The organism is Aeromonas sp. 30P, assembly GCF_051919805.1.
Lineage (GTDB): Bacteria > Pseudomonadota > Gammaproteobacteria > Enterobacterales > Aeromonadaceae > Aeromonas > Aeromonas veronii.
Genome location: NZ_JBQBEA010000001.1, coordinates 4,029,786 through 4,079,099, shown reverse-complemented (window position 1 = coordinate 4,079,099; position 49,314 = coordinate 4,029,786). Strand labels below are relative to the sequence as shown.

Genomic DNA, 49,314 nt, shown 5'->3' with positions numbered 1-49,314 from the left:
GCTTGCCGCCGCTGGAGCCGGAGCGGGTGCTGGTACCCGGGCGCGGTTATCGGGAGACCGATGCCCGCTTTCGGGTGAGCAAAGAGGAGATGCTGGAGCAGGACCCGCTGGCTGAGTTGCGGCAAAAGATCCGCGCCAAGCCTGCGGTGAAGGCCATCGACCCGGAGCCGTCGATGCTGCACATCCCCCGCCCCAAGATGAAGCGCTGGGAGTCTGCCGATTATCTGGCGTTCGTGCGCCAGCTGCCCGTGGTGACCGGCCAGACCGAGGGGGTCGAGGCGCACCATGCGATCGGCCACGGCCTGAGCGTGATGGGCAGCAAGGCGAACGATCTGATGACCTTTCCGCTTAGCCACGATGCACACATGGAATTGCACAACAAGGGCTGGCAGCAGTGGGAGCGCACCCACGGCAGCCAGCTGGTTCACGTCGCGATGACGTTAAACAAGGCCGCGGGCCTGGGAGTGTTTGGATGACGCCTTACAGTGGGAAAAAACCGGTAAAGAGCAGGGCACGGCCACGGCCGATACCCGGCAAGATGAACCAGACCGAGCAGGCCTATGCCGATCACCTGCGGCTGCTGATGCTGGCGGGGGAGATCCTCTCCTATGAGTTCGAACCGCTCAAGCTGAAGCTGGCCGACAAGACCTTTTACACCCCGGATTTTATGGTGGTGGGCAAGGATGGCTTGATCGAACTGCATGAAGTGAAGGGGTTCTGGGAGGATGACGCCCGGGTCAAGATAAGGTGGCCGCCGCCAAGCAGCACTGGATGTTCACCTTTGTCGGTGTGATGCGCAAAGGCGCCAACTGGTCACTGGAGGCATTCTGATGCGGCTTGAATATGCTCTCTCTATCGGTAACCCGCGCTCGGCGATGATCCAGGCCATTCAATCCCGTTCGACAGGAGCCAGCCATTTGAACAAGGCGGATATTCTGGGGGCGCTGGGGCTGGTGCAGAAATATGAGGCCGTTGGCCTGGCGCTGGTGATGGCCCGCTACAACAAGGACATGGAGAGCCAAGGCGTGGCGGTGCGCGGGGTGAAGGCTCACTGCAGCAAGATTGCTCCCAAGTATGTGGGGGCCATTAAGGATCGCCGGCAAGGTCTGGCGCTCAAGGCACTGGCGGCCCTCGCCGTGCAGCACTTTTGCCGCACCGTGGATACCCCGGGGGCAGCCTGTCACCCGCAGTTCTGCCGTGGGCGCGGGGTGATCCGTGATCTGGAGCTGAGCCGGCTGCACGGCAAGGTGATCGACAAGACCTGCCCGCGCTGCAACGGTACCGGCCTGCGCCCGATCCCGGGCACTCAGGTTCGCCGCGCCATCGAGCCGCTGCTGGGCACTCTCAGTCGCGGCGAGTGGGAGCAGCAGTGGTACCCGCTCTATCAGGCAGTGCTGGCATGGTGCCATGTGCAGGAGAGCGAGGTGGAAGCATTTTACAAGCGAGTGACGGCGGCGTGATGAGAGTAAAAACCACATTGCCTAAAGTGGTGATCTTTTGTTTTTGGGCTTTCTTCGTCCTTGTTAATGCGAGCCTTATTGCCCGCAAGATTATGGGGTGGATGTAGATGATTAACGCGATGTTCACGTGGCTTAAATGGAAAATTGCCGGCAAGGAGCTGCTTGAGCTTCATCGGTGGCGGGTTAAATGGCAGGAGTACCGCCGCTGGCTTGCCGAGTTCGAGGAGGTTGGCATCACGCTGGACAACATGAAGTCAGAAGTGGATGGAGAGGGGTTGAGTGCCAGCTATCCGCCGGTAGACGTTGGGCCGTGGACTGTTGATGCTCTGCGTGAGCATCTTCGTGGCAAGGGCCGCGCAAAGGTTCCATCTCCACCACCACCACCTCCAGTTCGCTCACGCCATGACGGTGAGCCACCTGTGACCAGGTAGCCATGACACTGGCAAGAAACATTGTGCTGGTTGCGGCCATACCATCAGAAGCGAATGAGTTAGAGGAAAACACGACATGACAGAACAAAACACACAGCTCGTACTTGAGCGCAACGACTGGATAGTTAGCCTTATCCGTGCTGCAAAAGGGTTGCCGCTCGATGTTGATGTGGAGACGCTGCCGGATCACGTTCGCCAAGGAGTTGGGCTGATCCAGCAACTGTTTGCCCGCGCCAACTCCAGCGAATGGCGAATGATGAGCGGTGACTGGCGGGAAGAGCTGGTTTCATTGCATGACGATAACGGGCATATCGTAAGTGGCCTTACGGTATCACAAGCACGGGCGCTTATTGATGCTCATGGCGTAACAAGGCCAGCAGCAAAGGCTTGCGCCATAGTAATGCAAAACATCCACTGCAAAGACCCTGCTGGCGTCTCAAAGCTAATTGAAAATGCTATCGAGCAGCAGCGCACCTCTAATCCGATAGGTGATAAACATGATATCTGATCGCACATGCAACCTTATCGCCGCTGCCATTTTCATCGGCATCGTGCTTTATGCCCAGTTCGCTTGAGGAACTGCTGCAGGCCAGACGTGAGCGCAAGTGCGCTCATGTCTTTTCCGGTGGTCATATGGGCCAGCGGGATGAAACAGGCCAGCTTGATTGGCCCTGCTGCCGCTGTGGCAAGGTGTACCGCTTTGAGTATGGCTTGCAGGCCGGCAGCGTTGGCATCATCACCGGCCCGTGGTTTCGTGCCAGAGGGGCAGGGATAACGCCCTGCTTCTACCCGCCCAGTCCATCCCCCATCCTGCTGGCTCTGCGCAAGGCCAGCGCATTTTTTACACACAGCTAGTCAGGCCGCTTCTCCACTGATTCTGTGGATAAGCTGCCCCCGCGAACTTTCCGTGAACCACTGACCAGAATTGAACAAGGGGCCTTTATGGCCCCTCTCTTTTGCTGTAGTCTCTCTGTTTAATGTCGATAATCGGGATTATACAGTTAATGCCAAAGGCTATTGTTGTTGAAGATCCGCAGCTGGCCCATGCCGTTGCGGTGGCCAAGGCATCGAGCCCAGAGAACGGGCTCAGGGATGCCGCCGTGCTGCTCTGCTGCTTCGGTACGGGCATGAAGCCAGCCGAGCTGGCGCAGCTGCTGGTGAGTGATTATCTCTCCCCTGGTGGTGAGCCGCTGGGCGAGACGGTGGTCAGGCCGGAGATCGCATTTAACGGGCGGGCTCGCCCATTGTGCTGGGTCAACAAGAAGCTGATCACCGCCATTGATGATCACCTGGCCGACCGGCTCAAGCGCGGGCATGGCATCACCGGCAGGCTGACGGCCTATCGTGGACTCGACCCGCAGAGCGGTCTGTTTGTCTCTGGTCGAACCGGCCAGCCGCTCAAGCTGACGCGCATCGAGCGGGATGGTCGGGTGAGCTATCGGGCTGACCAGCTGACGGCCCTGATTGCTCGCCTGTTCGCTCAGGCTGGCATTGAGGGGGCTACGGCTCAATCTGCCCGCCGAACGCTGGCTGTGAAGCTCAAGCGCAAGGGGATAGACGAGCGCCATATCGGCGAGATCCTGGGGATGACCAGCATCAAGGCCATTAAGACCCTGTGCGATACCGATCCGGTTAGCCTGGGTGATTTGATTAAGAGGATTGTGTGATGACCAATGCGCAGTTTGACCTGCTGCTAAAACTGACCAGTATCCGCTCTGACGACATCAAGGCGGCCGCTCGGGCCGTGCTGGTTGATGGGGAGACGCAGAAGGCTGCCGCGGCCGCTCACAACGTCAACGAGGGGCAGCTGTCCCGCCGCCTGACAGTCATTCGTGAGATTGAAGAGATTGTGATCGGGCTCTCTATGTTTTACCAAAAAGGGTGAATTAGCTATTGCATGATTTACCATATATGGTAAATTTAACTCATCGAAACGAGACAGCCCTAGCAAGGAAACGAAAATGAGCAAGTACACCACCGAGCAACTCAAAGCAGCATTGATTGGCCTTTACGACATGAACACCCCAGGCGCCGATCTGGCGTTTGAGATGACGTTGTGTGAGGTGCAGCGCCGGATGGGTGATGAGGCGTTTAATGCGTGGTGTGAGGCTCAGGGCTGGTAATCGGGTGAGTTAACGGGGCCAGTGTGGCCCCCTTATTAGAGGAAAAACGGGATGACTCAAGAGTGCCTCCATTGCGGCAAGAAAGGGATCGAATTTGACCTAGCGTGGGAGGGGAAGCAATGCCGCCGCCCAGTCATTATTGACCCTGCTGTTGGCGGCTGGTCATGCGGATATAAGCCCCTGCCGGTCGTGGATGGTGTGACTCAGGATGTAGCCATCAAGGTCATGAAATTGAAGTGCCCGGTATGCGGTGATCTGCACGACCCGACCACGTTTGTTGGTGGCAAGAAACATTGTGCTGGTTGCGGCCATACCATCAGAAGCGAATGAGTTAGAGGAAAAAACGAGATATGGAACGGGTAACGATTGAGATAGACAGGGACGACCTGCCGACCCATACGGATGATGAGTTTGAAGAGTGGGTTCGGTTTTGTGTCGGCTATCAGGCCGATATTGATAGCACCAATCCGCTCTCGGATATGGACATGGCCGCCCAATCTGTAATGGTCGGCTGATTGATAGAGGAAAGGGCGGATGTGGATCAACGCAACTACACCACCAGAAGGGCAGCCACACAAATGGACTCGAGATGTTGTGGTGGTGACAAACTACGGCAAGGCCTACACCATGGCATACATGCATGGGTCTGATGGTGGTGGAGTGTGGCAAAGGCCTGCGCAATTTGAGCATGGGGAAGAGGTCGAGTGGTGGACTGAAAACCCAGCCGGCAAGTAAGAGTAAATGCGCTGAAAGCCATCTGTATGGCGCTTACTCACCGATAACGCAAGCCCGCTGATGCGGGCTTTTTGGTGGGGGTCTATGATCACTCCATGGCCGCTATGGAGTATTGCCATGTCACCCATTCAGTCGTCTGACCTCGGCATGCCCGCCGATCACCCCGTCAATCTGACCAATCAGGAGCTGGCGGCCAGGCTGCAGGATTTGCTGCCGGCGCTGCCGCCTTTGTTTATGCCACTGGTTGAGGAGGCGGCGCAGCGATTGCTGGAGCATGGGGATTGATGTGGTCTATCACTCTGGCCTTGTCGAGGGTGGGCGCCAGTTCGCCAGAGGACAGCGCCAGCGCCACGGCGTTGTATCTGTTATGGGCCCCCAGCTTTTTACCAGCCTCGGCGAGGTGGTGGTTCACGGTGCGCTCAGGCATGCTCATGATGATGCCGATCTCGGCGGCGGTTTTGCCCGCTCCGACCCAGAACAGGCAATCCGCTTCGACCGCCTTGAGCGGCTGGGTGTCGCTGGGGCGGCAGGCCTTTAGGGTGGCATCCAGCACATAGGGTACGACCATGGCGAGGGTGGGCGCCATTTCGAGGTATAGATCCGGACGGTAGCGCTCGGTGATAAAGCTGAGTACGCCGGTTTCCCCTTTCGGCCCGTGCAGCGGGTGGGAGACGCCGCTGCGCAGCCCGCACTTTGCCGCCTCGACCATCACATCCATCTGTTCATCTGTCCCGCGCAGTTCGTGCCATCTGATTGGGGTTGTCTGGCTGCGGGCGGCGGCCACCACCGGATCGCGGGCGATCATGCCGTGGTGGTTGTAGTGCTCTATCCAGTCAGGCGGGCAGGAGTTGAGGATGCGGATTAGCGGGCGCTGCTGGCTGACCGGGATGATGATGGCCAGTCTGAAGTAGTCAAAGCCCAGCGCCGTTATCAGTTGCTCGATGGCGGCGCTCAGTTCGTCAGGGTCTGTGATGTGGTCAAGCGCGTTAAGGCGCGCCAGCAGGTTTTTGGTCATGCCGCTGATTCGAGTTTAATAATTAATCTGCGGTTATTGTCCATGGATGTCTGATGCATTGCCATAACCATGGCTGTACGGTGATTAATTTTTGTGTGGCAGAGGGCGTTTATCGAGGCTATTTACATCCGCTGCAATTTTGTGTAGGCTGATTGCCAATGATGGGAGACTGCAACCAAATGGTGGCGGTCTCTTTTGTTTTCTGATTCTCGAACCTCGGCCCAGGCCGGGGTTTTTGCGTTTCTGGGCCCTGCGGGGAGGTAGGTATGTAGATGCCTGAAGCAGCCCTTGTTCCGCTTGGTCTGTCATCCATGCGCGAGCCATGTGACGGTTTTGCCGTGGAGGTAAGTTATGACGCCCGATAAAGACCCTCAAAGCTACAGCCTGCTGGCCTATCTGGCATTCGGCGGCTTGAGTGTGTGGGGCGGTCTGGTTGCCTATATCCAGACCATCCGGCGCGAGGGGCGCCCATTTGCGTGGCGCGAGGCGGCAGCGCAGGTTGCGGTTTCCGGTTTTGCCGGGATGCTGACCATGCTGCTGAGCTGGTATATGCATGTGCCGATCCCGCTGTGCGGTTTTATGTCCGGTCTCGCCGGATTGATGGGCTCCAAGGCGCTGGCGATTTATGAAAAGCGCGCCGCCCGCTGGATGGGTGAGGAGGGCAAGAATGGCTCGAATTGAGTGCAGCCGCAATCTGGCGGCCTTTCTCGATATGCTGGCATTCAGCGAGGGTACCATCGGCCGCGGTGATGATGGCTATGACAAGCTGGTCAACCCGGGCAAGACCTTTGCGAGCTATGCCGAGCATCCGAACGTGTCTATCCAGGTTGCGCCGGGGCTGAAAAGCACGGCCGCCGGTCGCTATCAGTTTCTGAGCAAGCACTGGCTGCACTATAAGGCGCAGCTGGCGCTACCTGACTTCGGCCCTCTTTCGCAAGACAAGTGGGCGATTCAGTTGATCAGTGAGCGGCGGGCGCTGGCCGATATCGAGGCCGGGCGCATCAGCGCGGCGATCGACAAGTGCCGCAATATCTGGGCATCCCTGCCGGGTGCCGGTTACAACCAGCCGGAGCACTCCAAAGAGAAGTTGCTCGCCAAGTTCGTTGAGCTCGGCGGGGTGCTGGCATGAATGCGGTTCGCCTGTTCCTCAAGGCGCACCCCGTGTTGTGGTTTGTGCTGCGCCAGGCAGTGTTGTTTTTTCTGGTGTGGCTTCTTTATCAGCAAGGCTACTCGAAGGGGGCTCACGATAAGGAGCTGGAGTGGTCTGCCAAGTGGAACGAGCAGGCGGCCGAACTGGCGACAGTGAGGGCTGATGCCGAGGTGGCCGCCCGCAAGGCCGAGGAGCGCCGCCTGGCTGATATCGAGAGGGTGAGGCAAGATGCAGAAAAACAGATTGCCAGTGCTGAGCGCGATGCTGTTGCCGCTGATGCTGTTGCTGTCGGGCTGCGCGAGCAAGCCGGCCGATTGGCCAAGCGAGCCAGTCAGTGCGCCAGCGATTCCGGCGCTGCCCAGTCAGGCGATGCAGCCGGACAGTCCGCCGTGGTGCTCGCCGACCTGCTCGGCCGGGCTGATGCGCGAGCGGGAGAGTTGGCAAGAGCGTATGACCGCGCTCGAGCATCAGGCTTGGCCTGCCAAAGAGCCTACTTCTCCCTGACCAATCCCGATTAACCGAATTGCCGCACCGAGTCACTCTCCAAACTGACGGGTCGTCCCGTGTAACTGCGTCCGGTGCGGCGCCCTATTTGAAGCGATAGCCATGCCTCCACGTATCAAGCAGATCTGCCGGGCCAAAGGGTGTCATGCCCTGACCGATAATCCTGGCGGTTACTGTGCCGATCATGCTGGTCAGGCTGTCGGCTGGCGGCGCGTTGCCGCCAAGTCATCTGCCGAGCGTGGCTATGGGGCCAGCTGGCGCAAGCGGCGCGAGCGCATCATGCAGCGCGACCGCGGGCTGTGTCAGCCCTGCATTCGCAAGGGGATCATCACCCAAGCCTATGCCGTTGACCACATCGTACCAAAGGCCGCTGGCGGCACGGATGACGATAGCAACCTTGAGGCCATCTGCCGGCGCTGCCACAAGCTGAAGACGCAGCAGGAGGCCTCAGCTGGCCGCCATTGGCAGCCCTGAGGGGGTAGGGGGGATCAAATCCTTCCACCTTTTCGCCTCCGTGACTGCCAGCCCGGTCAAATTTTTATACCCGCGAAATTAAAAATTTAAATGGAGGGCGCGATGGCAGGGGCACCAAGAGCGCCTGGTCAAGGTCGCAAGCCCAAACCGACGGCGCTGAAGCGGCTGGCTGGCAACCCCGGCAAGCGCTCGCTGAACAACGCCGAGCCAACCTTCACCCCGCTGCTCTATGTCGAATGCCCTGAATGGCTGGCAGAGGATCAGTGGGCTCCGACCATTTGGGACATGGTGATCCGTGAGCTCTGCGGTGCCGAGGTGCTCTGCGTCACCGACCTGCACAACCTCGAGGCATTCTGCGCCGCCTACTCGCGCTGGCGCAGAGCCGAGATCGAGATAACCAAACACGGCCTGGTTGTCGAAGGGGCAACCGGCGGGCCGGTCAAAAACCCCGCCTGTACGGTGGCCAACGAATCACTCAAGCAGATGACCACCTACGGTTCGCTGCTGGGGCTGGACCCATCCAGCCGCTCACGCCTGATCGGAGGCAACAAGAAACAGGGAGGGGGGAACCCGTTCGCAGCTTTGTAGGGATGACCGATGGCAACACGCAAAAGTTATCCCTATGTCAACGTGGCGAACGGCTACGCCCGCGACGTGGTGCGCGGCAAGATCCCAGCCTGCCGCTACGTCATCCAGGCTTGCCAGCGCCACCTCGATGATCTGGCCAAAGAGAAGTCGGCCAAGTTTCGGTTTCGGTTCGACAAGGACAAGGCAGAGCGAGCCGCCACCTTTGTCCAGCTCATGCCCCATACCAAGGGGGAGTGGGCCTTCAAGCGCCAGACCCTAAGCCTAGAGCCGTGGCAGATGTTCATCATCTGCTGCGTGTTTGGCTGGGTGCGCAAGGGCAGCGGCCTGCGCCGCTTTCGCGAGGTCTACAACGAGATCCCGCGTAAAAACGGCAAGTCGGCGCTCTCTGCCCCGGTCGGTCTCTACTGCTTCGCGGCAGACAACGAATTCGGCGCCGAGGTTTACTCTGGCGCCACCACAGAAAAACAGGCGTGGGAGGTGTTTCGCCCCGCCCGCCTGATGGCCAAGCGCACCCAGGCGCTGCTCGATCACTTCGGTATCGAGGTGAACGCCAGCAACCTGAATATCCCGTCTGACGGCGCCCGCTTCGAGCCGCTGATAGGCAATCCGGGTGATGGTCAGTCGCCATCCTGCGCCATCGTGGATGAGTACCACGAGCACGACACGGATGACCTCTACACCACCATGATCACCGGTATGGGCGCCCGCCGCCAACCGCTGATGTGGGTCATCACCACCGCCGGCTACAACATCGACGGCCCCTGCTACGACAAGCGGCGGGAAGTGATCGAGATGCTGGCGGGCACGGTGCCGGATGATGAGCTGTTCGGCATCATCTACACCATTGACGAGGGTGACGACTGGACGGATCCCAAGGTGCTGGCCAAGGCCAACCCGAACATGGGCGTCTCCGTCTACGCCGAATACCTGCTGGCGCAGCAGGCCAAGGCCATCAAGTCCGCCCGCTTTGCCAACATCTTCAAGACCAAGCACCTCAATGTCTGGGTGTCGGCAAAAACCGCCTACTACAACATGGAGGCGTGGAAGGCCTGCGAAGATCGCAGCTTGACGCTGGAGCAGTTCGAAGGGCAGGAGCTGATCCTCTCGTTCGACCTTGCCCGCAAGCTCGACATGAACTCCATGGCTCGCCTGTTCTGGCGAGATATTGACGGCAAACGCCACTACTACTCGATCGCCCCCGAATTCTGGGTACCGGAAGATACGGCCTTCAACACCGACAACCGGCGGCTGGCAGAGCGTTACCAGAAGTGGATGAACCTTGGCGAGCTCAGCACCACAGAAGGTGCCGAGATCGACTATCGCGAAATCCTGGCCGTAGCCAAAGAGGCCGCAGCCAGTGGTAACGTGCTGGAAGTCCCGCTCGACCCGGCAGGCGCAACCGCGCTGGCTCACGATCTGGCAGATGAGGGATTGACCCCCATCTCAATCACCCAGAACTACACCAACATGAGCGACCCGATGCGAGAGCTGGAGGCCGCCATTCAGTCCGGCCGTTTCCATCACGATGGCAACAGCCTGATGACATGGTGTATCGGCAACGTGATCGGCAAGAACCTGCCCGGTAACGATGATGTGGTGCGCCCGGTCAAAGAGTCTGCCGATCAGAAAATTGACGGCGCTGTCGCGCTCATGATGGCCATCGGCCGCGCCATGGTCGCGGGTCGCGGCAATACCAAATCCATTTACGAAACCACGGATGTCCTATGCTGATGAACATCGTCGCCTTTCTGGTGGGCCTGCTGGGTGCCGCCGCGCTGACCTATGGCGCCTGGCTCTGGTCTGCCCCGCTCGGTTGGGTGGTCGGTGGCCTGCTGGCGCTGGGCTGGTCTGCCTGGTTGAGCCGCGCCATCGCCTGGCACAAGTACAATAAACAGAGCGGGGGTGGCTGATGTTCTTCCCATTCCTGTTTGAGCGCAGGGGGGGCGGCGGCAACTTCAGTCAGTGGATCTCGAGCGTAGGGGCGCGGCGCAGCAAGGCTGGCGTCATGGTCACGCCGGAGTCTGCGCTGGCGCAAGGCACTGTCCGCGCCTGCGTCACCCTGCTGGCTGAATCCATTGCGCAGCTGCCGTGCGAGCTCTACCAACGCAGCGACGACAGCCGCACCCGGGCGACCGACCACCCGCTGTACGACATTATCCACGCCTGCCCCAACCAGAAAGACACCAGCTTCGAATTCAACGAGCAGCGCATGGGCCACCTCGGCCTGCGCGGCAACAGCTACAGCCTGATCGAGCGCAGTGGCGACGGCTACATCACCGAGCTGATCCCGGTCAACCCGGACAAGATGATGGTGCTCAAGGGGCCTGACGGGCTGCCTTACTACCAGTTGCTCGATGGCAGCAACCAGATCCTGCCGATGCGGATGGTGCACCACGTCAAGGCCTTCAGTCTGGATGGCTACCTCGGCGTCTCGCCGATCCAGAGCAACCCGGATGCGATCGGGCTTGCCATGGCAGTGGATGAGCATGCCGGCTCGGTATTTGCCAATGGCACCACACTGTCTGGCGTTATTGAGGCGCCAAATAAGCCACTTGGAACCCAAGATCTTCTTGATAATTTCAGAAATAAATTTATCGAGACTTACTCCGGGGCGCGCAACTCCTTCGGTGTAGCGATCCTGCAGGAGGGGATGCAGTACAAACAGATGGCGATGACCAACGAGCAGAGCCAACTGCTCGAGTCGCGCAAATATGGCGCCATCGAAATCTGCCGCCTCTACAAAGTGCCGCCGCACATGATCGGCGGCTGGATCGGGCAACCAACAACAACATCGAGCATCAGGGGCTGCAGTTCGTCATCTACACCCTGCTGCCGTGGGTCAAGCGCATCGAGGCCGCCATGATGCGCGACCTGCTGCTGCCGAGTGAGCGCAAAGACCTCTATATCGAGTTCAACCTCTCCGGCCTGCTGCGGGCAGACCAGAAGTCCCGTTACGAGTCATACGCCCTCGGTCGCCAGTGGGGCTGGCTCAGCGTCAACGATATCCGCCGGTTGGAAAACCTGCCCCCTATCCAGGGTGGTGATATCTACCTGACCCCGCTCAACATGGTCTCTACCGGCAAGCTGCCGCAAGGCATCGGCCAGGCGACCCAGGAACAAATCACGGAAATTGAGGCCATCCTATGCCGAAGCTGATGATCAACTACCCGCACCTGGCCAGCCAGGTGTTCGGGTGTCCGCTCTACGTCACCCAGGAGGTGCTGGCAGGGGTCAAGAGCCTGCTGATGCCCCGCATGCTGGGCAACCAGATCGAGGTGATGGCCGCCGATGACCTGCCGGATGGGCTGGAGCCAAAGCCTCTCGAGGCCCGCAGCGAATCGCGGTACCGCATTGAAGGGCTGGCGGTGATCCCGCTGCACGGCATTCTGGTCGCGCGGCGCGGTCAAATCGATAACGCCTGCACCGAGCTGACCAGCTACGAGTGGGCGCGGGCGCAGATCGCCACGGCGCTCGCCGACGAGCGGGTCAAAGAGATCGTGCTCGACATCAACTCCGGCGGCGGCCATGCGGTCGGCTGCAAGGAGCTGGCTGACTACATCTATGCCAAGCGCAGCGTCAAGCCGATCACCGCGCTGGTCAACTTCTCTGCCTACTCGGCGGCCTACTTCATCGCCGCCGCCTGCAGCAAGGTGGTGGTCAGTGAAACCGGCGGCTGCGGCTCCATTGGCGTCATCATGGAGCACATGGAGGTGAGCAAGTGGGAGGAGGAGGTAGGTCTCAAGTTCACCACCTTCTACCGCGGTGACCGCAAAAAGGACGGCACCCCCCATGAGCCCCTCAGCGATGGCGCCATGGCGGCCATCAACCACCGCATGGATCAGGCCTACGACCTGTTTATCAGCTCGGTGGCCCGCTATCGCGGCCTGTCAGTCGAGCAGGTGAAAGCCACCGAGGCCACCCTCTACAGCGGGGCCGAAGCGGTCAGCAACGGGCTGGCCGATGAGCTGGCCAACCCTCAGGATTATCTCAACGGCCTGGCCGCCAGTGTGGCCAAGCCGGCAAAACCGGCGCAAAGCATCGCCATGCGGGCCCGCGCCATCGAATTACAGAACCAGTTCTAGCCCAGCGGCGGAACCGATCCAACAAGCCCCGAAAGGGGCTTTTTTTATGTCCAAAGGAAACCAATCGATGAAGACTATCGAAGCCCTCCGCCGCGAGCGTGGCGAAATCGCCGCCCAGGTCAACGCCTTGGCGCAACTCGAAGCCAGCGGTACAGCTCTTACCGATGAGCAGCTGCAGCAGTTTGCTGACCTTGAGAGCGAAGCGAACAAGATCAGCGCCGCCATCGCCCGCCAAGAGAGCGCTGAGCGCCTGATGGCGCAGCAGGCTGTACCTGTCAATGCTCACGGTTCTCAGGCGCCTCCGGCCGTCCATGTGAAGCAGGAACTGAAACAGTATCCCGGCGCAGGCTTCGCCCGTATGGCAATGTCTATCGCCGCCAGCAAGGGCGACATGCAGCAGGCTGAGAAGTTTGCCGCCACCGAGATCGGTGATCAGCAGGTAGCCATGGCCATTAGCACCGCAGCCGGTTCCGGTGGTGCGCTGATCCCCGAGAACCTGCACTCCGAAGTGATCGAGCTGCTGCGTCCCAAGACCATTGTGCGCCAGCTGGGCGCCCGTGTACTGCCGCTGCCCAATGGCAACCTCTCTCTGCCACGCATGAGTGGCGGCGCTCAGTCCAGCTACGTTGGCGAGGGCTCTGATGCCAACAGCAGCGCCAGCCAGTTCAACGATGTGAAGCTGTCTGCAAAGACCATGATCACCCTGGTTCCTATCAGTAACCAGCTGATTGGTCGCGCCGGCTACAGCGTCGAGCAGCTGGTGCTGAGCGACATGATCGCCGCCATGGCGGTGCGCGAGGATAAAGCCTTCCTGCGCGATGACGGCACGGGAAACACCCCGACCGGCTTCAAGAAGGTCGCGACCGACAATAGCCGCACCGTCGAGTGGACCGGCACTGCCGACATGAAGACCATCGACGCCTATCTCGACAGCCTGATCCTCCTGCTGATGAGCTCCAACAGCCTGATGGTCAATCCGGGCTGGGGTATGAGCCCGCGCACCTGGATGAAGCTGTTCGGCCTGCGCGATGGCAACGGCAACAAGGTCTATCCGGAGATGGCGCAAGGCCTGCTCAAGGGCTACCCCATTGCGCACACCAACACCATCCCGGCAAACCTCGGCACCGGTACAAACGAGTCGGAGATCTACTTCGCCGACTGGAACGACGTGGTGATCGGCGAGCAGGACAACATGACCATCGACTTCTCCACCGAAGCCACCTACAAGGACACCAACGGCGATCTGGTCAGCGCCTTCTCCCGCAACCAGTCGCTGATCCGCCTGGTCGGCAACCACGATGTGGGCTTCCGTCATCCGGAAGGTCTGGCGCTGGGTACCAAGGTCACCTGGTAAGGCCGCAGCAGGGCGCCGCACTGGCGCCCTCTCTCATCCCCTTGTAACAAGGAGCAGACATGGCCAAGCCACCGAAAGGCCCTCGCGCAGGGCAGGCATCTGCCACTGACGCCGATCGCGAGCAGAGGAGCGGCGAACTGCCGCAGGCGCCGACCAGCAATGCAACTGACACCCCCCAACCCGATGCCGATGCAGGTACCGGGCAAGATCCCCACGCCGGAACTGGCGAAGGCGATGAATCAGATTCTGACCACCCCGCAGCAGGTCAAGCGCCAAGCGATGCAACCGGCGATGCAGCCGGAGCTGGCGCCGCGCCGCTGACCGGTGATCAGCCCGTTGGCGCCACTGACGCCGATAACGAGCAGCAGGGCGGCGATGAGCCAGCGCCACTTCCTGATGAGCGGGTGCTGGTGCGCTTCACCGGTCCGTGGAAGAACTACAGCCGCGATGATGTCACCCGCCTGTCACCGGCCGAAGCCGAGCTGGTGATCAAGAAAACACTGGCGCAGGTCGAGCCGGAACAAACCGAGGAGTAGTTATGCCGTGGATCACGCTGGAAGAGGTGAAGCACCAGTGCCGCCTCGAAGAGGACGACGCCAGCCAGGATCTGCTGCTTAACCTCTACATCGGGGCCGCCCGCCGGGCTATCGAGCAGCACACCGATCGGGAGCTGCTCGATGCTCCGCAGGCCGAGATGACCGATCGCCAGCTGGTGATCGGCGATGATCTCAAGGCCGCTGGCCTGCTGATGGTGGCGCACTGGTTCAACAACCGCGAGGCGGTCTCGGACTTCGAGAAGGTCGAGGTGCCCTTTGCCTTTCGCTACCTGATTGGCCCCTACACCAGGATGCCAATATGAAGATCAGACAGTCATCGGTCGTTAACTCGATGCGTCCGCCCAGCGCAGGCGAGCTAAAGCACCGCCTGCAGATCCGGCGCGTTACCGAGGTACCCGACGAGGATTTTTCCACCCGGCAGGAGTACCACGACCAGCTCGCCGTCTGGGGCAAGCTGATGCCTGTCACCGGCGGCATCTATCAGGCCGGGGTGCAGATTGACGAGAAGGTGACGCACAAATGCCTGATCCGCTGGCGCCAGCTCACCTGTGACCACCAGATGGTACATAAGGGAACTGTCTATCGGGTCAAGCGCTGCGAGCCACTCAACGGCGAAACCGTCTGGGCGCTGGTCGAACTGGAGCAGCTTGACCTGCCGACATAACAAGAGAGGCTGCCATGTCGTTTGAGAACTCAAACTCCGGCATCTACCTCCACGTTGATTTCCCTGACGCGCAGGAGATCCGCTTCAACAAGGCCCGCGTCAGGCGGGCATTTGTCGATATCGGCCGCACCCTGCTGCGCGATAACCGGCGAGCAGTGGCGCGGCGAGCCATATCAGGAGCCGGGCAGGCCCCCGGCTACCAGTCCGGCGATCTGGCCAAGTCGATCGGCTACTTCGTGCCGCGAGCAACCGCCAACCGCCCGGGCTTTATGGTCAAAGTCAGCCACAACAAGGGTGAAGGGGCATCGAAAGATATCCCGAGCGACGGCTTTTACCCGGCATACCTCTTTTACGGGGTCAGGCGTGGCGCCAAGCGGGTCAAGAGCCACCGCAAGGGGGCCAGCGGCGGCTCGCCGTGGCGCATCGCCCCCCGCCAGAACTACTTTGCCAAAACCCTCAAATACCGCAGCTACGAAATCCAGCGAACCCTGTTCACTGCGCTGAGGGCATCGGTCAGGCCGGAGAAACCGACATGAAGATAAGCCCGCTGATTGCGGCCATTCGCCAGCGCTGCCCCATGTTTGGCGGCAGGGTCGCCGGTGCGTCCGAGTTCAAGCCGCTGGCCGAGAACAACAAGCTGGCCCTGCCCGCCGCCTATGTCATCCCCCTCGATGACAACGCAGAAGAGAACCGCAGCAAGACCGACTACTGGCAGAAGATCACCGACGCCTTCGCCGTGGTGGTGGTGGTAAACAACACCCAGGACGCCCGCGGGCAAGCCTCGGTTGACGTGATAGAGGAGGCGCGAGAGGCGCTCTGGAAGGCCCTGCTCGGCTGGTCGCCGGACGAGAAGAAGTACGACGGCATTACCTATCAGGGCGGCAACCTGCTTGATATGAATCGGGCACACCTCTACTACCAGTTTGAATTCTCGGCCGAGTTCGATATCGGCCCGGAAGATACCCGCCAATGGACTGACCTTGAAGAGTTGCCATCGTTCGATGGCGTTGATGCCAATAACCCGGGCAAAGGGTTTGGCATCGATTTGATAGACCCGGGCAGCGGGCCTGACGGTGTTATCGAGTTCCAATTCCAGATAAATCCGGAGCAATAAATGTTCGTCAAACCCAACGACGGTCGATCGGTTCCCGATCCTGACCGCGGCGACCTGCTGCCTGTAGAAGGGCGGGAGGTGAGCGCCAACCAGTATTGGTATCGCCGCCAGCTTGATGGCGATGTCGTCATCGAACCTCCGGTTGAGCAAGAACCGGCAGCAGAGCAAGAGCCAACAGCCGAGGCAGCGCCTCAGGTCACGGTCAGCAAGAAGGGAGCAAAATAATGCCCGTCAGCTTCAATAATGTTCCCGCCGATCTGCGGGTGCCGCTGTTCTATGCGGAGATGGACAACTCGGCAGCCAATAGCGCCAGCGAAACCCTGCGGGCGCTGGTGCTGGGCCATGGCCTGGCTGCTGTCACCACCGGCAAGAACCAGCTGCAGCAGATCACCAACCCTGCCCAGGCGGCAGGTCTGGTCGGTGCCGGCAGCCAGCTGGCCGCCATGGTGGCCGCCTATCGCAATGTCGATTCGTTCGGCGAACTGTGGCTGATCGACGTACCCGAGCCCAGCGCAGGCACCGCCGCGACCGCCACCATCACGGTGACTGGCACTGCCATCTCTGCCGGGGTGGTCTCGCTCTACATTGCGGGCAAGCGGGTGCAGGCCGGTGTATCCGCCTCTGCCGCCGCCACTGCGGTGGCATCCAGCATCAAGGCCGCCATCGATGCCGATACCAGTCTGCCGGTGACCGCCTCCGTCTCGGCGGGCGTGGTGACCCTCACCGCGAAATGGAAGGGGTTGACCGGCAACGACATCAACCTCGCACTCAACTATCGCGGCGTGATGGGTGGGGAATCCCTGCCGAATGGCATCAACGTGGCACTGCCTGCCCAGTCATGCCTGAGCGGTGGCGCCGGATCTCCCGATCTGACCGCCGCCATTGCCGCCATGGGTGATGAGCCGTTCGACTTTATCGCCACCCCATGGCACGACAGCGGCTCGCTGGATGTGCTGGAGGCGGAGATGAACGACGCCACCGGCCGCTGGTCTTGGCTGCGTCAAATCTACGGCCATCTCTACAGCGCCAAGCGCGGCACGCTCTCTGAACTCTCCACCTTCGGCAAGGCCCGCAACGGCCAGCACGTCACCATGACCGGCATTGAGCCGCTGACGGCTGCCTCGCCTTACGAAGTGGCGGCTGCCAGCTGTGCCCGCAATGCGGTGTTTATCCGCATCGACCCGGCGCGGCCGACCCAGACCGGCGAACTGAACGGCCTGCTGCCGGCACCGACCGGCAAGCGCTTCACCATGGCCGAGCGGCAGGTACTGCTGACCAGTGGCATCGCCACCCAGACGGCCAGCTCTGGCGTGATGATGGTCGAACGGGCGATCACCATGTATCAGCGCAACAAGTACGGCGCGGCAGACAACTCCTATCTCGACAGCGAGACCCTGCACACCTCCGCCTACGTGATCCGCCGCCTGCGCACCCTGGTGACCAGTAAATATGGCCGCCACAAGCTGGCCAACGACGGCACCCGCTTCGGCGAGGGCCAGGCCATCGTCACCCCGGCGGTGATCAAGGGCGAGCTCAACGGCGAATACCGCATCATGGAGCGCCTCGGCATCGTCGAGAACAGCGAGCTGTTCGCCCAGCACCTGATCGTGGAGCGAGATGGCGACTCTGGTCGGGTCAACGTGCTGTTCCCGCCCGACTACGTCAACGGCCTGCGCGTCTTTGCGCTGCTTAACCAGTTCCGTCTGCAATATCAGGAGGCATAAATGGGCCGTATCGCAGGTACTTGTTATTTCAAAGTTGATGGCGAGCAGCTGTCAACTACTGGGGGGATGGAGATCCCCCTGAACACCAACGTCAAGGAGTCGGTCGTAGGCCTCGATGGTGGCGTTGATTACAAAGAGACTCACCGCGCCCCCTACATTAAGGGCACGTTCAAGATCCCGAAGAGTTTCCCGCTCAAAAAAATCACCACAAGCGATGACATGACCATCACCGCCGAACTGGCCAATGGTCAGGTGTATGTGCTGAAAGGCGCCTGGCTTGAGGGTGAGGCCAACCATAACCCCGAAGACGGCACCGCCGACCTGCAATTCAACGGAAAAGAAGGGTTCCATCAATGACAAAACAAGTAATTAAGCTGAGCGCACCTATCCAAGCCCACGGCGATTCAATTTCAGAACTCACTATTCCAGCCCCGACCGGTGAACAGGTTTGCAAGATCGGCCTTCCCTACACGATGACACCTGAAGGCGAAGCCAATATCAGCATGAAAAAGGTGAAGTTTTATCTGGTTGAGCTGGCTGGCATTCCAGCAAGTTCGGTGGAGCAAATGAGCCCGTCAGATCTAAACAATGCAGGCTGGATGGTTGCGAGTTTTTTCCTCAAGGGGTAACCCAGCAAGACATCCTAAATCGCTACTTTGATATGGCGAAATGGTGGGGGAGCGACCCAATGGTATTGCTCTCCCGCGACCTCGATTTTCTTGACCTGTTAGAAAAGCAGTGCAGCAGGATCAAATCACTACCGAGCGATGCATAACTCATGGCCAATGAATTTCAGCTCAAAGCCCTGATCACCGGTGTGGATAAGCTCTCTCCGGCGCTCAAGGGGATCCGTAAAAACATCAAGGGCTGGGAGCGTGACCTCAAGAGTGCTGGTGAGGGCGCTCCCGCTTTGGGTATGGGGTTGGCTGCGGCGGTGGGCGGTAGCCTGGCCGCCTTTGCCCAGTCAGAGAATGCCGCTACCGGCCTCAAGGTCGCGATGATGGATGCCAGCGGTGCTGTTGGCCCCGAATTCAAGAAGATCAACGATCTGGCGGTCGGGCTTGGCAACAAGCTGCCCGGCACCACCGCCGACTTTCAGAACATGATGACCATGCTGCAGCGGCAGGGCCTGAGTGCCGAAACCGTGCTGGGCGGGGTGGGTGAGGCCACTGCCTATCTGGCCGTGCAGCTTGGCAAGACCCCGGAAGCAGCAGCTGAGTTCGCTGCCAAGATGCAGGACGCCACCGGCACAACCTCCAAAGACATGATGAGTCTGTTCGATACCATCCAGAAAGCCTTCTACATGGGGGTGGATGACAACAACATGCTCCAGTTCTTTGGCAAAGCATCATCCGCGATGAAGCTGGTGAGCAAGGATGGATTGAAGGCGGCGCAGGCGATGGCACCCCTTGCCATCATGCTTGATCAGGCGTCTATGGCTGGCGAGTCCGCAGGTAACGCAATGCGGAAAGTCATGACGGCTGGCTTTGACAGAAAAAAAATGAAAGAAGCTAACCAGATGATCCGAAGCATGGGGTTGAAGGGTGCCAAACTCGACTTCACCGATGGCAAGGGCGAATTTGGCGGGCTTGATAACATGTTTGCGCAACTCGAAAAGCTCAAAGGGCTTACTGAGGGCGACAAACTCACTGTGCTTGGCAAGATTTTCGGAACAGATTCTGAGACCCAACAGGCGCTCAAGACGATTATTGATAAAGGTAAGGCTGGGTACGATGAGATCCAGAAGAAAATGGAGCGACAGGCCAGCCTGCAAAAGAGAGTAGAAGAACAGCTCGGTACCCTGCAAAACCTTTGGGATGCCATGACCGGCACCGCAATAAATGGCCTTGCAGCTATTGGTGGTGCTTTTAAAGGTGAAGCCAAGGATACGGTTAAATTCCTTGCGGATATGGGGGAAAAATTCCAAGCCTTCGCAGACGCCAACCCCGCAGTAGTCAGAGGGGTTGTTGCTGCGGTTGGGGCATTTACTGCTATGAAGCTTGCGCTTTACGGCGCAGGTATTGCGATGCAGTTCCTTGGGAAAGCCACCATGGCAACACCTCTTGGCATGATCATGACGGGCATTGCGTTGGCTGCCGGGCTGATTATTGCCAACTGGGACAAACTTGGGCCGTGGGTAATAAAACTGTGGGACTCAATAGTCGTTATTGTTAGCGCCGCATTTGATGTACTTAAGGCTTTGTTCTTCAATTTCACGCCGCTTGGTGTGATAGTGAAAAATTGGGGGGCTATTGGTGAATGGTTCGCTCAATTTTGGGCTGGAAACGAGGAATTGTTTGGCTTCCACATGGAAGAAATAATGCAGGCACTCCTTAACTTCACCCCGCTTGGTTTAATCATCAAGAACTGGGACCCCATCGTTGAATACTTCAGGGGGCTCTGGGAAAAGATAAAGCCATATTTGCAGCCGATGTTTGATGCTGTCACATGGCTTGGTGGCGATAAGTTGGCGCAAGTTGGAGATGCCGCTAGTGGCGCATGGGATACAGCCAGCAATGCATTAGGCAAGATTTGGGGCGGTGGTTCGAGCCCAATAGGCCAAAACTCACCACTTTCAGCGGTCTCACCTGCCACCGGAGCCAATGCCAATGGTGGGCGTGTAGCGGGCGAAATGGTGGTGCGCTTTGAAAATGCCCCGCAAAACATGCGAGTAGACGAAGGGAACACATCTCCAGGCTGGTCTATGTCACCGGATGTTGGTTACTCAAGATATGCAACAAGATAGAGATTCTTTAATCCAGATGTGACCTCTGTGGTATGTATGAATCCGGTCAAGCGGTAGTATTCACTTGGTAATTCATCAATCAACAGGAGTTCACGTGGCTAAAGAGTCGAAGCACGTTGCCGCATTTGCCAAGCGGCACCTCAACCAAGACGAGCGGGTAACCGCATGGACCGAAGGCTATACGGGTAAAATGTTAGGAAGCGGTAAGGATGCCCAGCGTAACGGCGTGCTGATTGTCACAAATATCAGGGTGGCTTTTTACCGCAAGGGGTTCATCGGTGAGATCATCGAGACGATCCCTCTTGATAAACTCACCTCTGTAGAACGTCAGTCTGCGATGGGGCACCGCACCATTCGCATGCACACAAGCCATGACGACTTGGAGTTCAAGACCTTTGATAAGGACGGGGAGACGCTGGTTATTGAAGCGATTGAGGCTGGTCGCCATAAGCCAGCTGATAAAGCTAGTTCAGGCAGTGACGATGTTGTTGAGAGATTGAAAAAGCTAGCATCTCTGAAAGATGCCGGGGTTATTACTGAATCGGAATTCACTGAGAAGAAGGCTGAGTTAATGGCGCAAATTTAAGCCATCTGAAATACAGAAAACCCGCTTAACTGCGGGTTTTCTGTATCAGGCTACTCATGTTGTTTATTGTTATCTTTAGCGTCTGTTTGAAGTTCACTGAACGACTCCACTACCATTTTTCGCAATACCTCATGTGGCTGAATGCCAAGCTGTGCTGATTTTTTATCTATAAAATCAGCAAGTTCACTTGGGAGTGACAAGGAAAATTCGATCTCACCTTCTGGAAGTGGAGATTGAATGAATTCCGAAGTATCCCCGTAAGCAAGCCATGAGAAGGGGACCAGCATACCTTTTGCGAGCTTGGCTATTACATTGGCTCTTGGTTTGTTCACTCTCGCCTCGTAACGCGATATTTGGGCTGCAGCAACGCCAGTCTCCTTAGACAACTGTTCTTGCGACCAGCCCAGTTCGGCGCGCCGGGCTACGATTCGCGCGGCTACATCATCATGTTTTGTCATAATTAGTATTGAAGTGTATTGACTTGTGTGGGTTCGTACCATACGATTCACTATACATGATACTTCATGACACTTAAATACTAATGGTGACAAAATGCGAACAAGAAAATCAATAGCCGACATCAAATACGTTCACCAACTAAAGACCAAATTTGAGCGCAAGATTGGTGATGTGAATGCGACTGGCTGCATGGAGTGGCAAGGGTCATTAAATTTCGAAGGTTACGGACAATTATCATTTGAAGGGAAAACATGGGCAGCTCATCGACTAGCTTATGAGTTTGCACATGGAGCAATACCACAAGATGCTTTGAAGTGGTGGGTTCTTCATCGATGCGATAACCCAGCTTGCTGCAATCCTGAACACCTTTATCTAGGGAATGCAAAAGATAATGCGGCAGACATGATTGACCGCAAGCGCCAGAGGATTGGATATAAATCATACGATGGTGGCGAAGATACTCGATTCGGCCGAGTGTTTTATGAAATTAGAGGTGAAATAAAAACTCTAGCTGAATGGGCTGATAAATTTAATGTAAATCCATCTACCTTGGATCGGAGAATTTCTGCCGGGTGGCCTGAAAAAAATCTTGGTCTTCCTTCGGCGGTTTACAAACGGCATTTGAAGGCAGATAGAACGGCAAAATACAGAAGATTTTCAGGCGTAGAAGACGTTGAGCGCTATAAGAATGAAGCCTCAACCGCTGTAACGGTTGAGGCCTCTAACTTGTCCGAACTTACAAGGAAACAGACATCATGACTATACACTACAGTCAAGCGCAAAACCAAGCGCACCCAACGCAGATTATTTCCAGAGCTGATATCACTACCGTAACCCTGGCAGATGGAGTCGAGAAAATCTGTGAGCAAGTGCGGATCACCCCGAAAGGTCTGACCAAGCTGGCTCAAGCCCTGTCAGTGGGAGGTGTGCAATGAGCGCACTGCCACAAGGTTATGAGAAGAAAGTGCCCGCCCTGCTCAAGTACAAGGCCAAGAGTTCGGCAATGCCTTTCGTTGCTAGCCAGCGGGTTGATCCCGAGGCGCGGTTCTGGAATGTGCCCATGACTGGCGGTGTTCTTGGTGGTGTTGAAACCGGTGAGGCGCTTGCTCTTATCTACCTGAAAAATCTCCGTCAACCCGATGGCAAGCGAGGTGCTGGAAACCTTCAATTGGTGGCTCGCTCCATGTTTGCAAGTCATAGGATGCTGGTGGAGCAGGGTGTTGACGAGTTTGATGAACGAATGATGACCATCAACGGCCAGATCACGGGCTTTTTGAGCAAGCTGGATCAATGGCTGTCCGCCAGTGCGAAGTTTCAAGGCAGTGGACTGGACAACATCACCAATGCTGAATTGCTGAAAAGGGCGAACGCAGGTCTTCGGTTTGATGCTGAAGCCTACTATCAAAACCCGCTTGGAGATGATGAGTACGTGTGACCTCATCGCCATCTGTAACAAACCCGCTTCGGCGGGTTTTTCTTTTTGAGGTGCTATGAGCTGGACAGACCGTTTGCAGGCCGCCTCGTTTCGCGGGGTGGCATTCAAGGTTGACGGCGATGACCTGCAGATCGGCCGTCGCACCGTGGTCCATGAGTATCCCGGCCGCGACACCCCCAGCGTCGAGGACATGGGGCGAGAAACCCGGGAATACGCCATCACCGCCTACCTGATCGGTCCCGACTTTATCGCCGAGCGGGATCGGCTGATTGCGGCGCTCGAGCAGGTTGGCCCCGGTGAGCTGGTGAGCCCCTGGTACGGGCGGATGAACGTGGTGGTGATGGGCAAGCAGCGCATCAGCCACAGCAAGAAAGACGGTCGCATGTGCGTCGTCAGCTTCACCTTTGTGGAGTCTGGCGAGGATGAGTGGCCAACCGCCACCCCGCTCGGCTCATCGCTGTTGGCGGGTCGCTCAACCAGCCTGCTCGACCGGGCGCAGAGCGCCTTCGCCAGCGCCTTTGGCCTTGACGGCCTGCCGGAGTGGATGTCGATGGCCACCGTCGAGCACGCTTCATCCCTGCTGGGCGATGTGGCCGACATGCTCGGCAGTGCTGACGGCAAGATGTCTGCCGCCATGCGGCTGCTGCAGGGGGATCTCGGGGTGCTGATGCCTCCCCCTCTACCGCCTGGATCTTCTCGCGGCGCCTCGCCGATGTGCTGGATGCCGGCAAGGGCTCCAGCAGCACGGCCCGCTCCCTGCTGTCGCTGTCAAACCGCACCGCCACCGCCTCGCAGACTCAGTCCGCCAGGCCGGTGGGGGTGTGGCCTTCTGCCGCGCAGGACAAGCAGCAGGCCGATCGGCTGACCAACAGCGTCTCCGAGCTGGTGAGGGTCAATCTGATCGCCAGCAGCGCCCAGGCGGTGGCCTTGATGCCGCCGCCTAGCCAACCAACCACCACCCCGGCACGGGCCCCCGCGCTCGATAGCGTGGTGGTGACCCCGCCCGCCGAGGCGATAGATACCCCGACCCATGATGAGCTGGAGGAGACCCGCCAGACCATCATTGCGGCGATCGACAAGGAGAGCGAGCGCACCACCGATGACGGCGTCTATCAGGCGCTGCGGGATCTGCGGCGCGAACTGGTCAGTACCCTGCGCCAGCAGCAACAGCATGCCTCCAAACTGGTGACGCGCACCCCGAGCGACACGGTACCGGCGCTGGTGCTGGCTGCCGAGTGGTATGACGATGCCAGCCGGGCGGATGAGCTGATCGCCAAGAACAACCTCTCTCACCCGGGCTTTGTGCCCCCTGACCCCCTGCGGACATTGGCATCATGAGCGACGAGTACCACCTGCGGATCAATGGCAATGCCTGGTATGGCTGGACGGCCATGCGGATCAGCGCAGGCATAGACCGGCTGGCTCGCGATTTCGAGGTGCAAGTCACCAGGCGGGCAAAAGAGAAAGGCGGGTTGCTTGATGCCGCATCTACAGGGATTAAGCAGGGCGACAGGGTTGAGGTGCTGATTGGCCGCGACGTGGTGCTCACCGGCTACGTCGATGCCAAGCCGGTGAGTTATGACGCCCGCAGCATCACCCGCTCCATTCGGGGGCGCTCCCGCACCGGCGACCTGATCGACAGCGCCGCCACGGTGCGCCAGTTCAGGGGGCAGACCCCGCAGCAAATTGCCGCTGCGCTCTGCCAGCCTTTCGGGGTATCGGTGTTCGGCGCGGCAGGACAATCCCCCATCTCCGATTTCTCGGTGGACTGGGGAGAGACTGTGGCCGAGGCCATCGACAGAATGATGCAACAGCAGCGCCTGCTGGCCTATGACGATGCCAACGGCGATCTGCACTTCGGGGCGGTCGGTGCGCTGCGGGCCACCACGCCGCTGGTCTATGGCAAAAACATCCTCAGCTGCAGCGCCCCGCAAGATCAGAGCGACTGCCACTCCGAATACCGGGTCGCAGGCCAGCGAGCGGGCACCGATGATGACTTCGGTGAATCCAGCTCGACCAAGGTCAGCCACAAGGTCGGCGGCAAGGTTGGTCGCTATCGCCCGCTGCTGATCAAGCAGACCGGCCAGGCCAGCGTTGCCAGCTGCCGTGCCATGTGCGAGTTCGAGGCCCGCCGCCGTGAGGCCAAGGCGCGAGAGGCGACCTATTCGGTGCGCGGTTGGCGGCAGGAGTCCGGCGCACTGTGGCTGCCAAACATGGTGGTGCCGGTATTCGACCCCCATAACGACTTTGCCGGTGACGAACTGGTGATCGCCGAGGTGGAGTACAGCCGCACCGATAGCGGCACCATCGCGACCCTGCGCGTCGGCCCCGCCGATGCCTATCTGCCTGACGTGCCGGATCCCAAGCCAGCCAGCAAGAGCAAGGATGAGGACATTTTCTGATGCGTGAACTGAAAAGTGCCATCCGCAACCTGCTATCCCGCGGCGTGATCAGGCTGGTCAACTCGGCGGCCAAGTGCCAGCTGGTGCAGATCGAGATGCTGGGCGGCGAGCTGAAAGACGATGTCGAGCATCTCGAGCCCTATGGCTACACCTCCTGCCCCCATGACGGGGCAGAACATGTCGCCGTCTTCCCGGATGGTGACAAGTCCCACGGCGTGGTGCTGGTCGTGGCCGATCGGCGCTACCGACTGAAGGGGCTCAAAAAAGGGGAGGTGGCGATCTACACCGATGAGGGGGACCGCATTGTGCTGCGCAGGGGGCGCCGCATCGAGATAAAGACCCTGACCCTTGAGGTTGAGGCCAAGACCAAGGCCCGCTTCGATACCCCGCTGCTGGAGTGCACCGGCGAGATCCGCGACCAGACCGGCACCATGCAGAAGATGCGCGACCAATTCAACGACCACGAACACCCCGGCGGCACCCCGACCGGCAAGCCAAAAAACCGAATGGAGTAACCCCATGCTGATCTCTGTCAACGGCGTCCTCACCGACTCCGGCGACCTGCTGCACCCGCTGCACAGGGCGGTGTTTATCAGCCTCTTCACCTGGCGCCGCGCTGGCGCCTCTGACGATAGCGATCGCCCGTACGGATGGTGGGGAGACAGCTACCCGACCGTGGCCGGTGACCGGATCGGCAGCCGCCTCTATCTGCTGCGGCGCGAGAAGAACCTGCCAGAGGTGCGAGAGCGGGCCCGCGACTACGCCCTCGAGGCGCTCGCCTGGCTGATAGATGACAAGCTGGTCACCCGCATCGATGCCGAGTGCCGCCGCCGCGAGATTGACGGCGCCGAACTGGTCGTGACGCTCACCGTCGATGGATCTGACCAGCAAATTACCATCCCCGACATTCTGGAGGCCGTCAATGTCTAGCTACTCCCTGCGCCCAACCCTGCGCGAGATTATCCAGCGGGTGCGAGCCGATGTGACGGCAGAGCTGGATGAACCGCTGCGCCGCTCGGATGCCGAGGTTTACGCCCGCGCCTATGCTGGTGCCGTGCACGGGGTGAACGGCCATATCGAATACCTCGAGCGCAACCTGCTGCCTGATCTCTGTGATGAGCAGTGGCTGCTGCGCCATGCAGGCATGAAGAAGTGCCCGCGCAAAGAGGCGCAACCCGCTGCCGGCTGGCTGCGGATCGCCGGTGTCAGCGATGGCATCACCGTTCCGGCCGGTGCGGTGGCCGTTTATCAGGGCGGTACCCCGATCCAGTATGTCGCCACCGAGGCGGCAACCTCATCAGGCGGCGTGCTGCGCCTGCCGATCACCTGCTCAGAGACCGGTTATCACACCAACCTGGATGATGGCGAGGGGCTGATCCTCTCCGAGCCGGTGGCCGGGCTCTCATCCTCCGGGGTGGCTGACAGCGTTCAGGGTGGCACCGACCTTGAGAGTGTTGATGACTGGCGTGGACGGGTAATGGATCGCTGGTATTACACCCCGCAAGGCGGTGCGCCAGCTGACTACATCATCTGGGCGGAAGAGGTGCCTGGAGTAACCAGAGCATGGTGTTATCGCAACTGGATGGGGCTCGGCACTGTTGGGGTCTTTGTTGTTGATGATAACTCCGAGGCTATGGTGCCATCTGCAACGGTACTGACCTCAGTTCGCGCTCACATTGAGCAAAAGGCACCAGTAGCCGGTTCTGAGCTCTACATTCTCGGAATTAACCTCAAGCGCGTAGACCACCACATCAGGGTTACCCCTGATACCCAACCAGTGAGAGCTGCAGTCACCGCAGCGCTGCGCGAGTTTTACCGCCGGGAAGGTGGGCCAGAACAAACCATCGCGCCGTCTCGGCTGTCAGAGGCTATCAGTGCAGCCAATGGCGAGTACAAACATCAGGTAATTTCACCATCAGCAGAGTTCACTACTGCAAATGGTGAGGTGGTAGCGCTGGGGATCATGACATGGGATTGACCTCCGAAGATTACGCTGACCAGTTGATTAAGTTGCTCCCATATGGCCCGGCGTGGGAAGGGGAGCACCCTTGTCTCACCGGTGGCGCAGCCGAACTGGCCAGAGCCACATCTCGGGCGGATGCGCTGGCGCAGGAGGAAGCCGACCCACGCCAGACAACTCACCTCCTGTCGCGATATGAAAATCTGTGCGGCTTGCCAGATAGTTGCGTCATCGGTGTGCAGACAGTTCTTGAACGCCAGCAACGGTTGGCTGCAAAGATGTTGGCAGATGCAGGGATCAACGAAGGGTATTACCTCAGTCTTCTCGCCAGCCTTGGCTATCCTGATGCAACCATAACCAGGTACCACCACCGCACTTTTACCCCAGGGTCCAGAGCCGGAGACCAACTTTACTCACCAGTCTGGCGCTTTGTCTGGACAGTCAATCTTCCATCTTCTGGAAAGGTCACCTATTTCACCCCCGGGTCTCGAGTGGGCGACCCCCTTCGCATATGGGGTGATGCTGAAGTGCAATGCATTATCAGCAAGCTGGCCCCGCCAAATACTCACGTAATCTTCCGCTATCAAGGGGAATAAGAAATATGCACCGTATCGATACGAGCACTGCACAGAAGGATAAGTTTGGTGCGGGTAAAAATGGTTTTACGCTTGGTAACGCTCAGACTGGTGTTCCACCTACCGAGGTTAGTGATGATATTCTTGATGCATTGCAGGAGGAGATCGCTGCTGTCATTGAAGACCAAGATAGCGGCATGACCCTCGACAAGACAAAAAACAATCAGCTCCTTACGGCGATAAAAAAAATAATTCGCTCTGTTGGGTTGGCTTCCACTGAAGCGGTTAGAGGGGCGATAAAGATCGCTACTCAGGATCAAGTAAATAGTGGTAGTGCTGATGATGCTGCAGTTACCCCAAAAAAATTACGAGCTGGTTTTTCTATCTCTCTAACCAGTCAGCCTTACGTCTGTTTCCCTTCATGGCTGGGAGGATGGATTATCCAGATGGGGGACTCTGCACCTAGCATGTCGAGGACTACATGGCCAATAGCATTCCCGACGCGATGTATCTCTGCAGCAGTGTTGTCAAAAAGTAGCGCAACCACGATCACCTACGACTCACTGGAAGCGACGGGAACATCATTTTCTCTTCAGTCATCAACGACGGGCGCTAATCAACCGGCAGCGTCATGTAAATACATCGCAGTGGGGTATTAAATGGCAGCCAGATTCTTCTCGAAAAAAACCGGCGGATTCTACACCGAGGCGATCCATGGGGCTGATATTCCTGATGATGCAAAAGAGATCGAGCAAGCCAGGTACGATGAACTCATGGCCGGTGCCAGCGATGGAAAGATAATTTCATCGGATGACAATGGTTATCCAATCCTGATATCGCCACCAGAACAACCAGCCGCCGAAAAAGCGCTTGCAGAGCTTGAGAACAGAGTAAGTATTGCAAACCAGCAAATTGCAATACTCAAGCCCGCCGTCGATGGCGGCTATGCCAAACCGGAGCACACCCAGCTGTTGGCCGACTGGCAACGCTGCCGCTACGAACTGACCCTGGTTGCAGAGCAGCCAGGCTGGCCTGATAACCCGCAATGGCCAGAACAGCCGGCGACTGTCATCTAACACCAAGCCCTGCGTCATTGGCGCAGGGCTACCACCCCCTTCTCATAGGTATCCGCCAGCCACCTCAGGTGTGGCAGCGGTATCCCCATCAAGAACACCACCATCTGCGAACTCTCTGGATGCGAGCAACCCCAGGTTGCCGGCGGCAGCATGGCCTGCACATCGATCCCGATAGCGCGACAGATCAGCGCGACAGATCAGCGCGGCATCAGCCAGCGTCATGAACTCCCCCCTCTCCTGCGATAACCAGCGGCTCAGGGTTGATACCGGGATCCCGGTCATCTCCTCCAGTTGCGACTCGCTAATGCCCTTTTCAGCCAGAATGGCGGCCAGGTAGCGCTTGGCGGCAGCCACATAATCCAGTTCGGCGGCGGTCAGGTAGGCCTTTCGTCTGTTCTTCATTGGGCAACTCCCGAGTTACAACGTTGCCCGCGCTCTGAAAAATGCAAGTTTTTTTTCTTAAATTGTCAGATCTGACAATGTTTTCATACATGAAAAATGCTAGCCCACTGGGGCTATCTTTGCGCACTCTTGGCGGATAAATTGCGCTGGTCAGACCTTTCACTGATGAGTTAGACATTAACCAGCCAAGAGACATACACCATGCACTACCATGTTTATTTCAATGTGGGTGGGCGCCCGAGAGGCCCATTTGGATTAGAAGCTGCAGATCGGGAGGCGATGTTTCAGCAGGCCGCCACGGTGCGCGATGATCTGCAGTTGCCGCCTGAAACCGGCTTGTTGATTGAGGCCGAAGCCGCCACTGTGAAGCCAATGCCACTGATAGCCGCCGCAACAAGCGCGGTCGCACTGGTACTGTTGACAACCAAAGCCTGGTCTCTGACCTATGGCGGCTGCCTGCTGTGCCTGTTGCTCTATTGATCTTTGGTCAGAGTGGCGAACTTGTCATGCAGCGATTTCGGATACAGCTCTGTATAGACCTGCCACAACACATTCAGGGAGCGGTGGCCTGTCACCTGGGCCACCTCCTCGATGGAAAATCCCGCCTCAAATAGACGGCTTGCCCCCTCTCTTCGCATATCGTGATAGCGAAGATCATCGATCCCCAGATCGTTGCGCACCCGCTGAAACCCTGCCGTGACCGATCTCGAGTTGTATGGGAATACCAGCCCCCCCGCCTTTGACTGGCGTTGCAGTATGGTCCATGCCTCGCCGAGCAGCGGCACCATCATATGGTTTCCATCCTTCTTGCGCGGGTCTTTGCGATCCCGCACCAGCACCGCCCGCTGCAGCTCATCCACATCATCCCAGCGGATCTTGCATACCTCCCCGATCCGCATACAGGAGAGGATGGAAAAGTTGAGGATATCCACATAGGGGATCTTGGTTCCCATGTGCGCCTCGCGTTCCTTGAGCCCGGCGATCAACCGATTTAGCTCCTCGGCCTGCGGGCGGCGGCTGCGGCGGTTCGACTTGCCGATCAGCCCCATTGATAACAACGTGTCGCGGGCCGCCTTTGCCGGGTTTGTGGTGTACTCAATACCGTAAATTGGCTGTGCTGCGGCCAGCACTCCGGCAAGATAGGTCACATCATGGCTCACCGTGGCGGGGCCAGCTCCCGCCGCCTGCCTGTTGCGGCAGTGGTCGATGATGTGTGACTCGGTCAGCCTGGAGAGGGATATCTCGGCCAGTTCGCAGTCGAGCAGCATCTGCAGCACATAGCGTTTGGTTCTGCCGAGCTTGGCGCCAATCAAGGGGTCGGAGAGGTAGCGGCTGATCAGCTGCCCGACCGTGAGCAGGTCTGCGCTGCGCTGGTTTGGCACACCGCTGGTCTCGAGCTCCATCGCCCGCTTGGCGCCCCACGCCTTGGCCAGGGCCTGCTTGGCAAAGGTCTTGCTCTCTCGGTAGAGGTGTTGCCCCCCTTCCTTGATCCCGACAATACACCGCCAGCGCGGAGTACCGTCCGCCCTCACCCTCTTCTGTATGTTATAGTACGCCAAGTTAACCTCATGCTCTCCAGTTCGGTACACCAAGATCGTGGTGTACTGGGTGGTGTACCGACAACGCAAAAATATAGCAAAACCCGAGATAATGCACGAAAATCAGACCAACCAAAAACAGGCTAAAACCCAGCAAAACCGCGCCAGCACTGGGCTTTCAAGCAATAACCGATTCTCCATTGCTCCCATGCTGGACTGGACCGATCGGCATTGCCGTTACTTTCATCGACTGATGAGTCGCCAGACCTTGCTCTATACCGAAATGGTGACCACTGGCGCCATCATCCACGGCAAGGGGGATTATCTGGGTTACAGCGAGCAGGAGCACCCCATCTCCCTGCAACTGGGTGGCAGCAATCCGGCCGATCTGGCGCGCTGTGCCAAGCTGGCCGAGGAGCGCGGCTATGACGAGGTGAACATCAACGTCGGTTGCCCCTCCGATCGGGTGCAGAACGGCCGTTTTGGTGCCTGCCTGATGGGTGAACCGGCGCTGGTGGCGGACTGCGTCAAGGCGATGCGCGATGTGGTCGATATTCCGGTGACGGTGAAGACCCGTATCGGTATCGACGATCAGGACTCCTACGAATTTCTGCAGGCCTTTATCGAACAGGTGCGCGATGCCGGTTGCGACACCTTTATCGTCCATGCCCGCAAGGCGTGGCTGAGTGGCCTGAGCCCCAAGGAGAACCGTGAGATCCCGCCGCTCGATTATCCCCGCGTCTATCGGGTCAAGCAGGATTACCCGGATCTAACCATCGCCCTCAACGGTGGTGTTACTTCCATGGAGCAGACTTTCGAGCACCTGCAACACGTCGATGGCGTCATGATGGGGCGCGAAGCCTATCAGAACCCCTACATTCTGGCGCAGGTGGACAATCTGGTGTTCGGCCAGAACAACGCCGTGCCGAGCCGCCACGAAGTGGTGCGGATGATGCTGCCCTATATCGAGCAGGAGCTGGCCAAGGGCAACTACCTCTCTCACATGACCCGCCACATGCTGGGGTTGTTCCAGAATATGCAGGGGGCCCGCGCCTGGCGTCGTCACCTGAGCGAGAACGCCTGCAAACCGGGAGCGGATATTCAGGTGGTGCTGGATGCCATGGCCAAGGTGCCGGAGTTTGCCGCCAGCGAGACGGCCGAATAAGCCAGTTGTGCCAAGGCAAGAGCAGCCAAAAAGCGCGTCAGTTGACGCGCTTTTTTATTACTGTCGCTTCAATATCTGAACTGGTTGATCAGCCGCGAGAGATCCTGCAGCCGCTCTACCAGCAGGGTGATGCCATCTAGAGCCTGCCTGCTGTTGTCGGCGGTGTGGCTGGCAAGTTGATGGATCTGGTGCACCCCTTCATCGAGGGTCGCCGTCACATCGGCCTGCTGACTTACCGCCTGGGCGATCTCGTCACTGGTGCGGGTCACCTGCCCCAACATTTGGTTTATCTGGGTGAGCACATCGGCGGTGGTGCCCGCGTGATGCTGGCAGCGCACCGAGGTCTGCGCCCCTTGTGTCATCCCGTCCGACAGCTGTCGTGTAGTCTGTTGCAGCGCCTGGATCATCTCGTGGATCTCGCTGGTCGAGGCACGGGTCTTCTGAGCCAGCGCCCTCACTTCATCCGCCACCACGGCAAAACCGCGCCCCTGTTCGCCAGCACGGGCTGCCTCGATGGCTGCATTGAGGGCGAGCAGGTTGGTCTGGTCGGCGATTTTACTGATCACCTCCAGAATGCCGCTGATCTTCTGGCTGTCGCTGGTGAGCTGGGCCAGCACGGCATGGTTGGCATCGAGCTCCTGATGAAGTTGGTTGACGGCAGATCGGGTGGTCGCCAATGCTTGCAGCCCCTCGTCGGAAACCTGCTGTACCTCTATAACCAGATTGCTCGCCTCATGGGCACTGTGGGCCACATCCCGAATGGAGTGGCTCAGCTCGGTGATGGCGGTCGCCAGCTGCTCGCTGTGGGCGCGCTGCTGCTGCAGATGGGTATCGATGGTCTGGATATTGCCCCGGTCATCTTCGGCAGCCTGCAGGATCTGCTGGTTGGTGTCGGCGCTGCGCCCGACCACGGCCTTGAGCTCGGCCTGCTTCATCCGCAGGGCTAGTTCGACGGCCGCCAGGGTGTCGCGCCGTCGGGTGTAGAGCACCTGACAGAGGCGGGTTCCCTTGTCTTGATCGGCAAGGGTGAGCAGATGAGACAGCCGTTGTTGCAATCGCCAGCCGTGGATTGCCTGTGCCAACAGCAACAAGGCGGTGGACAGCAGCCATAACAGGTTGCCGGTGGCAAAGGTAGCAAGAGTGGTGAGCAAGGCAGAAGCGGAGAGGCAGAGGGTCAGCTGACCCGGTTCAATGTGAAAGCGGCTCAGCCAGGGAAGCGCCTTGCCGCTGCGCAGCAGGCCATAGAGCTGCTCGGCCCAGGCCACATCGCTGGCGGCGGGTTTGGTGCGCACCGACTGGAGCTCGACGATCTCCTTCTGCGCATTGAGGATCGGGGTGACGTAAGCGTTTACCCAATAGAACTGACCGCTTTTGGCGCGGTTCTTGACCAGCCCCATCCAGCTTTTGCCCTGTCGCAGCCGCTGCCACATGTCGGCGAAGGCCGCCTTGGGCATGTCGGGGTGTCGCACCAGATTGTGGGGTACCCCTTCCATTTCGGCCGCACCATACCCGGCCACATCACAGAAGTGCTGGTTGGCATAGGTAATATGACTGGCGGGATCCGTGGTCGAGATGAGTGCGATGTTGTCGGGGAAGTGTATCTCCCCCTCCTGATGGCGTCTGGTCATGTGTCGTTCCTGAAAAAGCCAAATAACTGATAACTATGTTTTTTATTGTCGTTCTCAGTTAATCATTCTAAGGCTCTTCAGTGACCCGAACTTGGCTTGGGTCAATTAATCAACACAATGAATTGATGAAGTAAGGGTCAGCTGGCCGGTGTGAAATCGTGAACTTCGCCGCTTCTCGGTTTAAAGCGCGGATCGCTATCTTTGTAGCTGCGCACCAGCTCCATCGTCTTGCAAAAGCTGGTCTGCTTGTCGTACTCCTGACGAGCCAACTCGATGGCCCGCTCGGCCCGGCGCCGTTCCATCTTGTCAGACTTGCGATCGCTGAACTGTTGCTGCTGATGCAGCATCCAGCCGACAAACTCTTGCTGGCATTGGGATTCACTGTTGGCCTGCGCAGGCAGGGTCCACAACAACGAGAGCAGTATCAAATAGCGCATGTCTGACTGGGTATTGAAGATTAATTGAACAGAAGGGGCGGCATTTTAGGCTGGAAATCGAGGTGTGAACAGTATCAATAGCGAGGCCCAGCGGGGCCTCGCATCGTTGTGGCTGGTGTCAGTGTTTGACGAGGTACAGCTGGCGGCTGTAGGCCACATCTTCCGGGTTGTTGATGGGGTAGCCCTTGAGCCATGGCTTGATGAGTCGGGCATTGGTGTACTGGTAGATGGGGGCTATAGGGGCCTGATCCAGCAGGATCGCTTCCGCCTCGCCAAACAGCTTGCTGCGGCTGGCGGCATCCTGGGTGCTGGCAGCCTCTGCCAGCAGCTGGTCATAACGGGCATTGGCAAAGCCTGCCATATTGCCGCTGTGACGAGAGCCCCACAGGCCGAGGAACGCTGACGGGTCGTTGTAATCTGCGACCCAGGAGGAGCGGATCACCTCGAACTGACCACTCTGGCGGCTGTCGAGATAGGTTTTCCACTCCTGATTGGTCAGCTCGACCTCGGCGCCCAGCTTCTGCTTCCACATGCTGGCGATGGCCAGCGCCATCTTCTTGTGAATTTCCGCGGTGTTGTAGAGCAGGCTCAACTTGAGCGGCTTGTCCGGGCCGTAACCGGCCTCCTTGAGCAGGGCCTTGGCCTTGCGGTCCAGCTCCGGCTGGCTGCTGGTGGAGAGCAAGTTGGCGGCCGGGGTAAAGCTGGCGGTCACATCCGGAGTGAAGTGATAAGCCGGTTTCTCGCCAGTGCCGAGCACCTTGTCGGCGATCAGGGCGCGGTCGATGGTGTAGGAGAGCGCCTTGCGCACCCGCACATCGTTCAGTGGTGCCTGACGGGTATTGAAAGCGTAGTAGTAGGTACCGAGCTGATCCGGGGTGTAGACCTCATTCGGGATCTGCTGCTTCAGCTTGTCGTACTGCTCCTTGGGGAAGGACTCGGTGATATGCAGATCGCCAGCCAGGTAGCGGTTGGTCGCCGCGCTCTCCTGATTGATCGGCATGAAGATCACCTTGGTCAATACGGTATGGGCCCGATCCCAGTAATAAGGGTTGGGGGTCAGCTCCAGCTTCTCGTTGACCACCCGGTTGTTCAGCACAAAGGCACCGTTGCCCACCAGTTTGCCGGGTTGGGTCCACAGGTTGCCGTACTGCTCGATGCTGGCTTGATGGAGCGGCGACAGGCTGGGGTGGCTCAGCAGGTTCAGGAAGTAGGGCACCGGCTGGGAGAGGGTCACCTGCAGGGTGTGGTCATCGAGGGCCTTGACCCCCAGCTCGCTGGCAGGCAATTTGCCAGCGACTATCTCGTCCACCTTGTCGAAACGGGCCAGTTGGGCAAACCAGGCGAAGGTGGCCGCCTCTTTCGGGTCGACCAGCTTGCGCCAGCCGTAGACGAAGTCGCCGGCCTTGACCGGATCGCCGTTGGACCAGCGCGCATCCGGGCGCAGATGGAAGGTAAAGAACTGGTTGCCCTTGTTTTCCCAGCTGGCCGCCACCCCGGCAACCGGTTTGCCATCCGGCCCCTGGGTCAGCAGCCCCTCGAACAGATCCCGCAGTACCTGCAACTCCGGCAGGCCGACCAGCTTGAGCGGGCTCAGGCTCGCAGGTTCATCCTTGAGGTGGCGAACGACAATCTGCTCGGCGGCGAGTTGTGTTCCGGCGGGAATATCGGCAGCCTGGACAGCAGCACAGCCCAGCAGGGCCAGCAAGGGGCTCCATCCTTTCATGGGTCGGATCCTTCAAATAGTGTGAAGCGGGGAGAAAACTCGGCGAGAAAATATCGCCGACAGATGGGAAATCATGATATCCCGTTTGCTGGTCTGACCGCCAGCATTCGACTCTCACTCCCAATCGGGGTAGAAGAGCGTTCCCGGCGTCTGTGCAGTTCAATGTGGTGAGGAGTGTCAAACGATGAAAGCATGGTTATTGCTGGCCTGTGTGTTGAGCCAGGGTGCCTGGGCGTTGGCCCCGTGCCAGAGCGACACGGCGGTGGGCAACTGGTGCGAGATCGGCATCGATGCCTTGCACCCGACTCAGGGGGGCGTCGGCCAGATCCAGGTCGATGAGACCCAGGCCACATTGGCGGGCATGAGCGCAAAGCAGCTCGACAAGTTGATGAAAAAGAAAGAGATCCCCGTGGTGATTGCGCCGGATGGCAGCTACTGGCTGGTGGACCGCCACCATCTCACCAAGGCGTTGTGGCAGCAGGGCGTCAAGGATGCCCGGGTCAAGGTGATTGGCCGTCTGCAGGACAAGGCCAACTTCTGGAGCCAGATGCAGAACAACCATTGGGCCTGGCTCAAGGATGAGAAGGGACAGCCGCTGACCCCGGAGCAGTTGCCGAGCAGCATCGACAAGCTGCCTGATTACCCCTATCGCACCCTCGCCGGACTGCTGCAGAATGCGGGCTACTTTCGCAAGGACAAACAGGTCTATTTCGTCGAGTTTGCCTGGGCCAGCTGGCTCGGCAAGCAGATGCAGTGGATGCCGGTGGACAGCGCCAATCTGGCGGCCCGCCTGCAACAGGCCAAACGGCTCGCCTGCGGCAGCGATGCCAAGGAGCTACCCGGTTATCCAGGCAAGCAGTGCAGCCTCAACCAGTCCAAAAGCGCGCAGTGAGTGGATGTGCGATGTCGGCATCCAGAGCATGCCGGAGATAAAAGAGGGCGACCCCGGGGTCGCCCTTATGCTGTCAGCTACCGGTTAGCGGTGGTCACTCATGGCGCTCCGCCCAGCGGGCAGCAGCCTGTTCAAGCAGGGCGACGTCACCTTGCTGGATCAGCGGTAGCAGATCGTTGACCTGTTGATCCCGCCAATCCCACCAAGCGAGGGCCTGTAGCCGGGCAATCTCCTCCTCGCCAAAGCGCATCCGCACCACCCTGGCCGGGGTGCCCGCCACCATGGCATAGGGCGGCACATCCTGATTGACCAGCGAACGGGCGGCGATGATGGCGCCGTCGCCGATGGTGACGCCGGGCATGATCATCGCCTCCATTGCGGGAGGCGTGGTCGCATTGTGGTGTGTTCCAAAGAAGGGGGGGAAGGGCACGATCATAAGGTCGGGCGCCGGGTTTGCCAAGGTTGCGCAGAGATCCTGCACTAACCCTCTGGTTGATATTTATTCTCAATTAGCCATGATAACACTCCCACCATGACGGACTCGGGAGAGCGAGATGACACCGCAAAGTTGGCAACGATACATGCTGGAGGCGGAGCGTGCCTGGCAGGCCGGTTCGCTGGGGGCTGCGATCTGCTTTTATCAGCAGGCGCTGGGGGATGTTTACGAGATGACCCAGGTCGAGTTGACCGAACTGGCCACCATGCGAGTCGCCACCTGCCACCGGCTGGCCGACTTCTGGCGGGCGATGGATGAGCCGACTTACGAGCTGCGCTACCTGAAACTTGCCTCCGAGCTGGTGACTGCGCTGGTGCCGCAGTGCCCCAACCGGGAGTGCGAGGCGCTGATCAGCGAGCTGGGTTGCTGCCGTGGGGCCCTGCTCGCCTTTCTCAAGCGCCACCCCAATCCGGAAATTGCCCGGCTGATCCAGCTGCAGGACAAGGTGCAGGGCTGCGAGCTGATCGGCCGTTTTCGACTCAACTGACTGGCGTTGAGCGGCAGCTCAGCTCCGCCGTTTGAGTTTCTGGGCGATCCGCTGCTGCGCCTCTTCCCCTTGCAGTGCCTGGGCGAAGGCGCGCGCCTCCAGATCGATGACAAAGTGCACCGCCTGTTTGAGCTCCTGTTTCAGCAGCGCCTTGCTCTTTTGCAGCGCTCTGGGCGGTTTTGCCGCCAGCTTCAGTCCCTGCTCGCGGGCAAAGGAGAGCACTCCATCGGCCGCCACCACCTTGTTGGCGAGCCCGAGTCGCAGCGCTTCCTCGGCATCAATCGCCTCGGTCAGCAGCAACAGCTCGGCCGCCTTGAGGTGCCCCACCAGACGCGGCAGCAGCAGGCTGGAGGCGAACTCCGGCACCAGCCCCAGCTCGACAAAGGGAAGCTGCAAGCGGGCGTTATCCCCCAGATAGACCAGATCGCAGTGCAGCAGAATGGTGGTGCCAATCCCCACAGCCGGGCCTGCAACGGCGGCGACCACAGGTTTGGGGAAGTCGGCCAGGGAGTGGAGGAACTGCAGGATGGGGTCGTCGGGCTCCAGCGAGCTCTTGCCCATAAAGTCAGCCAGATCATTGCCCGCGGTAAAGCAATCCTGCTGCCCCTGCAACAACAGGACATGCACCTCCTCATCGGCTGCCGCCTCTCGCAGCGCTGCCACCAGTTGCTTATAGAGCTCGGTATTGAGAGCGTTGCGCTTGTCGGGGCGGTTGAGGGTCAGGGTGAGCAAGCCATCCTGCTGCTCGGCAATGAGAATGGGGGCCATGTCTAAATCCTTGTTATTGAAAGGTGCAAAAAAGGTTGCTGCTGGGGTAACCTTGGTGCCGTTTAACAACATCATAAAAGGATTTCAACCATGTTTAAACGTGCGTTTTATTCTCTGCTGGTTCTGGGTATGACGGCGCCTGCACTGGCCAAGGTCGAGGCTGTCGACGGCTATGTGCGCCTGTTGCCGCCGGGTTCCCCCAACACCGCCGCCTTTATGGTGCTCAAGAATGACGCCGATCAGCCGGTCAAGCTGGTGGCGGCGGCTTCTGCTGCGGCGGGGCGTGCCGAGCTGCACACTCATCTGCACGAAAATGGTGTGATGAAGATGCGTCAGGTCGAGAATATCGAGATCCCGGCCAAGGGCGAGGCGGTGCTGAAACCGGGCAGCCTGCACATCATGCTGTTCGAGGTGGGCGCGCTCTCCGAGCAGACCCCTTTCCCGCTCACCCTCACCATGGATGATGGTCAGAAGCTGGATCTGTCACTGCCGGTGAAGCCGATTGAGCCGATGGCAGAGATGAAGCATATGAAGCACTGACATTTGTCGTCGTTTGTTCAGGATTGACGCTGGGTATTTTGGCTGCACCGAGTAAAATAGTGCTCTTTTCCATGTATGCAAGAGGAAGTGACGTAATGAAAAAGACGCTGATTGCCGGTTTTGTGCTGGCTCTGTGCAGCCAGAGTGCCATGGCCGCTGACGACTGGCGTTTTGCCGCCGGTGCCGACGTATGGGCCGCCAAGGGCAGTGGTCAGGCTTATGGCACCAGTGCTGATGGCAGCTATGACGACAGCTACAACTGGAACGGCTATCTGCAACTGGAACACGGCATCATCTTCCTGCCGAACGCCAAGTTTGAAGTCTCCGATTTCAGCACCTCCGGCGGCAACTTCAAAAACGATCTGACTGCCTACGATCTGAGCCTCTACTACCGTCTGTTCAACAACGATCTGTTCAAGATCGATCTGGGTATGACCGGTCGTCACTACGATGGCGAGCAGGTCTACTTCGGCCGCAAGGGTTATGACGAAGATACCCTGATGGCCTATGCCGGCAGTGAAGTGAAGATCCCGGGCACCGGCATCGCCTTCTTCGGCGATCTGCGCACTCACGATGCGGACAACTATGACTACCGTCTGGGTGGTTCCTACAAGTTCTCCTCCATGCCGATCAAGCTGCGTGCCGGCTGGCGTGAAGCCAAGGTCGACTTCGCCAATATCGATCAGTCTGTCGATGGCTGGTTCATGGGCGGCGAATTCACTTTCTAATCTGACCGTCAACTGACGACGAGGAGCGATAATGGGCCACATCATAGTGACAGGTGCCGGTTCTGGTCTCGGCCGGGCGCTGACCATAGGTCTGGTTGAGCGGGGCTATCAGGTCTCCATGATGGGGCGCCGTTATCAGCGACTGCAGGAGCAGGAGCAACTGCTCGGCAGCGCGGTGATCGGCATCGCTGCCGATCTGGCGCACCATGAAGAGGTCGACGTCGCCTTCGCTGCAGCGGTGGAGTGGGGCGGGCAGCCCGACATGGTGATCCACTGCGCCGGGGTGGGCGAGTTTGGCCCGGTCGGTGTCTACACCGCCGAGCAGATCCGCCGGGTGGTGGAGAGCAATCTCATCTCCACCATTCTGGTGGCTCAGCAGACGGTGCGGCTTATCGGTGAGAAAGGCGGAGTGCTGGCCAATGTGCTCTCCTCCGCCGCTCAGGTGGGCAAGGCCAACGAGAGCCTCTACTGTGCCTCCAAATGGGGGATGCGCGGCTTTCTCGAATCCTTGCGCGCCGAGCTGAAAAGCTCGCCACTGCGGCTGGTCAACCTCTACCCGAGCGGGATCCGCAGCGAATTCTGGGACAACTCGGATCACGTGGACCCGAGTGGCTTCATGACTCCGGAAGATGCGGCGGCCTATATGCTCGACGCACTGGAAGCCAGAAGCAGCTGCCACGTGACCGACCTCTTTATCGGTCGCAATCCCTGAGGCAACCCTTCATCCGGTTGCCGTCGTCAGCACACAGAAACAAAAAGCGCGCCAAATGGCGCGCTTTTTTATATCGGGAAGAGGGCGGAATTAACGGCCCAGCTTGGCCTTGAGCATGGCGATGATGTCGCTGATGGCCACTTCCTGCTTCTCGCCGGTGCGGCGGCACTTGTACTCCACCACACCGTTGTCCAGACCGCGATCGCCGATGACGATGGCGTGCGGGATGCCCAGCAGCTCCATGTCGGCGAACATTACGCCCGGGCGCTCTTTACGGTCGTCGAATAGCACGTCCACACCGGCGGCTTTCAGCTCGGCGTAGAACTGCTGTGCCTGCTCGGCCACGCGCTCGGACTTGTGCATGTTCATCGGCACGATGGCCACTTCGAACGGCGCGATGGCGTCCGGCCAGATGATGCCGTACTGGTCGTTGTTCTGCTCGATGGCGGCAGCAACCAGACGGGAAACCCCGATCCCGTAGCAACCCATCTCCATGGTGACGGATTTGCCAGCTTCGTTCAGCACGCTCGCCTTCATCGCTTCGGAGTACTTGGTACCCAGCTGGAAGATGTGGCCCACTTCAATACCGCGCTTGAGCAGCAGCTTGCCCTGGCCGCACGGGCTCGGGTCGCCTTCCACCACATTGCGCAGGTCGGCAACTTCGTAGGTAGCGATGTCGCGATCCCAGTTGGCACCGGTCAGGTGGAAGCCGGTTTCGTTGGCACCGCAGACGAAGTCCGCCAGATGGGCAGCGCTGCGATCGACGATGATGCGACCGGCAAAGCCGACCGGGCCGATGGAGCCTGCATCGCAACCGGCGGCAGCTTTAATCTGCTCGTCGTTGGCGAAGGTCAGCGGGTTGGCCACGCCAGCCAGTTTCTCGGCCTTGATTTCGTTCAGTTCGTGGTCGCCACGCAGTACCAGCGCAATAACGGCCTGCTTGCCAGCCTCATCCTCTTCGCCCAGCACCAGCAGGGTCTTGGCGATGGCGGTCGGCGCCACGTTCAGGAAGGCAGCCACTTCGTCGATGGTGTGGACGTTCGGGGTGGCGACCTTGGTCAGGGCTGCGGTGGCGGCAGCGCGCTCACCAGCCGGTGCCAGCGCTTCGGCCATCTCGATGTTGGCGGCGTAATCGGAGCTGTCGGAGAAGGCGATCAAGTCTTCACCGCTCTCGGCCAGCACCTGGAATTCGTGAGAACCGGTACCCCCGATGGAGCCGGTATCGGCCTGCACCGGACGGAAGTTCAGGCCCATGCGGGTGAACGCCTTGCAGTAGGCGGCGTGCATCTTCTCGTAGGTATCGACCAGAGACTCTTTGTCGATGTGGAAGGAGTAGGCATCCTTCATCAGGAATTCGCGGCCGCGCATCACGCCGAAACGGGGGCGCACTTCGTCGCGGAACTTGGTCTGGATCTGGTAGAGGTTGAGCGGCAGCTGCTTGTAGCTGTTCACTTCGTAACGCACCAGCGCAGTGATCACCTCTTCGTGGGTCGGGCCCAGCACGAAGGGACGGTTGTGACGGTCGGTCAGACGGCACAGCTCGGGACCGTAGTCATCCCAGCGGCCGGACTCCTGCCACAGCTCGGCGGGTTGTACCACCGGCATGGAGACTTCGACGGCACCAGCATTGTTCATCTCTTCGCGAACAATGTTCTCGATTTTCTTCAGTACCCGCAGACCGGTTGGCAACCAGGCATACATGCCGGAGGCCAGTTTACGGATCATCCCGGCGCGCAGCATCAGCTGGTGGCTGACAACTTCAGCGTCGGAGGGGGTTTCCTTGAGAGTGGAAAGCAGATATTGGCTGGTACGCATCGCGGTAGACCTTAGCTAGAACGGGCGCGGGGCCCAGGATAATTTCAAGGGCGGAATTTTAACAGGCTGGGCGTTATGGCCCAAGGGCTAAATTTGCCGCAACCCGAAAGGTGGAAACGCCCGGCAGATAGCCTGGGGCAATGACCATTGCAACAAGCAGGCTTTTTATGCCTGCAATTTGGCCGGATCTCCGCTAAACTCTGCCACCTTTTCTCGATGGGCATGGCTTTTCCGCGTTCATCACCCCCCATTTTTAGTACTTTTGGAGCCGCTCATGCCGTTAGTGGGACATCAACACCAGATCGAGATCCTGGAACTGACCGACAAAGGAGATGGCAAAGGACGCCTGTTCGATCGCCCCCTGTTTGTCGAAGGTCTGCTGCCCGGTGAGCAGGCGCTGGTGGAGCTGACCGAGGTCAAGCCGAACTATCTGCACGGCAAGGTCGCCGAGCTGCTCCAGCCCTCTGCCGATCGGGTTGCCGATTTCTGCCCCAACACCGAGTGTGGTGGCTGTCAGGTGCGCCCGCTGGCCTATCCGGCCCAGCTCAAGCTCAAGCAGGCACTGGTGCAGAGCGCACTGGAGCAGGCCGGGCTGGGTGACACTCCGGTCAAGGATATCCTTGGCATGGAGAGCCCGTTCGCCTATCGCAACAAGGCGCAATATGCGGTGCGTGGCTGTGACGCCGGTGCCGAGATCGGTTTTTATCGCAAGCACTCCCACGATCTCATCACCGCCGATGACTGTGCGGTGCAGGATCCGCTGCACGTGGAGCTCAACGCCCGGGTGCGCAACTGGATGCGCGCGCATGACATCGCCGCTTATGACGAAGTGAACCACAGCGGCTGCGTGCGCAACCTGATGACTCGCAAGGGCTTCAAGAGCGGCGAGCTGATGGTGGTGCTGGTGACCCTGGGCGAGGAGTTACCGTTCGAAGCCGAGCTGCTGGCAGCTCTGAGCGATCTGCCGGTCACTACCCTGGTGCAGAACATCAACGATGAGCGCACCAACCGCATTCTGGGCGCGACCAACCGGGTGCTGCTCGGCGAAGGGGTGATCCGCGACAAGATCCACGAACTCGAGTTCGAGATCTCGCCACTCTCCTTCTTCCAGAACAACCCGACCCAGACCGATGTGCTCTACTCCAGCGCCCTCGAGTATGCCGAGCTGACCGGTAACGAGACGGTGTTCGACATCTATTGCGGTATCGGCACCATCTCCCTGTTCCTGGCTGGCAAGGCCGCCAAGGTGGTGGGGATCGAGTCGGTGGAGAGCGCCATCAGCGATGCCCGCCGCAACGCCGCCCTCAACGGCATCGAGCACACCGAATTCCACGTCGGCAAGGCCGAGCAGCTGATGCCCGAGCTGCACGCTCAGGGTGTGACCGCTGACGTAGTGGTAATGGATCCGCCGCGCAAAGGCTGTGACAAGGCGGTGCTGCAGACCTTGGTCGCCATGGCGCCCCGTCGTCTGGTCTATGTCTCCTGCAACCCGCAGACCCTGGCTCGTGATCTCGCCTGGCTGGTCAAGCAGGGCTTCGTGCTGGACGAGGTGCAGCCGGTCGATATGTTCCCGCACTCCATGCATGTGGAAGCGGTTGCCCGCCTGAGCCTGCCTGCCAAGGCATAAGTCGCCCCCGACTCTTGTCCATAAAAAACGACGCCAGCTGGCGTCGTTTTTTCTATCTGATGCTCGCAGGTTGATGTGCTCAACCCTGCTTGCGCACCTCGGCGGCGATCTGGTCGAGCAGCTGTTGCCAGCCCTGACCCAGCTCGTTCACCAGCGCGTTGTAGCCATCTGCTGGCAGTACCCGCTCCTGCCGGAAGGGGGCATCGCGCAGCACGGTGCCATCCTCCGCCAGCAGGCGCCATCGGCCGCTCAGCACGGCGCTGCCGTCATGACGGCCCTGAAAGCGCTCCACCAGAATGGTCAGCACCGGCCCCTTGCGGGCGCCATCCTGCCGTACCACCCAGCCCGGCAGGCGGGTGGAGAGGCCATTGAGGGTGAGCTGGTTGAGTTGATCGTCCAGCGCACCGGCCCAGCGATGGTACTCGGTGAAGTGCAGCTCTTGCCCTTCCAGCTGATAGACCAGACTGATCCGGTCGAGCTGGCTGGCCAGCGCCACCGGGCGCAGCACCAGCTGGTGCTGCGGTTGGGCCGGGGCCGTTACGGGTTGCTGGCTGTTGGCATCGAGCGAGTAGTAGTGCAGGCTTGGTTGGCTGCTGCAACCCGCCAGCAGGCCCAGCAGGGCCAGCGTCAGGATCTCTTTTTTCATTGTTTGCCTCGCTTGGGCTCAGGGTCCGATGGATGCGCGCGATCGAAGATCAGCGAGCTGGGCTGCTCGTTGAGGGAGTGCACCAGCGGCTGCAGTTCGCGCATCAACTGATTGAGGGTCTGCACCGACTGGCGCAGGTCCTGATTGGTCTGCGACTGGGCATCATAGGCCTGCAAGGTCTCCTGCAACTGCTTGAGGCTCTCGTTGAGCGAGGCCGGCAGCTGCTGGGTGGAATCCTTGGCGGTGAGCTTGTTCAGGTTGGCGCTGACTGCACTGATGTTCTTCAGGGTGCCATCCAGGGTGGTCAGTGACCCGTTGACCTTGGTCAGGGTGGTCGCCATGTCCATGTCGACAAACTTGTCGAGGATGAGGTTCACCTTGCGCTCGATCTGATCCAGCCCGCCCTGCACGGTGGGGAAGACCTGATAACCGGCCAGCTTGGCCTGTTCGAAACGTGGCGCGTCCGGATAGAAGTTGAGATCGATGATCTTGCCGCCAGTCAGCAGGCTCGAGGTCTTGAGGCTGGCACGCAACCCCTCCTTGAACTGCTTGCCGAACAGGGCGCGCCACTGATCCTTCTCCGCCTTGGCATAGCGGTGGGAGAGGCGCTGCACCTCGATGCGGGCCAGCACCGGGATCTGGCGGCTCTTGAAGATCTGCACGCCCTTGTCTTCGATGAGGTAGGGGGCGGAGATGACGGTACCAACCCGGATACCGCGATACTGCACCGCCGCGCCCGGGTGCAGGCCACCCACGTTGTCATCGAACAGGAAGACGTAGTCGATGAACTGATCCAGACTACCGGCCAGCACGCTCGCCTCATCCTGGAACAGGGTGAACCCTTCCATCTGTTTGACCGGCTCGCCAGGCGCCCAGCCGGGTGGCAGACCCATGGTGATGCCGCCATCGATCAGGCTCTCCAGCGAATCCATCTTCACCTTCATCCCCTCGCTGCTCATGGAGACCTCGAAGCCCGGGGTCATCCAGAAGCGGGAGTTGCTGCTCACCAGAATGTCATAGGGGGCATGGATGAAGATTTGATACTGCATCTCGCTCTTTTCCGGCAGGAACTTCGCCTCTTCCACCTGACCTATGGTGAAGCCCTGATAGTTGATGGGGGAGCCTTCCCCCAGCGCGCGGGTGTCGCGACTGCTGAGGGTGAGACGCAGCCCCTTGGCATCGAGGGAGGCGAGCGGCGGTTTATCGAGCATGGCGTATTCGTCCCGCGCCCGACCTTTCTTGCCGGGGGCGAGCTCGATATAGGCGCCGGAGAGCAGGGTGCTCAGACCCGATACCCCTTCACGGCCCACTCTGGGCTTGACCACCCAGAACTGGCTGTCACCGCGCAGCATGCCGGAGGCGGCATTGGTCAGCCGTCCTTTCAGCACCGCATGGCTGTAGTCATCGCTCAGCTCGACGGCCTCGATGCGGCCGACGTCCACTTCGCGGGAACGGATCACCGTCTTGCCGGCGACTATGCCCTCGGCAGTGGCGACTGTCAGGGTGAAACTGGGGCCCTGGGAGTACCAGTGCTGGAACAGCATCCAGAGACCGATGAACAGCGCCAGCAGGGGCACCATCCAGATTGCGGCGGCAGAGCTCAGAAAGTCAGAGCCCGGTTTCCACCTTTTTTTACGCTCACTCACGTTCGCGTTCTCCTTGTTGTAAATCCCAGATCAGGCGGGAGTCGAAACTCATGGCGGCGACCATGGTGATCAGCACCACACCTGCAAATGCGACGGCCGCAGGGCCGGGATAGATGGTCATCAGATTGTCGAGCCGGATCAGGCCCGCCAGAATGGCCACCACGAAGACGTCGATCATCGACCAGCGTCCGACAAATTCGGTCATGCGATAGAGTTTGAGCTTGCCGAGGGGGGAGGTGACATTGCCGCGCTGCACCATATAGCAAAGCCAGAATAGCGCCAGTATTTTCACCAGCGGCACCACCACGCTGGCGAAAAAGATCACGGCGGCAATTGGGTAGGAGCCCATGGCCCAGAGCAGCACCACACCGCCGAGGATGGTGGAGGGGCTGTCATCACCGAGAAACACCGTATCCATGATGGGATAGACGTTGGCCGGAATGTAGAGAATGGCGGAGGTAAACAGCAGCGCCCAGGTGCGGTTCAGGCCGCCTGGCTTGCGCGCATGCAGCTTGCCGCCGCAGCGGGAGCAGCTGTGGCTGCCCACCTCGCTCAGGGCGCCACAGATATGGCAGCCCACCAGACCTGATTCCAGCGCACCCGCTTCCGGGTCGATCTCCCGCGACTCGGTAGGGCCGAACAGCCGCTGCCACAGCCACATCTGATCCAGTGAGGAGATCATCTTGATGAGCAGCACTGTGTAACCGACGAAAGCCCAGAACGACAGCCCCATCTTGATGTCGGCCATCCCCATCAGCTTGACCAGCGAGATGAGCACCCCCACCAGAAAGACATCCACCATCAGCCAAGGTTTGATCCGGCAGAGCAGACGGCCGAGGGAGCGCAGGGCATTGCTGTGCAGATCTTTATCGACCCGCCACAGCACCAGCATGATGGAGCCCATATAGACCAGCGGCAGGCCGATCAGGGTCAGGCTCAATACCGCGCCGAGAAACAGATAGCCCTCATCCACCAGGGTGGTGATGCTCTGCAAAAAGGTCATCTCCTGGCCCACCCCTTTGGCCGAGAAGGACATAAAGGTAAAGGCATTGGCGAGCACGAACATGATGAGTGCCGCGAACCCGTAGGAGATCGGCAGCAACTCCTGCTGTGGCAGGTGGCGACTCAGGGTGTGTCCGCAACGGGGGCAGCAGCTGGCCTGTCCCACCTCGAGCGGTGTGGCCGGTATCAGCAGGTCACACTCTTCGCAGGCAGTGGCATCATGGACATAGGTGGTGTGGTGTTGGTGTGAAACCGGATGCAAGATAAAACCCCAGATAAGGCCCGTGGTAGAGCCAGAGCTGGCGATTATCGCAGTTGTGCTGGTCAGCGACCAGCCCCCGGAGGCCGCTATTGCTGGCGGGAGTGAGAATGACTTTGACAAGCCAGTGCCCATTTAGCACAATCAAACGCCACTTTTTTTCCGCGGGACAATAATTTATGACAACTGAATCCCCCAGCTACTCCACGATTGAGCAAGCCTTCTCCCTCGGGAACGGGCAAGATTCTGCCCTCAACTGGTTGCGCAAGAACCGCAGTCAGGTCGCTATTTTTCTGGTGAGCGGCATCAAGCTGGAAGGCACCATCAGCGGGTTCGACCAGTACAGCGTGCTGCTGACCGATGCTCATGGTAACCAGCAGCTGGTCTACAAGGCCAAGATCTCCACCATCGCCATGCACACCGGCCGTCCGCAGGTGAATATCCAGCGTGCTCGCAAGCCACGTGTCTCCATGGCGCCGCGTCCCCACGGTGCGCCGGGTCGTTATGACGACAATCAGGGTGGCGGCAACAACGAGTAATCGTCTGCCCCGCACTCCCCGTTGATGCGCCCTGCGTCAGCGGCTGACGGAACCTGCTCTCATTTTCATTCATGTCCCGTATGAGAGCCGGTTCCGGTTATCGCCCCTTGCAGGGCGATATTTTTTTCCGCACTACGCCGTTATGCCGACTGGTTGACCCTCTTTGACCATGCAGGTCTGCATACCCGCCGCTTCTCCGGCCTGTACCCCGATACCGGTATCTTCAAACACCAGACAGCCTGATGGCTCGACCCCCAGCTTGCTGGCGACCAGCAGGAAGGTGTCCGGATTGGGCTTGTGCAGCTCCACATCGTCTGCGGTGACCACCACGGAGAAGTAGCGATCCAGCCCGGTGTTGCGCAGCACCGCTTCGGCGTTGACGCGGGGCGAGCCGGTGCCAATCCCCATCGGGATGACGCCATGATAGCGCTCGACCAGCGCCTGCATGGCCGGAAAGACGGTCGCCTTGTGCAGGTTGGCCACATAGTGGGCGGTCTTGCAGCGGGTGACTTCGAGCGGATCGAGTGGGATCTGCTGCTCCTGTGCGACCAGCAGGGCTATCTTGCGGCTCGGCATGCCCCCCAGCTCATAGAACCAGTCGGCGTCGAAGTGAAAGCCAAACTCGCGGGCGGTATGTTCCCAGGCGGCGAGGTGCAGCGGCATGGAGTCGACCAGGGTGCCATCAAGGTCAAAGACCAGGCCTTGGAATCCGGAAAGCGTCATGGTGCGGGTCAGTCTCTGAAAAAAGGGAGCCCATTCTAGCCAGTGGCTCCCCGCCTCGCCATCACCTAGCTGGTGAGAAACGCTTGCCCCCACATTTGTGACTGAAAATAGACGGGGGTGAGCTGGGCCGGATCGAGTTGATATTTGGGGGCAAGCTGTTCCAGCAGGGCCCAGTTGCCCTGTTCATAGGTGCTGACCAGCTGAAACAGATGAAAGAGTGGCCCTTCATGCAGTTCGATGGCGCGCTGCACGCTCTTGGGCAGGTGGGCCATCAGCGGTTCCGACAGCAGGGAGCCATCGAGCACCAGTCCCACCAGAAAGGCCCAG

General features: G+C 59.3%; 67 protein-coding genes and 2 pseudogenes (2 of these 69 running past the window's edge). 54 read left to right on the top strand and 15 right to left on the bottom strand.

Annotation, left to right across the window (positions count from 1 at the left end; all coding sequences use genetic code 11):
• The 13 genes from ACTG2B_RS19175 to ACTG2B_RS19115 form a co-directional block, all read left to right on the top strand.
• Positions 1-476 carry the 3' end of a DUF968 domain-containing protein gene (locus ACTG2B_RS19175; protein WP_439996659.1) on the top strand. The gene continues 511 nt to the left of window position 1, outside the view, so only the last 476 of its 987 coding nucleotides appear in the window; its start codon lies off the left edge, out of view; the stop codon is at positions 474-476.
• Positions 473-793, top strand: a complete 321-nt coding sequence (locus ACTG2B_RS19170) for a DUF1064 domain-containing protein (protein WP_439996658.1) — start codon at positions 473-475, stop codon at positions 791-793. The genes ACTG2B_RS19175 and ACTG2B_RS19170 overlap by 4 nt, the downstream gene beginning before the upstream one ends.
• A 37-nt stretch (positions 794-830) precedes the next feature.
• Entirely contained in the window at positions 831-1,460 is a 630-nt protein-coding gene (locus ACTG2B_RS19165; protein ID WP_439996657.1) for an antitermination protein Q, read from the top strand.
• Positions 1,461-1,567: 107 nt separating this feature from the next.
• On the top strand, positions 1,568-1,891 hold the full coding sequence (locus ACTG2B_RS19160; protein WP_439996656.1) for a hypothetical protein: 324 nt from the start codon (positions 1,568-1,570) through the stop codon (positions 1,889-1,891).
• Between the two features lie 76 nt (positions 1,892-1,967).
• Positions 1,968-2,399 (top strand): hypothetical protein, encoded by a 432-nt coding sequence (locus tag ACTG2B_RS19155; RefSeq protein WP_439996655.1) that lies wholly within the window; start codon positions 1,968-1,970, stop codon positions 2,397-2,399.
• 50 nt (positions 2,400-2,449) lie between these two features.
• On the top strand, positions 2,450-2,746 hold the full coding sequence (locus ACTG2B_RS19150; RefSeq protein WP_439996654.1) for a hypothetical protein: 297 nt from the start codon (positions 2,450-2,452) through the stop codon (positions 2,744-2,746).
• A gap of 149 nt (positions 2,747-2,895) precedes the next feature.
• On the top strand, positions 2,896-3,558 hold the full coding sequence (locus ACTG2B_RS19145; RefSeq protein ID WP_439996653.1) for a tyrosine-type recombinase/integrase: 663 nt from the start codon (positions 2,896-2,898) through the stop codon (positions 3,556-3,558).
• Positions 3,558-3,776, top strand: coding sequence for a PapB/FocB family fimbrial expression transcriptional regulator (locus ACTG2B_RS19140; protein WP_171270135.1), 219 nt, complete (start codon positions 3,558-3,560; stop codon positions 3,774-3,776). The genes ACTG2B_RS19145 and ACTG2B_RS19140 overlap by 1 nt, the downstream gene beginning before the upstream one ends.
• 76 nt (positions 3,777-3,852) lie before the next feature.
• Positions 3,853-4,014: a hypothetical protein gene (locus tag ACTG2B_RS19135; RefSeq protein WP_439996652.1), complete on the top strand. Its 162-nt coding sequence runs from the start codon at positions 3,853-3,855 to the stop codon at positions 4,012-4,014.
• A 51-nt stretch (positions 4,015-4,065) separates the two neighbouring features.
• Positions 4,066-4,344, top strand: coding sequence for a hypothetical protein (locus ACTG2B_RS19130; protein WP_439996651.1), 279 nt, complete (start codon positions 4,066-4,068; stop codon positions 4,342-4,344).
• A 20-nt stretch (positions 4,345-4,364) separates the two neighbouring features.
• Positions 4,365-4,529, top strand: coding sequence for a hypothetical protein (locus ACTG2B_RS19125; RefSeq protein ID WP_439996650.1), 165 nt, complete (start codon positions 4,365-4,367; stop codon positions 4,527-4,529).
• A 19-nt stretch (positions 4,530-4,548) separates the two neighbouring features.
• Entirely contained in the window at positions 4,549-4,749 is a 201-nt protein-coding gene (locus tag ACTG2B_RS19120) for a hypothetical protein (RefSeq protein WP_439996649.1), read from the top strand.
• A gap of 117 nt (positions 4,750-4,866) precedes the next feature.
• On the top strand, positions 4,867-5,034 hold the full coding sequence (locus ACTG2B_RS19115) for a hypothetical protein (RefSeq protein ID WP_439996648.1): 168 nt from the start codon (positions 4,867-4,869) through the stop codon (positions 5,032-5,034).
• Here the strand turns inward: ACTG2B_RS19115 and ACTG2B_RS19110 are convergent.
• Complete coding sequence (locus ACTG2B_RS19110; RefSeq protein ID WP_439996647.1) at positions 4,982-5,764, bottom strand: helix-turn-helix transcriptional regulator; 783 nt, start codon at positions 5,762-5,764, stop codon at positions 4,982-4,984. The two genes, ACTG2B_RS19115 and ACTG2B_RS19110, sit on opposite strands and share 53 nt — an antisense overlap.
• A 351-nt stretch (positions 5,765-6,115) precedes the next feature.
• On the opposite strand from ACTG2B_RS19110, the gene ACTG2B_RS19105 reads away from it, so the two are divergent.
• The 21 genes and pseudogenes from ACTG2B_RS19105 to ACTG2B_RS19005 all read left to right on the top strand — a co-directional run bounded on the left by ACTG2B_RS19105 (position 6,116) and on the right by ACTG2B_RS19005 (position 21,307).
• On the top strand, positions 6,116-6,445 hold the full coding sequence (locus ACTG2B_RS19105; protein ID WP_439996646.1) for a phage holin family protein: 330 nt from the start codon (positions 6,116-6,118) through the stop codon (positions 6,443-6,445).
• On the top strand, positions 6,432-6,893 hold the full coding sequence (locus tag ACTG2B_RS19100; RefSeq protein ID WP_439996645.1) for a glycoside hydrolase family 24 protein: 462 nt from the start codon (positions 6,432-6,434) through the stop codon (positions 6,891-6,893). The genes ACTG2B_RS19105 and ACTG2B_RS19100 overlap by 14 nt, the downstream gene beginning before the upstream one ends.
• Positions 6,890-7,432: a DUF2514 family protein gene (locus ACTG2B_RS19095; RefSeq protein WP_439996644.1), complete on the top strand. Its 543-nt coding sequence runs from the start codon at positions 6,890-6,892 to the stop codon at positions 7,430-7,432. Before ACTG2B_RS19100 ends, ACTG2B_RS19095 begins: the two co-directional genes overlap by 4 nt.
• Positions 7,433-7,520: 88 nt before the next feature.
• The gene (locus ACTG2B_RS19090) at positions 7,521-7,892 is read left to right on the top strand and encodes an HNH endonuclease (RefSeq protein ID WP_439996643.1); all 372 of its coding nucleotides are present in this window, start codon (positions 7,521-7,523) and stop codon (positions 7,890-7,892) included.
• A 102-nt stretch (positions 7,893-7,994) separates the two neighbouring features.
• A complete protein-coding gene (locus tag ACTG2B_RS19085; protein ID WP_439996642.1) occupies positions 7,995-8,480 on the top strand; it encodes a phage terminase small subunit P27 family in 486 nt (161 codons plus the stop codon).
• Positions 8,481-8,489: 9 nt separating this feature from the next.
• The gene (locus ACTG2B_RS19080) at positions 8,490-10,211 is read left to right on the top strand and encodes a terminase large subunit (RefSeq protein WP_439996641.1); all 1,722 of its coding nucleotides are present in this window, start codon (positions 8,490-8,492) and stop codon (positions 10,209-10,211) included.
• The gene (locus ACTG2B_RS19075) at positions 10,205-10,390 is read left to right on the top strand and encodes a hypothetical protein (protein ID WP_265061539.1); all 186 of its coding nucleotides are present in this window, start codon (positions 10,205-10,207) and stop codon (positions 10,388-10,390) included. The genes ACTG2B_RS19080 and ACTG2B_RS19075 overlap by 7 nt, the downstream gene beginning before the upstream one ends.
• Positions 10,390-11,636: pseudogene (locus tag ACTG2B_RS19070) on the top strand (phage portal protein). The gene ACTG2B_RS19075 and the pseudogene ACTG2B_RS19070 overlap by 1 nt, the downstream one beginning before the upstream one ends.
• Complete coding sequence (locus tag ACTG2B_RS19065) at positions 11,624-12,562, top strand: S49 family peptidase (protein ID WP_439996640.1); 939 nt, start codon at positions 11,624-11,626, stop codon at positions 12,560-12,562. Before ACTG2B_RS19070 ends, ACTG2B_RS19065 begins: the two are co-directional and overlap by 13 nt.
• A 67-nt stretch (positions 12,563-12,629) precedes the next feature.
• Positions 12,630-13,916, top strand: coding sequence for a phage major capsid protein (locus tag ACTG2B_RS19060; RefSeq protein WP_439996639.1), 1,287 nt, complete (start codon positions 12,630-12,632; stop codon positions 13,914-13,916).
• 59 nt (positions 13,917-13,975) lie between these two features.
• Entirely contained in the window at positions 13,976-14,452 is a 477-nt protein-coding gene (locus ACTG2B_RS19055; protein ID WP_439996638.1) for a hypothetical protein, read from the top strand.
• Positions 14,453-14,454: 2 nt separating this feature from the next.
• Positions 14,455-14,775 carry a head-tail connector protein gene (locus ACTG2B_RS19050; RefSeq protein WP_076362406.1) on the top strand — a complete coding sequence of 107 codons (321 nt, stop codon included), beginning with the start codon at positions 14,455-14,457 and terminating at the stop codon, positions 14,773-14,775.
• A complete protein-coding gene (locus ACTG2B_RS19045; RefSeq protein WP_439996637.1) occupies positions 14,772-15,137 on the top strand; it encodes a head-tail adaptor protein in 366 nt (121 codons plus the stop codon). The genes ACTG2B_RS19050 and ACTG2B_RS19045 overlap by 4 nt, the downstream gene beginning before the upstream one ends.
• 14 nt (positions 15,138-15,151) lie before the next feature.
• A complete protein-coding gene (locus ACTG2B_RS19040; protein ID WP_060388636.1) occupies positions 15,152-15,673 on the top strand; it encodes a hypothetical protein in 522 nt (173 codons plus the stop codon).
• Positions 15,670-16,251, top strand: a complete 582-nt coding sequence (locus ACTG2B_RS19035; RefSeq protein ID WP_439996636.1) for a phage tail terminator protein — start codon at positions 15,670-15,672, stop codon at positions 16,249-16,251. Before ACTG2B_RS19040 ends, ACTG2B_RS19035 begins: the two co-directional genes overlap by 4 nt.
• Positions 16,252-16,476, top strand: a complete 225-nt coding sequence (locus ACTG2B_RS19030; protein WP_439996635.1) for a DUF2635 domain-containing protein — start codon at positions 16,252-16,254, stop codon at positions 16,474-16,476.
• On the top strand, positions 16,476-17,975 hold the full coding sequence (locus tag ACTG2B_RS19025; protein WP_439996634.1) for a phage tail sheath subtilisin-like domain-containing protein: 1,500 nt from the start codon (positions 16,476-16,478) through the stop codon (positions 17,973-17,975). Before ACTG2B_RS19030 ends, ACTG2B_RS19025 begins: the two co-directional genes overlap by 1 nt.
• A complete protein-coding gene (locus ACTG2B_RS19020) occupies positions 17,976-18,332 on the top strand; it encodes a phage tail tube protein (protein WP_439996633.1) in 357 nt (118 codons plus the stop codon).
• Positions 18,329-18,604: a phage tail assembly protein gene (locus tag ACTG2B_RS19015; protein ID WP_362810600.1), complete on the top strand. Its 276-nt coding sequence runs from the start codon at positions 18,329-18,331 to the stop codon at positions 18,602-18,604. Before ACTG2B_RS19020 ends, ACTG2B_RS19015 begins: the two co-directional genes overlap by 4 nt.
• Positions 18,605-18,753: 149 nt before the next feature.
• Positions 18,754-20,721 (top strand): phage tail tape measure protein, encoded by a 1,968-nt coding sequence (locus ACTG2B_RS19010; RefSeq protein ID WP_439996632.1) that lies wholly within the window; start codon positions 18,754-18,756, stop codon positions 20,719-20,721.
• 94 nt (positions 20,722-20,815) lie between these two features.
• On the top strand, positions 20,816-21,307 hold the full coding sequence (locus ACTG2B_RS19005) for an SHOCT domain-containing protein (protein ID WP_362810606.1): 492 nt from the start codon (positions 20,816-20,818) through the stop codon (positions 21,305-21,307).
• Between the two features lie 50 nt (positions 21,308-21,357).
• Here the strand turns inward: ACTG2B_RS19005 and ACTG2B_RS19000 are convergent, their stop codons facing one another.
• The gene (locus ACTG2B_RS19000; RefSeq protein ID WP_439996631.1) at positions 21,358-21,807 is read right to left on the bottom strand and encodes a helix-turn-helix domain-containing protein; all 450 of its coding nucleotides are present in this window, start codon (positions 21,805-21,807) and stop codon (positions 21,358-21,360) included.
• A 52-nt stretch (positions 21,808-21,859) separates the two neighbouring features.
• Between ACTG2B_RS19000 and ACTG2B_RS18995 the strand changes: the two genes are divergently transcribed.
• From ACTG2B_RS18995 to ACTG2B_RS18945, 11 genes are all read left to right on the top strand, one after another.
• Positions 21,860-22,525 (top strand): HNH endonuclease signature motif containing protein, encoded by a 666-nt coding sequence (locus ACTG2B_RS18995; protein WP_439996630.1) that lies wholly within the window; start codon positions 21,860-21,862, stop codon positions 22,523-22,525.
• A 172-nt stretch (positions 22,526-22,697) separates the two neighbouring features.
• Positions 22,698-23,201, top strand: a complete 504-nt coding sequence (locus ACTG2B_RS18990; protein WP_263085454.1) for a hypothetical protein — start codon at positions 22,698-22,700, stop codon at positions 23,199-23,201.
• Positions 23,202-23,256: 55 nt separating this feature from the next.
• Positions 23,257-24,066 carry a DNA circularization protein gene (locus tag ACTG2B_RS18985; RefSeq protein ID WP_439996629.1) on the top strand — a complete coding sequence of 270 codons (810 nt, stop codon included), beginning with the start codon at positions 23,257-23,259 and terminating at the stop codon, positions 24,064-24,066.
• Complete coding sequence (locus tag ACTG2B_RS18980) at positions 24,021-24,539, top strand: hypothetical protein (RefSeq protein ID WP_439996628.1); 519 nt, start codon at positions 24,021-24,023, stop codon at positions 24,537-24,539. Before ACTG2B_RS18985 ends, ACTG2B_RS18980 begins: the two co-directional genes overlap by 46 nt.
• Positions 24,536-25,603 (top strand): phage baseplate assembly protein, encoded by a 1,068-nt coding sequence (locus ACTG2B_RS18975; protein WP_439996627.1) that lies wholly within the window; start codon positions 24,536-24,538, stop codon positions 25,601-25,603. The genes ACTG2B_RS18980 and ACTG2B_RS18975 overlap by 4 nt, the downstream gene beginning before the upstream one ends.
• A complete protein-coding gene (locus ACTG2B_RS18970) occupies positions 25,603-26,118 on the top strand; it encodes a phage baseplate assembly protein V (RefSeq protein WP_439996626.1) in 516 nt (171 codons plus the stop codon). Before ACTG2B_RS18975 ends, ACTG2B_RS18970 begins: the two co-directional genes overlap by 1 nt.
• Positions 26,119-26,122: 4 nt before the next feature.
• Positions 26,123-26,533 (top strand): phage GP46 family protein, encoded by a 411-nt coding sequence (locus ACTG2B_RS18965; RefSeq protein WP_439996625.1) that lies wholly within the window; start codon positions 26,123-26,125, stop codon positions 26,531-26,533.
• Positions 26,526-27,581 carry a baseplate J/gp47 family protein gene (locus tag ACTG2B_RS18960; RefSeq protein ID WP_439996624.1) on the top strand — a complete coding sequence of 352 codons (1,056 nt, stop codon included), beginning with the start codon at positions 26,526-26,528 and terminating at the stop codon, positions 27,579-27,581. The genes ACTG2B_RS18965 and ACTG2B_RS18960 overlap by 8 nt, the downstream gene beginning before the upstream one ends.
• Positions 27,572-28,159 carry a YmfQ family protein gene (locus ACTG2B_RS18955; RefSeq protein WP_439996623.1) on the top strand — a complete coding sequence of 196 codons (588 nt, stop codon included), beginning with the start codon at positions 27,572-27,574 and terminating at the stop codon, positions 28,157-28,159. The genes ACTG2B_RS18960 and ACTG2B_RS18955 overlap by 10 nt, the downstream gene beginning before the upstream one ends.
• Positions 28,160-28,164: 5 nt before the next feature.
• A complete protein-coding gene (locus ACTG2B_RS18950) occupies positions 28,165-28,797 on the top strand; it encodes a gp53-like domain-containing protein (RefSeq protein ID WP_439996622.1) in 633 nt (210 codons plus the stop codon).
• Positions 28,798-29,214: a tail fiber assembly protein gene (locus tag ACTG2B_RS18945; protein WP_439996621.1), complete on the top strand. Its 417-nt coding sequence runs from the start codon at positions 28,798-28,800 to the stop codon at positions 29,212-29,214. It begins immediately after the preceding gene.
• Positions 29,215-29,256: 42 nt separating this feature from the next.
• On the opposite strand, the gene ACTG2B_RS18940 is transcribed toward ACTG2B_RS18945, so the two are convergent.
• Positions 29,257-29,616, bottom strand: a complete 360-nt coding sequence (locus ACTG2B_RS18940; RefSeq protein WP_439996620.1) for a helix-turn-helix domain-containing protein — start codon at positions 29,614-29,616, stop codon at positions 29,257-29,259.
• Between the two features lie 201 nt (positions 29,617-29,817).
• Between ACTG2B_RS18940 and ACTG2B_RS18935 the strand changes: the two genes are divergently transcribed.
• Positions 29,818-30,096 carry a hypothetical protein gene (locus ACTG2B_RS18935; protein WP_439996619.1) on the top strand — a complete coding sequence of 93 codons (279 nt, stop codon included), beginning with the start codon at positions 29,818-29,820 and terminating at the stop codon, positions 30,094-30,096.
• Here ACTG2B_RS18935 and ACTG2B_RS18930 read toward each other — a convergent pair.
• Positions 30,090-31,175 (bottom strand): tyrosine-type recombinase/integrase, encoded by a 1,086-nt coding sequence (locus ACTG2B_RS18930; RefSeq protein ID WP_439996618.1) that lies wholly within the window; start codon positions 31,173-31,175, stop codon positions 30,090-30,092. The genes ACTG2B_RS18935 and ACTG2B_RS18930 overlap by 7 nt on opposite strands.
• Positions 31,176-31,266: 91 nt before the next feature.
• Here ACTG2B_RS18930 and dusA point away from each other — a divergent pair, with 91 nt between their 5' ends.
• Complete coding sequence (dusA, locus tag ACTG2B_RS18925; protein WP_439996617.1) at positions 31,267-32,319, top strand: tRNA dihydrouridine(20/20a) synthase DusA; 1,053 nt, start codon at positions 31,267-31,269, stop codon at positions 32,317-32,319.
• A gap of 68 nt (positions 32,320-32,387) precedes the next feature.
• Here the strand turns inward: dusA and ACTG2B_RS18920 are convergent, their stop codons facing one another.
• The 3 genes from ACTG2B_RS18920 to ACTG2B_RS18910 form a co-directional block, all read right to left on the bottom strand.
• A complete protein-coding gene (locus ACTG2B_RS18920; protein ID WP_439996616.1) occupies positions 32,388-33,947 on the bottom strand; it encodes a methyl-accepting chemotaxis protein in 1,560 nt (519 codons plus the stop codon).
• Positions 33,948-34,084: 137 nt separating this feature from the next.
• The gene (locus ACTG2B_RS18915; RefSeq protein ID WP_005335795.1) at positions 34,085-34,384 is read right to left on the bottom strand and encodes a hypothetical protein; all 300 of its coding nucleotides are present in this window, start codon (positions 34,382-34,384) and stop codon (positions 34,085-34,087) included.
• 118 nt (positions 34,385-34,502) lie between these two features.
• The gene (locus ACTG2B_RS18910; RefSeq protein ID WP_439996615.1) at positions 34,503-36,107 is read right to left on the bottom strand and encodes a peptide ABC transporter substrate-binding protein; all 1,605 of its coding nucleotides are present in this window, start codon (positions 36,105-36,107) and stop codon (positions 34,503-34,505) included.
• A 184-nt stretch (positions 36,108-36,291) separates the two neighbouring features.
• Here ACTG2B_RS18910 and ACTG2B_RS18905 point away from each other — a divergent pair, with 184 nt between their 5' ends.
• Positions 36,292-36,999, top strand: coding sequence for a ParB-like protein (locus ACTG2B_RS18905; RefSeq protein ID WP_005363020.1), 708 nt, complete (start codon positions 36,292-36,294; stop codon positions 36,997-36,999).
• 94 nt (positions 37,000-37,093) lie between these two features.
• Here ACTG2B_RS18905 and ACTG2B_RS18900 read toward each other — a convergent pair.
• Positions 37,094-37,375 (bottom strand): annotated as a pseudogene (locus ACTG2B_RS18900) (CatB-related O-acetyltransferase); the annotation flags it as partial.
• 178 nt (positions 37,376-37,553) lie between these two features.
• On the opposite strand from ACTG2B_RS18900, the gene ACTG2B_RS18895 reads away from it, so the two are divergent.
• Positions 37,554-37,982: a DUF2753 family protein gene (locus ACTG2B_RS18895; RefSeq protein WP_005335785.1), complete on the top strand. Its 429-nt coding sequence runs from the start codon at positions 37,554-37,556 to the stop codon at positions 37,980-37,982.
• Between the two features lie 18 nt (positions 37,983-38,000).
• Here ACTG2B_RS18895 and ACTG2B_RS18890 read toward each other — a convergent pair whose 3' ends face one another.
• Entirely contained in the window at positions 38,001-38,750 is a 750-nt protein-coding gene (locus ACTG2B_RS18890; RefSeq protein WP_439996614.1) for an enoyl-CoA hydratase-related protein, read from the bottom strand.
• Positions 38,751-38,840: 90 nt separating this feature from the next.
• Between ACTG2B_RS18890 and ACTG2B_RS18885 the strand changes: the two genes are divergently transcribed.
• The 3 genes from ACTG2B_RS18885 to ACTG2B_RS18875 all read left to right on the top strand — a co-directional run bounded on the left by ACTG2B_RS18885 (position 38,841) and on the right by ACTG2B_RS18875 (position 40,730).
• Positions 38,841-39,290: a copper chaperone PCu(A)C gene (locus ACTG2B_RS18885; RefSeq protein ID WP_368175232.1), complete on the top strand. Its 450-nt coding sequence runs from the start codon at positions 38,841-38,843 to the stop codon at positions 39,288-39,290.
• 95 nt (positions 39,291-39,385) lie between these two features.
• Positions 39,386-40,018 (top strand): TIGR04219 family outer membrane beta-barrel protein, encoded by a 633-nt coding sequence (locus tag ACTG2B_RS18880; RefSeq protein ID WP_005354809.1) that lies wholly within the window; start codon positions 39,386-39,388, stop codon positions 40,016-40,018.
• A gap of 31 nt (positions 40,019-40,049) precedes the next feature.
• Entirely contained in the window at positions 40,050-40,730 is a 681-nt protein-coding gene (locus tag ACTG2B_RS18875; protein WP_368175231.1) for an SDR family oxidoreductase, read from the top strand.
• 90 nt (positions 40,731-40,820) lie between these two features.
• On the opposite strand, the gene ACTG2B_RS18870 is transcribed toward ACTG2B_RS18875, so the two are convergent.
• Complete coding sequence (locus ACTG2B_RS18870; RefSeq protein WP_338711069.1) at positions 40,821-42,545, bottom strand: proline--tRNA ligase; 1,725 nt, start codon at positions 42,543-42,545, stop codon at positions 40,821-40,823.
• 274 nt (positions 42,546-42,819) lie between these two features.
• Here ACTG2B_RS18870 and rlmD point away from each other — a divergent pair, with 274 nt between their 5' ends.
• Positions 42,820-44,172, top strand: coding sequence for a 23S rRNA (uracil(1939)-C(5))-methyltransferase RlmD (rlmD, locus tag ACTG2B_RS18865; RefSeq protein ID WP_005335776.1), 1,353 nt, complete (start codon positions 42,820-42,822; stop codon positions 44,170-44,172).
• Positions 44,173-44,251: 79 nt separating this feature from the next.
• Here rlmD and ACTG2B_RS18860 read toward each other — a convergent pair whose 3' ends face one another.
• Genes ACTG2B_RS18860 through ACTG2B_RS18850 form a run of 3 tightly spaced genes read right to left on the bottom strand, consistent with a single transcriptional unit; the run spans position 44,252 to position 47,728 of the window.
• A complete protein-coding gene (locus ACTG2B_RS18860) occupies positions 44,252-44,818 on the bottom strand; it encodes a PqiC family protein (protein WP_005363010.1) in 567 nt (188 codons plus the stop codon).
• Positions 44,815-46,464, bottom strand: coding sequence for an intermembrane transport protein PqiB (pqiB, locus tag ACTG2B_RS18855; RefSeq protein WP_005335774.1), 1,650 nt, complete (start codon positions 46,462-46,464; stop codon positions 44,815-44,817). The genes ACTG2B_RS18860 and pqiB overlap by 4 nt, the downstream gene beginning before the upstream one ends.
• Complete coding sequence (locus tag ACTG2B_RS18850; RefSeq protein ID WP_110303570.1) at positions 46,457-47,728, bottom strand: paraquat-inducible protein A; 1,272 nt, start codon at positions 47,726-47,728, stop codon at positions 46,457-46,459. The genes pqiB and ACTG2B_RS18850 overlap by 8 nt, the downstream gene beginning before the upstream one ends.
• A gap of 176 nt (positions 47,729-47,904) precedes the next feature.
• On the opposite strand from ACTG2B_RS18850, the gene hfq reads away from it, so the two are divergent.
• The gene (hfq, locus tag ACTG2B_RS18845) at positions 47,905-48,264 is read left to right on the top strand and encodes an RNA chaperone Hfq (protein WP_005335772.1); all 360 of its coding nucleotides are present in this window, start codon (positions 47,905-47,907) and stop codon (positions 48,262-48,264) included.
• Positions 48,265-48,396: 132 nt separating this feature from the next.
• On the opposite strand, the gene ACTG2B_RS18840 is transcribed toward hfq, so the two are convergent.
• A complete protein-coding gene (locus ACTG2B_RS18840; protein WP_005335771.1) occupies positions 48,397-48,987 on the bottom strand; it encodes an HAD family hydrolase in 591 nt (196 codons plus the stop codon).
• Positions 48,988-49,052: 65 nt separating this feature from the next.
• Positions 49,053-49,314 carry the end of an EAL and HDOD domain-containing protein gene (locus ACTG2B_RS18835; protein ID WP_064335439.1) on the bottom strand. Its footprint extends 842 nt past the window's final position, so only the last 262 of its 1,104 coding nucleotides appear in the window; its start codon lies beyond the right edge, outside the window; it ends in the stop codon at positions 49,053-49,055.

What these genes read in the sequence shown, in the direction of transcription:
- ACTG2B_RS19170 (WP_439996658.1), top strand. Translation starts at nt 473, where the DNA reads ATGACGCCTTACAGTGGGAAAAAACCGGTAAAGAGCAGGGCACGGCCA.
- ACTG2B_RS19165 (WP_439996657.1), top strand. Translation starts at nt 831, where the DNA reads ATGCGGCTTGAATATGCTCTCTCTATCGGTAACCCGCGCTCGGCGATG.
- ACTG2B_RS19160 (WP_439996656.1), top strand. Translation starts at nt 1,568, where the DNA reads ATGATTAACGCGATGTTCACGTGGCTTAAATGGAAAATTGCCGGCAAG.
- ACTG2B_RS19155 (WP_439996655.1), top strand. Translation starts at nt 1,968, where the DNA reads ATGACAGAACAAAACACACAGCTCGTACTTGAGCGCAACGACTGGATA.
- ACTG2B_RS19150 (WP_439996654.1), top strand. Translation starts at nt 2,450, where the DNA reads ATGCCCAGTTCGCTTGAGGAACTGCTGCAGGCCAGACGTGAGCGCAAG.
- ACTG2B_RS19145 (WP_439996653.1), top strand. Translation starts at nt 2,896, where the DNA reads ATGCCAAAGGCTATTGTTGTTGAAGATCCGCAGCTGGCCCATGCCGTT.
- ACTG2B_RS19140 (WP_171270135.1), top strand. Translation starts at nt 3,558, where the DNA reads ATGACCAATGCGCAGTTTGACCTGCTGCTAAAACTGACCAGTATCCGC.
- ACTG2B_RS19135 (WP_439996652.1), top strand. Translation starts at nt 3,853, where the DNA reads ATGAGCAAGTACACCACCGAGCAACTCAAAGCAGCATTGATTGGCCTT.
- ACTG2B_RS19130 (WP_439996651.1), top strand. Translation starts at nt 4,066, where the DNA reads ATGACTCAAGAGTGCCTCCATTGCGGCAAGAAAGGGATCGAATTTGAC.
- ACTG2B_RS19125 (WP_439996650.1), top strand. Translation starts at nt 4,365, where the DNA reads ATGGAACGGGTAACGATTGAGATAGACAGGGACGACCTGCCGACCCAT.
- ACTG2B_RS19120 (WP_439996649.1), top strand. Translation starts at nt 4,549, where the DNA reads ATGTGGATCAACGCAACTACACCACCAGAAGGGCAGCCACACAAATGG.
- ACTG2B_RS19115 (WP_439996648.1), top strand. Translation starts at nt 4,867, where the DNA reads ATGTCACCCATTCAGTCGTCTGACCTCGGCATGCCCGCCGATCACCCC.
- ACTG2B_RS19110 (WP_439996647.1), bottom strand. Translation starts at nt 5,764, where the DNA reads ATGACCAAAAACCTGCTGGCGCGCCTTAACGCGCTTGACCACATCACA.
- ACTG2B_RS19105 (WP_439996646.1), top strand. Translation starts at nt 6,116, where the DNA reads ATGACGCCCGATAAAGACCCTCAAAGCTACAGCCTGCTGGCCTATCTG.
- ACTG2B_RS19100 (WP_439996645.1), top strand. Translation starts at nt 6,432, where the DNA reads ATGGCTCGAATTGAGTGCAGCCGCAATCTGGCGGCCTTTCTCGATATG.
- ACTG2B_RS19095 (WP_439996644.1), top strand. Translation starts at nt 6,890, where the DNA reads ATGAATGCGGTTCGCCTGTTCCTCAAGGCGCACCCCGTGTTGTGGTTT.
- ACTG2B_RS19090 (WP_439996643.1), top strand. Translation starts at nt 7,521, where the DNA reads ATGCCTCCACGTATCAAGCAGATCTGCCGGGCCAAAGGGTGTCATGCC.
- ACTG2B_RS19085 (WP_439996642.1), top strand. Translation starts at nt 7,995, where the DNA reads ATGGCAGGGGCACCAAGAGCGCCTGGTCAAGGTCGCAAGCCCAAACCG.
- ACTG2B_RS19080 (WP_439996641.1), top strand. Translation starts at nt 8,490, where the DNA reads ATGGCAACACGCAAAAGTTATCCCTATGTCAACGTGGCGAACGGCTAC.
- ACTG2B_RS19075 (WP_265061539.1), top strand. Translation starts at nt 10,205, where the DNA reads ATGCTGATGAACATCGTCGCCTTTCTGGTGGGCCTGCTGGGTGCCGCC.
- ACTG2B_RS19065 (WP_439996640.1), top strand. Translation starts at nt 11,624, where the DNA reads ATGCCGAAGCTGATGATCAACTACCCGCACCTGGCCAGCCAGGTGTTC.
- ACTG2B_RS19060 (WP_439996639.1), top strand. Translation starts at nt 12,630, where the DNA reads ATGAAGACTATCGAAGCCCTCCGCCGCGAGCGTGGCGAAATCGCCGCC.
- ACTG2B_RS19055 (WP_439996638.1), top strand. Translation starts at nt 13,976, where the DNA reads ATGGCCAAGCCACCGAAAGGCCCTCGCGCAGGGCAGGCATCTGCCACT.
- ACTG2B_RS19050 (WP_076362406.1), top strand. Translation starts at nt 14,455, where the DNA reads ATGCCGTGGATCACGCTGGAAGAGGTGAAGCACCAGTGCCGCCTCGAA.
- ACTG2B_RS19045 (WP_439996637.1), top strand. Translation starts at nt 14,772, where the DNA reads ATGAAGATCAGACAGTCATCGGTCGTTAACTCGATGCGTCCGCCCAGC.
- ACTG2B_RS19040 (WP_060388636.1), top strand. Translation starts at nt 15,152, where the DNA reads ATGTCGTTTGAGAACTCAAACTCCGGCATCTACCTCCACGTTGATTTC.
- ACTG2B_RS19035 (WP_439996636.1), top strand. Translation starts at nt 15,670, where the DNA reads ATGAAGATAAGCCCGCTGATTGCGGCCATTCGCCAGCGCTGCCCCATG.
- ACTG2B_RS19030 (WP_439996635.1), top strand. Translation starts at nt 16,252, where the DNA reads ATGTTCGTCAAACCCAACGACGGTCGATCGGTTCCCGATCCTGACCGC.
- ACTG2B_RS19025 (WP_439996634.1), top strand. Translation starts at nt 16,476, where the DNA reads ATGCCCGTCAGCTTCAATAATGTTCCCGCCGATCTGCGGGTGCCGCTG.
- ACTG2B_RS19020 (WP_439996633.1), top strand. Translation starts at nt 17,976, where the DNA reads ATGGGCCGTATCGCAGGTACTTGTTATTTCAAAGTTGATGGCGAGCAG.
- ACTG2B_RS19015 (WP_362810600.1), top strand. Translation starts at nt 18,329, where the DNA reads ATGACAAAACAAGTAATTAAGCTGAGCGCACCTATCCAAGCCCACGGC.
- ACTG2B_RS19010 (WP_439996632.1), top strand. Translation starts at nt 18,754, where the DNA reads ATGGCCAATGAATTTCAGCTCAAAGCCCTGATCACCGGTGTGGATAAG.
- ACTG2B_RS19000 (WP_439996631.1), bottom strand. Translation starts at nt 21,807, where the DNA reads ATGGTACGAACCCACACAAGTCAATACACTTCAATACTAATTATGACA.
- ACTG2B_RS18995 (WP_439996630.1), top strand. Translation starts at nt 21,860, where the DNA reads ATGCGAACAAGAAAATCAATAGCCGACATCAAATACGTTCACCAACTA.
- ACTG2B_RS18990 (WP_263085454.1), top strand. Translation starts at nt 22,698, where the DNA reads ATGAGCGCACTGCCACAAGGTTATGAGAAGAAAGTGCCCGCCCTGCTC.
- ACTG2B_RS18985 (WP_439996629.1), top strand. Translation starts at nt 23,257, where the DNA reads ATGAGCTGGACAGACCGTTTGCAGGCCGCCTCGTTTCGCGGGGTGGCA.
- ACTG2B_RS18975 (WP_439996627.1), top strand. Translation starts at nt 24,536, where the DNA reads ATGAGCGACGAGTACCACCTGCGGATCAATGGCAATGCCTGGTATGGC.
- ACTG2B_RS18970 (WP_439996626.1), top strand. Translation starts at nt 25,603, where the DNA reads ATGCGTGAACTGAAAAGTGCCATCCGCAACCTGCTATCCCGCGGCGTG.
- ACTG2B_RS18965 (WP_439996625.1), top strand. Translation starts at nt 26,123, where the DNA reads ATGCTGATCTCTGTCAACGGCGTCCTCACCGACTCCGGCGACCTGCTG.
- ACTG2B_RS18960 (WP_439996624.1), top strand. Translation starts at nt 26,526, where the DNA reads ATGTCTAGCTACTCCCTGCGCCCAACCCTGCGCGAGATTATCCAGCGG.
- ACTG2B_RS18955 (WP_439996623.1), top strand. Translation starts at nt 27,572, where the DNA reads ATGGGATTGACCTCCGAAGATTACGCTGACCAGTTGATTAAGTTGCTC.
- ACTG2B_RS18950 (WP_439996622.1), top strand. Translation starts at nt 28,165, where the DNA reads ATGCACCGTATCGATACGAGCACTGCACAGAAGGATAAGTTTGGTGCG.
- ACTG2B_RS18945 (WP_439996621.1), top strand. Translation starts at nt 28,798, where the DNA reads ATGGCAGCCAGATTCTTCTCGAAAAAAACCGGCGGATTCTACACCGAG.
- ACTG2B_RS18940 (WP_439996620.1), bottom strand. Translation starts at nt 29,616, where the DNA reads ATGAAGAACAGACGAAAGGCCTACCTGACCGCCGCCGAACTGGATTAT.
- ACTG2B_RS18935 (WP_439996619.1), top strand. Translation starts at nt 29,818, where the DNA reads ATGCACTACCATGTTTATTTCAATGTGGGTGGGCGCCCGAGAGGCCCA.
- dusA (WP_439996617.1), top strand. Translation starts at nt 31,267, where the DNA reads ATGCACGAAAATCAGACCAACCAAAAACAGGCTAAAACCCAGCAAAAC.
- ACTG2B_RS18920 (WP_439996616.1), bottom strand. Translation starts at nt 33,947, where the DNA reads ATGACCAGACGCCATCAGGAGGGGGAGATACACTTCCCCGACAACATC.
- ACTG2B_RS18915 (WP_005335795.1), bottom strand. Translation starts at nt 34,384, where the DNA reads ATGCGCTATTTGATACTGCTCTCGTTGTTGTGGACCCTGCCTGCGCAG.
- ACTG2B_RS18910 (WP_439996615.1), bottom strand. Translation starts at nt 36,107, where the DNA reads ATGAAAGGATGGAGCCCCTTGCTGGCCCTGCTGGGCTGTGCTGCTGTC.
- ACTG2B_RS18905 (WP_005363020.1), top strand. Translation starts at nt 36,292, where the DNA reads ATGAAAGCATGGTTATTGCTGGCCTGTGTGTTGAGCCAGGGTGCCTGG.
- ACTG2B_RS18895 (WP_005335785.1), top strand. Translation starts at nt 37,554, where the DNA reads ATGACACCGCAAAGTTGGCAACGATACATGCTGGAGGCGGAGCGTGCC.
- ACTG2B_RS18890 (WP_439996614.1), bottom strand. Translation starts at nt 38,750, where the DNA reads ATGGCCCCCATTCTCATTGCCGAGCAGCAGGATGGCTTGCTCACCCTG.
- ACTG2B_RS18885 (WP_368175232.1), top strand. Translation starts at nt 38,841, where the DNA reads ATGTTTAAACGTGCGTTTTATTCTCTGCTGGTTCTGGGTATGACGGCG.
- ACTG2B_RS18880 (WP_005354809.1), top strand. Translation starts at nt 39,386, where the DNA reads ATGAAAAAGACGCTGATTGCCGGTTTTGTGCTGGCTCTGTGCAGCCAG.
- ACTG2B_RS18875 (WP_368175231.1), top strand. Translation starts at nt 40,050, where the DNA reads ATGGGCCACATCATAGTGACAGGTGCCGGTTCTGGTCTCGGCCGGGCG.
- ACTG2B_RS18870 (WP_338711069.1), bottom strand. Translation starts at nt 42,545, where the DNA reads ATGCGTACCAGCCAATATCTGCTTTCCACTCTCAAGGAAACCCCCTCC.
- rlmD (WP_005335776.1), top strand. Translation starts at nt 42,820, where the DNA reads ATGCCGTTAGTGGGACATCAACACCAGATCGAGATCCTGGAACTGACC.
- ACTG2B_RS18860 (WP_005363010.1), bottom strand. Translation starts at nt 44,818, where the DNA reads ATGAAAAAAGAGATCCTGACGCTGGCCCTGCTGGGCCTGCTGGCGGGT.
- hfq (WP_005335772.1), top strand. Translation starts at nt 47,905, where the DNA reads ATGACAACTGAATCCCCCAGCTACTCCACGATTGAGCAAGCCTTCTCC.
- ACTG2B_RS18840 (WP_005335771.1), bottom strand. Translation starts at nt 48,987, where the DNA reads ATGACGCTTTCCGGATTCCAAGGCCTGGTCTTTGACCTTGATGGCACC.